General features: G+C 62.8%; 56 protein-coding genes, 3 tRNA genes, 1 other RNA gene and 1 pseudogene. 17 read left to right on the top strand and 44 right to left on the bottom strand.

Annotated features, from left to right (window positions below; all coding sequences use genetic code 11):
* The 5 genes from P8Y64_06530 to dapE all read left to right on the top strand — a co-directional run.
* On the top strand, positions 1-354 hold a 354-nt coding region (locus P8Y64_06530), incomplete at its 5' end, for an aminotransferase class I/II-fold pyridoxal phosphate-dependent enzyme (protein MEJ2060127.1).
* 29 nt (positions 355-383) lie between these two features.
* Entirely contained in the window at positions 384-1,205 is an 822-nt protein-coding gene (gene dapD, locus P8Y64_06525) for a 2,3,4,5-tetrahydropyridine-2,6-dicarboxylate N-succinyltransferase (GenBank protein ID MEJ2060126.1), read from the top strand.
* A gap of 84 nt (positions 1,206-1,289) precedes the next feature.
* Positions 1,290-1,637 (top strand): ArsC family reductase, encoded by a 348-nt coding sequence (locus P8Y64_06520; protein ID MEJ2060125.1) that lies wholly within the window; start codon positions 1,290-1,292, stop codon positions 1,635-1,637.
* Positions 1,634-2,020, top strand: coding sequence for a VOC family protein (locus P8Y64_06515; protein ID MEJ2060124.1), 387 nt, complete (start codon positions 1,634-1,636; stop codon positions 2,018-2,020). The genes P8Y64_06520 and P8Y64_06515 overlap by 4 nt, the downstream gene beginning before the upstream one ends.
* A gap of 83 nt (positions 2,021-2,103) precedes the next feature.
* A complete protein-coding gene (gene dapE, locus P8Y64_06510; protein ID MEJ2060123.1) occupies positions 2,104-3,231 on the top strand; it encodes a succinyl-diaminopimelate desuccinylase in 1,128 nt (375 codons plus the stop codon).
* 18 nt (positions 3,232-3,249) lie between these two features.
* On the opposite strand, the gene P8Y64_06505 is transcribed toward dapE, so the two are convergent.
* The 18 genes from P8Y64_06505 to rpoE all read right to left on the bottom strand — a co-directional run bounded on the left by P8Y64_06505 (position 3,250) and on the right by rpoE (position 17,356).
* Positions 3,250-3,615 carry a DUF2784 domain-containing protein gene (locus P8Y64_06505; GenBank protein ID MEJ2060122.1) on the bottom strand — a complete coding sequence of 122 codons (366 nt, stop codon included), beginning with the start codon at positions 3,613-3,615 and terminating at the stop codon, positions 3,250-3,252.
* Between the two features lie 72 nt (positions 3,616-3,687).
* Positions 3,688-5,010 (bottom strand): 23S rRNA (uracil(1939)-C(5))-methyltransferase RlmD, encoded by a 1,323-nt coding sequence (gene rlmD, locus P8Y64_06500; GenBank protein MEJ2060121.1) that lies wholly within the window; start codon positions 5,008-5,010, stop codon positions 3,688-3,690.
* A 2-nt stretch (positions 5,011-5,012) separates the two neighbouring features.
* Positions 5,013-5,795, bottom strand: a complete 783-nt coding sequence (locus tag P8Y64_06495; protein ID MEJ2060120.1) for a 3'-5' exonuclease — start codon at positions 5,793-5,795, stop codon at positions 5,013-5,015.
* On the bottom strand, positions 5,795-6,697 hold the full coding sequence (gene cysM / locus P8Y64_06490; GenBank protein MEJ2060119.1) for a cysteine synthase CysM: 903 nt from the start codon (positions 6,695-6,697) through the stop codon (positions 5,795-5,797). Before cysM ends, P8Y64_06495 begins: the two co-directional genes overlap by 1 nt.
* A gap of 27 nt (positions 6,698-6,724) precedes the next feature.
* Complete coding sequence (acpS, locus tag P8Y64_06485) at positions 6,725-7,108, bottom strand: holo-ACP synthase (GenBank protein ID MEJ2060118.1); 384 nt, start codon at positions 7,106-7,108, stop codon at positions 6,725-6,727.
* A gap of 2 nt (positions 7,109-7,110) precedes the next feature.
* Entirely contained in the window at positions 7,111-7,830 is a 720-nt protein-coding gene (gene pdxJ, locus P8Y64_06480; GenBank protein ID MEJ2060117.1) for a pyridoxine 5'-phosphate synthase, read from the bottom strand.
* Between the two features lie 2 nt (positions 7,831-7,832).
* Entirely contained in the window at positions 7,833-8,504 is a 672-nt protein-coding gene (recO, locus tag P8Y64_06475; GenBank protein MEJ2060116.1) for a DNA repair protein RecO, read from the bottom strand.
* 7 nt (positions 8,505-8,511) lie between these two features.
* Positions 8,512-9,393 (bottom strand): GTPase Era, encoded by an 882-nt coding sequence (gene era, locus P8Y64_06470; protein MEJ2060115.1) that lies wholly within the window; start codon positions 9,391-9,393, stop codon positions 8,512-8,514.
* Positions 9,394-9,409: 16 nt separating this feature from the next.
* Positions 9,410-10,072: a ribonuclease III gene (rnc, locus tag P8Y64_06465; protein MEJ2060114.1), complete on the bottom strand. Its 663-nt coding sequence runs from the start codon at positions 10,070-10,072 to the stop codon at positions 9,410-9,412.
* On the bottom strand, positions 10,073-10,447 hold the full coding sequence (locus P8Y64_06460) for a DUF4845 domain-containing protein (protein MEJ2060113.1): 375 nt from the start codon (positions 10,445-10,447) through the stop codon (positions 10,073-10,075).
* A 25-nt stretch (positions 10,448-10,472) separates the two neighbouring features.
* Positions 10,473-11,261: a signal peptidase I gene (lepB, locus tag P8Y64_06455; GenBank protein MEJ2060112.1), complete on the bottom strand. Its 789-nt coding sequence runs from the start codon at positions 11,259-11,261 to the stop codon at positions 10,473-10,475.
* Between the two features lie 19 nt (positions 11,262-11,280).
* Positions 11,281-13,086, bottom strand: coding sequence for a translation elongation factor 4 (gene lepA, locus P8Y64_06450; protein ID MEJ2060111.1), 1,806 nt, complete (start codon positions 13,084-13,086; stop codon positions 11,281-11,283).
* Entirely contained in the window at positions 13,083-13,319 is a 237-nt protein-coding gene (locus tag P8Y64_06445; protein MEJ2060110.1) for a glutaredoxin family protein, read from the bottom strand. Before P8Y64_06445 ends, lepA begins: the two co-directional genes overlap by 4 nt.
* Positions 13,320-13,322: 3 nt before the next feature.
* Positions 13,323-14,702, bottom strand: coding sequence for a DegQ family serine endoprotease (locus P8Y64_06440; GenBank protein MEJ2060109.1), 1,380 nt, complete (start codon positions 14,700-14,702; stop codon positions 13,323-13,325).
* Positions 14,703-14,788: 86 nt separating this feature from the next.
* The gene (locus P8Y64_06435) at positions 14,789-15,256 is read right to left on the bottom strand and encodes a SoxR reducing system RseC family protein (GenBank protein ID MEJ2060108.1); all 468 of its coding nucleotides are present in this window, start codon (positions 15,254-15,256) and stop codon (positions 14,789-14,791) included.
* Positions 15,249-16,214: a MucB/RseB C-terminal domain-containing protein gene (locus tag P8Y64_06430; protein MEJ2060107.1), complete on the bottom strand. Its 966-nt coding sequence runs from the start codon at positions 16,212-16,214 to the stop codon at positions 15,249-15,251. The genes P8Y64_06435 and P8Y64_06430 overlap by 8 nt, the downstream gene beginning before the upstream one ends.
* Positions 16,214-16,756 carry an RseA family anti-sigma factor gene (locus P8Y64_06425; GenBank protein ID MEJ2060106.1) on the bottom strand — a complete coding sequence of 181 codons (543 nt, stop codon included), beginning with the start codon at positions 16,754-16,756 and terminating at the stop codon, positions 16,214-16,216. The genes P8Y64_06430 and P8Y64_06425 overlap by 1 nt, the downstream gene beginning before the upstream one ends.
* Before the next feature lie 24 nt (positions 16,757-16,780).
* Positions 16,781-17,356 carry an RNA polymerase sigma factor RpoE gene (gene rpoE, locus P8Y64_06420; protein ID MEJ2060105.1) on the bottom strand — a complete coding sequence of 192 codons (576 nt, stop codon included), beginning with the start codon at positions 17,354-17,356 and terminating at the stop codon, positions 16,781-16,783.
* 177 nt (positions 17,357-17,533) lie between these two features.
* Between rpoE and nadB the strand changes: the two genes are divergently transcribed.
* Positions 17,534-19,207 carry an L-aspartate oxidase gene (gene nadB, locus P8Y64_06415; GenBank protein MEJ2060104.1) on the top strand — a complete coding sequence of 558 codons (1,674 nt, stop codon included), beginning with the start codon at positions 17,534-17,536 and terminating at the stop codon, positions 19,205-19,207.
* Positions 19,204-20,013, top strand: a complete 810-nt coding sequence (locus P8Y64_06410) for a sulfurtransferase (GenBank protein ID MEJ2060103.1) — start codon at positions 19,204-19,206, stop codon at positions 20,011-20,013. Before nadB ends, P8Y64_06410 begins: the two co-directional genes overlap by 4 nt.
* A 31-nt stretch (positions 20,014-20,044) precedes the next feature.
* Here the strand turns inward: P8Y64_06410 and orn are convergent, their stop codons facing one another.
* Positions 20,045-20,590, bottom strand: coding sequence for an oligoribonuclease (gene orn / locus P8Y64_06405; GenBank protein ID MEJ2060102.1), 546 nt, complete (start codon positions 20,588-20,590; stop codon positions 20,045-20,047).
* 61 nt (positions 20,591-20,651) lie between these two features.
* Between orn and P8Y64_06400 the strand changes: the two genes are divergently transcribed.
* From P8Y64_06400 to rsgA, 4 genes are read left to right on the top strand one after another with little or no spacing between them, the layout of a single operon-like run.
* On the top strand, positions 20,652-21,896 hold the full coding sequence (locus P8Y64_06400; protein MEJ2060101.1) for a M48 family metallopeptidase: 1,245 nt from the start codon (positions 20,652-20,654) through the stop codon (positions 21,894-21,896).
* A gap of 12 nt (positions 21,897-21,908) precedes the next feature.
* Complete coding sequence (locus P8Y64_06395; GenBank protein ID MEJ2060100.1) at positions 21,909-22,229, top strand: c-type cytochrome; 321 nt, start codon at positions 21,909-21,911, stop codon at positions 22,227-22,229.
* A gap of 7 nt (positions 22,230-22,236) precedes the next feature.
* Positions 22,237-22,575: a 4a-hydroxytetrahydrobiopterin dehydratase gene (locus tag P8Y64_06390; protein ID MEJ2060099.1), complete on the top strand. Its 339-nt coding sequence runs from the start codon at positions 22,237-22,239 to the stop codon at positions 22,573-22,575.
* A 3-nt stretch (positions 22,576-22,578) separates the two neighbouring features.
* On the top strand, positions 22,579-23,466 hold the full coding sequence (rsgA, locus tag P8Y64_06385; GenBank protein ID MEJ2060098.1) for a ribosome small subunit-dependent GTPase A: 888 nt from the start codon (positions 22,579-22,581) through the stop codon (positions 23,464-23,466).
* Here the strand turns inward: rsgA and P8Y64_06380 are convergent.
* The 17 genes and pseudogenes from P8Y64_06380 to P8Y64_06300 all read right to left on the bottom strand — a co-directional run bounded on the left by P8Y64_06380 (position 23,463) and on the right by P8Y64_06300 (position 34,350).
* Positions 23,463-24,299: a hypothetical protein gene (locus tag P8Y64_06380; GenBank protein ID MEJ2060097.1), complete on the bottom strand. Its 837-nt coding sequence runs from the start codon at positions 24,297-24,299 to the stop codon at positions 23,463-23,465. The two genes, rsgA and P8Y64_06380, sit on opposite strands and share 4 nt — an antisense overlap.
* Positions 24,300-24,338: 39 nt before the next feature.
* The gene (locus P8Y64_06375) at positions 24,339-24,683 is read right to left on the bottom strand and encodes a histidine triad nucleotide-binding protein (GenBank protein ID MEJ2060096.1); all 345 of its coding nucleotides are present in this window, start codon (positions 24,681-24,683) and stop codon (positions 24,339-24,341) included.
* Positions 24,684-24,743: 60 nt separating this feature from the next.
* Positions 24,744-25,340, bottom strand: a complete 597-nt coding sequence (gene recR / locus P8Y64_06370) for a recombination mediator RecR (protein MEJ2060095.1) — start codon at positions 25,338-25,340, stop codon at positions 24,744-24,746.
* Between the two features lie 21 nt (positions 25,341-25,361).
* On the bottom strand, positions 25,362-25,685 hold the full coding sequence (locus P8Y64_06365; GenBank protein MEJ2060094.1) for a YbaB/EbfC family nucleoid-associated protein: 324 nt from the start codon (positions 25,683-25,685) through the stop codon (positions 25,362-25,364).
* A 22-nt stretch (positions 25,686-25,707) separates the two neighbouring features.
* Positions 25,708-27,378, bottom strand: a complete 1,671-nt coding sequence (gene dnaX / locus P8Y64_06360) for a DNA polymerase III subunit gamma/tau (protein ID MEJ2060093.1) — start codon at positions 27,376-27,378, stop codon at positions 25,708-25,710.
* 56 nt (positions 27,379-27,434) lie between these two features.
* Positions 27,435-27,531: signal recognition particle sRNA small type (gene ffs, locus P8Y64_06355), an RNA gene on the bottom strand.
* Between the two features lie 94 nt (positions 27,532-27,625).
* Positions 27,626-27,712 (bottom strand) — tRNA-Leu (locus P8Y64_06350).
* Between the two features lie 81 nt (positions 27,713-27,793).
* Positions 27,794-27,867: transfer RNA gene (locus tag P8Y64_06345), tRNA-Cys, on the bottom strand.
* A gap of 78 nt (positions 27,868-27,945) precedes the next feature.
* A tRNA-Gly gene (locus P8Y64_06340) sits at positions 27,946-28,021 on the bottom strand.
* Positions 28,022-28,060: 39 nt separating this feature from the next.
* Positions 28,061-28,621, bottom strand: a complete 561-nt coding sequence (pgsA, locus tag P8Y64_06335; GenBank protein MEJ2060092.1) for a CDP-diacylglycerol--glycerol-3-phosphate 3-phosphatidyltransferase — start codon at positions 28,619-28,621, stop codon at positions 28,061-28,063.
* Positions 28,622-30,375 (bottom strand): annotated as a pseudogene (uvrC, locus tag P8Y64_06330) (excinuclease ABC subunit UvrC).
* Positions 30,376-30,395: 20 nt separating this feature from the next.
* Positions 30,396-30,983, bottom strand: a complete 588-nt coding sequence (locus tag P8Y64_06325) for a uracil-DNA glycosylase (protein ID MEJ2060091.1) — start codon at positions 30,981-30,983, stop codon at positions 30,396-30,398.
* A gap of 67 nt (positions 30,984-31,050) precedes the next feature.
* Positions 31,051-31,539 carry a CYTH domain-containing protein gene (locus P8Y64_06320; protein MEJ2060090.1) on the bottom strand — a complete coding sequence of 163 codons (489 nt, stop codon included), beginning with the start codon at positions 31,537-31,539 and terminating at the stop codon, positions 31,051-31,053.
* Positions 31,540-31,552: 13 nt separating this feature from the next.
* Positions 31,553-32,518 (bottom strand): ketoacyl-ACP synthase III, encoded by a 966-nt coding sequence (locus tag P8Y64_06315; GenBank protein MEJ2060089.1) that lies wholly within the window; start codon positions 32,516-32,518, stop codon positions 31,553-31,555.
* 5 nt (positions 32,519-32,523) lie between these two features.
* Positions 32,524-33,552: a phosphate acyltransferase PlsX gene (gene plsX / locus P8Y64_06310; GenBank protein ID MEJ2060088.1), complete on the bottom strand. Its 1,029-nt coding sequence runs from the start codon at positions 33,550-33,552 to the stop codon at positions 32,524-32,526.
* A gap of 63 nt (positions 33,553-33,615) precedes the next feature.
* Complete coding sequence (rpmF, locus tag P8Y64_06305; GenBank protein MEJ2060087.1) at positions 33,616-33,810, bottom strand: 50S ribosomal protein L32; 195 nt, start codon at positions 33,808-33,810, stop codon at positions 33,616-33,618.
* Positions 33,811-33,825: 15 nt separating this feature from the next.
* Positions 33,826-34,350 (bottom strand): YceD family protein, encoded by a 525-nt coding sequence (locus P8Y64_06300; GenBank protein MEJ2060086.1) that lies wholly within the window; start codon positions 34,348-34,350, stop codon positions 33,826-33,828.
* Positions 34,351-34,483: 133 nt separating this feature from the next.
* Between P8Y64_06300 and P8Y64_06295 the strand changes: the two genes are divergently transcribed.
* From P8Y64_06295 to P8Y64_06285, 3 genes are read left to right on the top strand one after another with little or no spacing between them, the layout of a single operon-like run.
* The gene (locus P8Y64_06295) at positions 34,484-35,902 is read left to right on the top strand and encodes an acetyl-CoA carboxylase biotin carboxylase subunit (GenBank protein ID MEJ2060085.1); all 1,419 of its coding nucleotides are present in this window, start codon (positions 34,484-34,486) and stop codon (positions 35,900-35,902) included.
* 9 nt (positions 35,903-35,911) lie between these two features.
* Positions 35,912-37,747: a sodium-extruding oxaloacetate decarboxylase subunit alpha gene (gene oadA, locus P8Y64_06290; protein MEJ2060084.1), complete on the top strand. Its 1,836-nt coding sequence runs from the start codon at positions 35,912-35,914 to the stop codon at positions 37,745-37,747.
* Positions 37,748-37,751: 4 nt separating this feature from the next.
* A complete protein-coding gene (locus P8Y64_06285; protein MEJ2060083.1) occupies positions 37,752-38,336 on the top strand; it encodes a Maf family nucleotide pyrophosphatase in 585 nt (194 codons plus the stop codon).
* Positions 38,337-38,348: 12 nt separating this feature from the next.
* Here the strand turns inward: P8Y64_06285 and P8Y64_06280 are convergent, their stop codons facing one another.
* The 3 genes from P8Y64_06280 to P8Y64_06270 are packed head-to-tail and all read right to left on the bottom strand — an operon-like array spanning position 38,349 to position 41,000.
* Positions 38,349-39,326, bottom strand: a complete 978-nt coding sequence (locus tag P8Y64_06280; protein MEJ2060082.1) for a S49 family peptidase — start codon at positions 39,324-39,326, stop codon at positions 38,349-38,351.
* A 37-nt stretch (positions 39,327-39,363) separates the two neighbouring features.
* The gene (locus P8Y64_06275) at positions 39,364-40,050 is read right to left on the bottom strand and encodes an HAD-IA family hydrolase (GenBank protein ID MEJ2060081.1); all 687 of its coding nucleotides are present in this window, start codon (positions 40,048-40,050) and stop codon (positions 39,364-39,366) included.
* Complete coding sequence (locus P8Y64_06270) at positions 40,047-41,000, bottom strand: RluA family pseudouridine synthase (protein ID MEJ2060080.1); 954 nt, start codon at positions 40,998-41,000, stop codon at positions 40,047-40,049. Before P8Y64_06270 ends, P8Y64_06275 begins: the two co-directional genes overlap by 4 nt.
* Positions 41,001-41,368: 368 nt before the next feature.
* Here P8Y64_06270 and rne point away from each other — a divergent pair, with 368 nt between their 5' ends.
* Entirely contained in the window at positions 41,369-44,107 is a 2,739-nt protein-coding gene (rne, locus tag P8Y64_06265) for a ribonuclease E (protein ID MEJ2060079.1), read from the top strand.
* A gap of 76 nt (positions 44,108-44,183) precedes the next feature.
* Here rne and P8Y64_06260 read toward each other — a convergent pair whose 3' ends face one another.
* From P8Y64_06260 to P8Y64_06240, 5 genes are all read right to left on the bottom strand, one after another.
* Positions 44,184-44,672 (bottom strand): low molecular weight phosphotyrosine protein phosphatase, encoded by a 489-nt coding sequence (locus tag P8Y64_06260; protein ID MEJ2060078.1) that lies wholly within the window; start codon positions 44,670-44,672, stop codon positions 44,184-44,186.
* A 236-nt stretch (positions 44,673-44,908) separates the two neighbouring features.
* Positions 44,909-45,313: an SCP-2 sterol transfer family protein gene (locus tag P8Y64_06255; GenBank protein ID MEJ2060077.1), complete on the bottom strand. Its 405-nt coding sequence runs from the start codon at positions 45,311-45,313 to the stop codon at positions 44,909-44,911.
* A 338-nt stretch (positions 45,314-45,651) separates the two neighbouring features.
* Positions 45,652-46,026: a cupin domain-containing protein gene (locus tag P8Y64_06250; protein ID MEJ2060076.1), complete on the bottom strand. Its 375-nt coding sequence runs from the start codon at positions 46,024-46,026 to the stop codon at positions 45,652-45,654.
* Positions 46,027-46,148: 122 nt separating this feature from the next.
* Positions 46,149-46,736, bottom strand: a complete 588-nt coding sequence (locus P8Y64_06245; GenBank protein MEJ2060075.1) for an NAD(P)H-dependent oxidoreductase — start codon at positions 46,734-46,736, stop codon at positions 46,149-46,151.
* A gap of 31 nt (positions 46,737-46,767) precedes the next feature.
* Entirely contained in the window at positions 46,768-47,145 is a 378-nt protein-coding gene (locus P8Y64_06240; protein ID MEJ2060074.1) for a YajD family HNH nuclease, read from the bottom strand.
* Between the two features lie 248 nt (positions 47,146-47,393).
* On the opposite strand from P8Y64_06240, the gene P8Y64_06235 reads away from it, so the two are divergent.
* On the top strand, positions 47,394-50,558 hold the full coding sequence (locus P8Y64_06235; GenBank protein ID MEJ2060073.1) for an HAD-IC family P-type ATPase: 3,165 nt from the start codon (positions 47,394-47,396) through the stop codon (positions 50,556-50,558).
* The gene (gene metK, locus P8Y64_06230; protein ID MEJ2060072.1) at positions 50,555-51,751 is read left to right on the top strand and encodes a methionine adenosyltransferase; all 1,197 of its coding nucleotides are present in this window, start codon (positions 50,555-50,557) and stop codon (positions 51,749-51,751) included. Before P8Y64_06235 ends, metK begins: the two co-directional genes overlap by 4 nt.
* Positions 51,752-51,889 lie beyond the last annotated feature (138 nt).

Genomic DNA, 51,889 nt, shown 5'->3' with positions numbered 1-51,889 from the left:
CCGGTGCAGACCGCGAGCATCGCCGCCTGGCGCGACGAGGATCACGTGCGTGAAAACCGGGAGCATTACCGGAAAAAATTCCAGGCCGTGGTCGACGTCCTGGCTCCGGTGCTCGACGTCCAACACCCGGACGCCGGTTTCTATCTCTGGCCCAGGACGCCGGTGGATGACGAGCGCTTCGCCAAAGAGCTGTTCGCCTCGCAGAACGTCACCGTCCTGCCGGGCAGTTACCTGTCGCGCGCTGTCAACGGACACAACCCCGGCGAGCGCCGTGTGCGCATGGCGCTGGTGGCGCCGCTGGGAGAATGCATCGAGGCCGCCGAACGGATCCGCGCCTACGTCGAAACCCTATAACCGATCACCTATTCATCAGGAGCAAATCGATGAACGACATCCAATCCATCATCGAAGAAGCCTTCGAGCGCCGCGCCGAGATCACCCCGCGCAATGTGGAAAGCCACGTGCGTGACGCCGTGCTCGAAGCCATCGAACGCCTCGACAAGGGCGAGGCACGCGTCGCCGAAAAGCAGGGCGGCGACTGGGTCGTCAACGAATGGCTGAAAAAGGCCGTGCTGCTGTCCTTCCGCATCGAGGACAACGACTTCATCAAGGGCGGCTTCACCAATTATTACGACAAGGTGCCTTCGAAGTACGCCGACATGAACTCGCGCGAATTCCGCGAGGGCGGCGTGCGTGTGGTGCCGCCGGCCACCGCGCGCAAGGGCGCATACATCGCCCCCAGCGTGGTGCTCATGCCCTCCTACGTCAACATCGGGGCCTACGTGGACAGTGGCACCATGGTCGACACCTGGGCCACGGTCGGTTCCTGTGCTCAGGTCGGCAAGAACGTGCATCTGTCCGGCGGCGTGGGCATCGGCGGCGTGCTGGAGCCGCTGCAGGCGGCCCCCACCATCATCGAGGACAACTGCTTCATCGGCGCCCGCTCCGAGATCGTGGAAGGCGTCATCGTCGAGGAAGGCGCCGTCATCTCCATGGGCGTGTACATCGGCCAGAGCACCAAGATCTACGACCGCGAAAGCGGCGAGGTGCTGTACGGCCGCGTCCCCGCCGGTGCCGTGGTGGTGCCCGGCAATCTGCCCTCCAAGGACGGCAAGTACAGCCTCTACTGCGCGGTAATCGTCAAGCGCGTCGACGAGAAGACCCGCTCCAAGGTCGGCATCAACGAACTGCTGCGAGACATTTGAGGTCGTGAGGCGTGAGGGGAAGAGCGTGAGGAGCCAGGCGTCACGCGATATCCTCGCCTCACACCTTATCCCTCACGTACACCCATGATTACTCTCTACGGCATCAAGAACTGCGACACGGTCAAGAAAACGCGCCGCTGGCTCGAAGCGCATGGCGTGGATTACCGTTTCCACGATTTTCGGGCCGACGGTCTGGAGCAAAAGCAACTGCAGCGCTGGGCGGATCAGGTCGGCTGGGAAACCCTGCTCAATCGCCGGGGTACGACCTGGCGCCAGTTGCCTGAGACCGAACGCGCCGACCTCGACGCGGCACGCGCCACCAAGCTCATGCTGAAGCATCCGACGTTGATCAAGCGGCCGGTTCTGGAAGACGGTGACGACGTGTCGGTTGGATTCGCAGAGAAAAACTACCAGGACCGCTTCGGCGCATGATCCGGATCGATCATCTCGATCACTGCGTACTGACGGTAAACAATCTGGATATCACCTGCGATTTTTATCGCCGGGCATTGGGCATGGAGGTCATCACCTTCGGGCAGGACCGCAAGGCGCTGCGCTTCGGGGACCAGAAGATCAATCTGCATCAGGCAGGTGCCGAACTGAGTCCACATGCCGCACATCCGATGCCGGGCAGCGCCGATCTGTGCTTTATCTGCAGCACCCCGCTGGCCGAAATCGAGGCGCATCTGCGCGCATGTGGCATACCCATCGAAGAAGGTCCGGTGGACCGTACCGGCGCAACCGGACCGATCCGTTCACTTTACCTGCGCGATCCGGATAGAAATCTCATCGAACTTGCCAACCTGATCGCCTGATACCCTGCCGTAACGGCAGCTTCGCCGCCTTTGCGCCGCGCCAATCTCCTCACATCCCGACCCCTGTGGCACAATGCCTTCCCATGTCCAAGACACTTGAACTCGCCCAGGATCTGATCGCCCGCCCTTCCGTCACGCCGACGGATGAAGGTTGCCAGCAACTGCTCGCACAACGCCTGGCGCCGCTGGGTTTTGCAGCCGAGCATCTGCGCTTTGGCGAGGTCGACAACCTTTGGCTGCGCCGCGGACAGGAAGGTCCGCTGTTTTGTTTCGCCGGACATACCGATGTCGTGCCCACCGGCCCGGAGGAGCGCTGGCAGACGCCGCCCTTCGAACCGCAGGTTCGCGATGGGATGCTGCACGGGCGTGGCGCAGCCGACATGAAGGGCTCCATCGCCGCCATGGTGACCGCCATCGAGGACTTCGTGGCCGCGCATCCCGGGCATCGCGGTTCCATCGCCCTGCTGATCACCAGCGACGAGGAAGGCCCTGCCGTCGATGGCACGGTCAAGGTCGTAGAGACACTGCAGCAGCGCGGCGAACACATCCACTGGTGTCTGGTGGGCGAACCGTCCAGCACCGAGCAGGTCGGTGACGTCATCAAAAACGGCCGCCGCGGCTCGCTGTCGGGTCTGCTGACGGTGTACGGTCAGCAGGGTCATATCGCCTACCCGCATCTGGCGCAGAATCCCATTCACCTGTTCGCACCGGCGCTGGCCGAACTGACCGCCGCTGAATGGGATCGCGGCAACGACTTCTTCCCGCCCACCAGTTTCCAGTTCTCCAACCTGAACAGCGGCACCGGCGCCAGCAACGTCATCCCCGGCACGCTCGACGCATGGTTCAATTTCCGCTATTCGACGGAAACCACCGCCGATGTTCTCAAGCAACGCGTGCACGAGATTCTGAACCGGCATGGGTTGCGCTACGATCTGGAATGGCAGCTGTCCGGAGAGCCCTTTCTGACGGCGCAAGGGGAACTGATCGACGCGGCGCGGCGCGCCATCAGAGAAAGCACCGGGCGGGAAACCGAACTGTCGACGGCGGGCGGCACCTCAGACGGCCGCTTTATCGCCCCCACCGGTGCGCAGGTCGTCGAGCTCGGCCCGGTCAACGCCACCATCCACAAAATTGATGAGCACGTTTCGGTCGCCGATCTCGACCAGCTTGCCGTAATCTATCGGCGCGTGCTCGAACACCTGCTCGCCTGAACGGCCGGCTCCCCTGATTCAGCGCTGTCGACGACGGGCCATCACCAGGCCGTAGCCGATACCGTTGATGACGATCACCGCGATGCCCAGAATTAATTGCGTTTCGTGCGCAAGGCCGGGCGGATAGATCAACGGCACGATGTAGTGCTCGATGAATCCGCCCGAGTAACCGCTTTCGCCGCCCAGGGCACGGAAGTGATTTTCCAGCGGCGTCAGCGGGCAGATCCAGCCCGACCATTCGATCAGCACACCCCATACTGCAGCGGGAACGTGCAGCCACGCCAGCTTCGGCCAGCGCACGACCAGCAACGCACCGAGCACGACGAACACGATAAAGCCCAGGTGGATCAGCACCAGTAGATCGGACAGGATCTTGTATGCCATCGTTGGGCGATCCGGGGTTGGCTTTGTGGGACAGGCCGATATCGCTAAAGCCGCATCAGGAAACCTCGCCCGTCATTTTACGAACAGGGCGATGGACTCCACATGCGCGGTGTGCGGAAACATGTCCATGACACCGGCGCGTTCCAGCGTATAGCCGAACTCATTGACCAGCATGGCGGCATCGCGCGCCAGTGTGGCGGGATTGCAGGAAACGTACACAATCCGGGTCGCCCCCAGCTTCCCGAAGTGCGCGATCACTTCCTGTGCACCCGAACGCGGGGGATCGAGCAGGATCTTGTCATACTTGCACTTGAGCCAGGGTGCCCCCTTCAATTCGCCGCCCAGATCGGCGGCCACATGCGCCACATTGTGTATGTCGTTGTTCAGCGCGCTTTGATCACCGCGCTTGACCATGACGGTATCCACCTCCACCGCCGTCACATGTGCACAGTGGCGCGCCAAAGGCAGGGTGAAATTTCCCAGACCGCTGAACAGCTCAAGCACCTGGTCGGTCGCATTCAGTTCGAGCAGCATTAGGGCGCGATTCACCATATTGTGATTGATCGCGGCATTGACCTGAATGAAATCGGAAGGCCCGAAATCGATGGTCACGTCGTGTTCGGGATGGCGGTAATACAGACGTTGGGATTCGGGCCAGAGCGGCACGATGCTGTCCGGTCCAGCCGACTGCAGCGCCACCTGCAGGCCGGTCTCACGCGCGAAATCGGCCAGCCGTGCACGGTCCGCTTCGCCGAGCGGATCCAGATGACGAAACACCAGGGTCACCGCCTCGTCACCGGCCGCCACCTCGATCTGCGGTATGCGTTCCCGCGCGTCGAGTTCGCCGATCAGCGCGCCCAGCTGCTCCAACCGCTCGCCCACTGCAGGATGCAAAACCTCGCAGCGATGAAGGTCGGCCAGATAACGGCTCTGCCGTTCCCGAAAGCCGACCAGCACACGGCCCTTTTTGGGTACGTACTTCACCCCGAGGCGCGCCTTACGCCGATAGCCCCACACCGGACCGGTCAGCGGCGGATCGATCATCCCGGCCTCGACCTTGCCGATGTGCCACAGGGCATCGGTCAATACCTGCTGTTTGGCCGCGATCTGCGCCTCGGGTGCCATGTGCTGCAGGCTGCAGCCGCCGCACACACCAAAGTGTTCACAGTGCGGCACAATCCGGTCCGGCGAAGGCTCGATGACCTCCTCGACCACCCCTTCGTCGTATTGGCGGTGACGGCCGGTGTATTTGAAACGAACGGTTTCCGCAGGCAGAGCGCCATGGATGAATACGGCCTTGCCTTCCAGATGCGTGACACCACGCCCATCCTGGGCCAGGGATTCGATACGGGCTTCAACCGGCTCGGCCGGCAGCCGTGACTTGCGTGCGGCCATGATCAGGCAGCAGCACCGGCCTGCCAGGCCTCGGCAAAGGCGGTGAGGTGCGGCAGACCGGACGACTCCAGCGTGTTGCGCACCAGGTCGCATTCCGACTCGTAAGCCGCCGCGGTGAGACGGCCGCGCATCAGTTCGAAGCGCAGATAGACCAGATAGGTATTGAGTACGTCGGTTTCGCAGTAATTGCGAATGCCGGCGATATCGCCCGCCTGGTAGGCGTCCCAGACCTTGGCGCCGCTCATGCCCATCTTGCCGGGAAAACCGAGCATGGTGGCCACTTCGTCCAGCGGCGCAACGGCGCGTCCCTGGTAGCCAGACAGCACGTCCATCAGGTCGAGATGACGCCAGTGAAAACGGTTCAGATAGTTGTTGTAACGAAAACTCGTGTCATCGTCGCCGGTTTCCCAGTATCGCGGCGCCGCGATGCCATGGTGCAGCGTCCGGTAATGAAGCACCGGCAGATCGAACCCACCGCCGTTCCACGAAACCAGGGTCGGCAAATAGCGGTCCAGGCCGTCGAAAAAACGCTGGATCAACTCGGGTTCGGGTGCATCCTCATTACCCAACGACCACACGCGTAGATCCTTGCCGCTGCGCAGGACAACCGAGATGGTCACGATCCGGTGCAGATGATGGGCCAGGAATTCCGAACCGGTCTTTTCCTGACGCAAATGGAACATCGCCTTGGCGGTGTCCGCATCCGATAGATCGCCGAGGTCGTAAATGCGCCGTCCTGCCTCGACATCGGGAACCGTCTCGATGTCGAAAACCATGACGTTCATCATGCCGGAAACACCCCCGTGGAGATGTAACGGTCGCCGCGGTCGCAGATGATGCTGACGATCACCGCATCCTCCACCTCGGCAGCCAGTTGCAGGGCGGCCGCCACGGCGCCGCCGGAGGACACGCCGCAGAAAATCCCTTCTTCATGAGCGAGGCGGCGCATGGTTTCCTCGGCCAACGTCTGGCTGACGTCGATCTGTCGGTCGACCCGGGACGCATCGAAGATGCTGGGCAGATATTCCTTCGGCCAGCGGCGGATGCCGGGAATCCTGGATCCTTCGGTCGGCTGCACGCCCACGATCTGGATTTCAGGGCTCTGCTCCTTGAGATATTGCGAGGTACCCATGATGGTGCCGGTGGTCCCCATGGAGCTGACGAAATGCGTGATGGCGCCGTGGGTGTCCCGCCAGATTTCCGGGCCCGTACCCTCGTAATGCGCCCGCGGATTGTCGGGGTTGGAGAACTGGTCGAGCACATGGCCCTTGCCCTGGGATTCCATTTCCTTGGCGAGATCGCGCGCGCCTTCCATGCCCTCTTCCTGGGTCACCAGGATGATCTCCGCGCCGTAGGCCTTCATCGAGGCGCGTCGTTCGGCGCTCATGTTCTCCGGCATGATGAGCACCATGCGATAGCCCTTGATCGCGGCCGCCATGGCCAGGGCGATGCCGGTATTCCCGCTGGTGGCTTCGATCAGTGTGTCACCGGGTTTGATCTCACCGCGAGCCTCGGCATGGCGGATCATGCTCATGGCCGGGCGGTCTTTCACGGAGCCCGCCGGGTTGTTGCCTTCCAGCTTGACCAGCAGCACGTTGCCCTTGCCGGCGTTCATGCGTTGCAGACGCACGAGTGGCGTATTGCCGACGAATTCTTCCAGCGTTGGATAGTGAGTGGAGTCAGTCATTTCGCTTGAGTATAAATGAATGCATGATCAATTCGTGACCAGGATGACATAGGCGATCGAATACTCGCGTTCATCCGCCAGACTCAGATGAAAACCGGCAATCCCGCGCGCCTCGGCATAGACCTTGGTCCGGCCGAACAGCTGAAACCCGGGACGGCCGAGGTCATCGTGAACCACGTCGATATCGGTCAACCGGATGCCGTTCTGGAAACCCGTACCCAGCGCCTTGCTGAAGGCCTCCTTGGCCGCGAATCGCTTGGCGAGAAAACCGGTCTTCGATCTCAGCCCAAGGTACTCGACCTGTTCGTTCGGTCCAAGGATACGAGCGGGGAAGCGCTCGCCATATCGGTATAACAACCGTTCGATCCGTTTATTGTCGACCAGATCGACACCGACACCGTAAATGGACATCGTCAGGCCTCGCGGCCCATCAGCTTGAGCATTTCACGGACCGCCGCGTCCAGGCCGGTAAAAACCGCCTGGCAAACGATCGAATGGCCGATGTTCAACTCGTTGATGATGGGAATCGCCGCAATGTCACGGACATTGTCGTAGTCCAGTCCGTGGCCTGCGTTGACGATCAGCCCCTGCGACTGGGCGAATTCGGCCGCCTCGATAATCCCTTCCAACCGCTCCGCCCGTTCCCCCGGATTGGCGGCGTTGGCGTAATGGCCTGTATGCAACTCGATCACGGGCGCCCCGGTTTGTACCGCAGCCTCGATATGATCGCGATCCGGTTCGATGAACAAAGAAACGCGGATATTGTTCGCGGCCAGCTGCCCGCAAACCGGTTTGAGCCGGTCCATCATGCCGGCGACGGCCAATCCACCTTCAGTGGTGAGCTCCTCGCGTCGTTCGGGCACCAGGCAGACATCGTTCGGCTGGACCTCGCAGGCGATACGGACCATTTCCTCGGTTGCGGCCATTTCGAGGTTCATGCGCGTCTTGAGCAGCGCGCGCAGCGTGCGGACATCCGCATCCTGAATATGGCGGCGATCCTCGCGCAGATGCAGCGTGATCCCGTCGGCACCGGCATTTTCGATGATCGCGACGGCATCGGTCAGGGAGGGATACGCCGTATGTCTCGCCTGACGCAGGGTCGCGATATGATCGATGTTAACCCCCAGCTTCATGGTTACTCCTTGAGCAGGCGCCGGCTGACCAGCACCCGGTTATGCAACAGTCGGTCCAAGAGTCTATCAATGAAAACCCTCGCTGTATGCCATTCCTGGGTATCCGCCAATTCGAGTACGGCCAGGCGGCGCAGTACCGAAAGCGGCAGGCCTTCGGGTGCGGAGACAGGCAGTAACTCGCCGTGCGCACTGAAATCAAACCGCTGCCCGGGAGAAACATTATCCTCGGGCAGCATCGAGTCATCCAGCACGAACCCCAGCAGGACCAGCAGCGAAAGTTCGAATCTCATGCGAAGCCGACGGCGATTTTCGTCACTGCGCAGCGCATGCATGAATTGATCGAACATTTCATACAGGCCTTCGAGGTGACCGCCCTCCGGCACCAACCGGACGATCAGTTCACTGAAATACAGGCACAACCGGGCATCGCCGGGTGCAAAACCGGCAGGGAATTCCTCTATGCCGGACAGGGACTTGAGCCCTTCGCGTGGACGGAAACTGAAGCTGATACGGCTGCCGGGCTGGAAAATAAGTGCTCCGTGGGCACGACTGCGCACGCGCCTGGCTACGCCTGCGATCAGGCCGTTCTGTTCGCTGAGCAACTTTAGAATGAGTCGCGAATCAGAGAACTTGCTGGCGTGCAGGATGTAGGCTTGATCGTGCTGTTGTGACACGGTCGAATCAGCGTTGCAGGGGATCGAGCGCCTCGAAACGATCCACCCAATGAGGTTCCACCCTGACCCAAAGCCGCAGATCGACGGGACGGTCGAGGAGCCTTTCGATCTCTTCCCGGGCACGTATGCCGATTTCGCGAATCATACTGCCCTGTTTACCGATCACGATCGCCTTTTGGCTGTTTTGTGCGACCAGAATCAAGGCCTCGACATGTGTCTTGCGCCGCCCTTCTGAAAATGACTCAATCTCAATGGCGATATCGTAAGGCAGTTCCTGATGCAGTAGATCGTAGACCTGCTCACGAATGATTTCGCTGATGACGAACCGCAACGGCCGGTCGGTAATCTGATCTTCGGGATAAAGCGCTTCGGATTCCGGCAGCAGCCTGGCCAGCGCATCTAGCACGCTATCCAGATGGCTGCGTTTCAAGGCCGAAATCAGGAGTATTTCCTCGAATTCATGACGCGTCTTCAGCGTATCGATGAAAACGAGCAGGTCTTCCTTGTTCTTGACCTTGTCGACCTTGTTGATCGCGACCACGATTGGCCGCTTCTGGCGCTTGAGCAGGTCAAGGATCGACTGATCCTCATCCGTGAAGCGACCCGCCTCGACCATGAAAAGAATCGCATCACACTCCTCCAACGCCGCGACTGCAGCTCGATTCAGCGCGCGATTCAGCTGCTTTTGATGTGCCTGGTGAATGCCGGGCGTGTCGACGAACACGAACTGGGTATTTTCGTGCGTCAGGATCCCGCGAATCAGATGCCGCGTGGTCTGAACCTTGTGCGAAACCGCAGCCAGATGATAGTCGACCAGCTGATTAAGCAGCGTGGATTTGCCCACATTGGGGCGCCCGACCAGGGCGATGACACCGGCATGAGTGCTCATTTCGATCCGCGCACGCTTACTCTGTCAGGCTTTTCAGCAGGTCCTCAGCGGCCTGCTGTTCCGCCCTTTTCCTGCTCCGCCCCATCGCGGTCGTCTGCCGGCTCATGGCTTCGATGCGGCACACCACCTGGAATTCCTGCTCGTGCGGTTTGCCGCTTACCTTAATCACTTCGTAGCTCGGCGGTGAATACCCTTTGCCCTGTAGATATTCCTGCAACCGGGTCTTCGGATCCTTGAGTTCGTCTTCGGTCGGCAGATTGTCAAAGCGTTGGGCATAGATCCCCTTGATGAAACCTTCCGTGTAAGGGAGTCCCTTGACCAGGTAGATCGCGCCGATCACCGCCTCGAAGGCGTCGGCGAGGATGGAGGGACGACGAAAGCCGCCGCTCTTCAATTCGCCCTCCCCCAACCGCAACCGTTCACCGAGCTTCAGGTCCTTGCCGATCTCCGCCAGGGTTTCCTTGCGCACCAGCAGCGCACGCAGGCGGCTGAGATGCCCTTCGCTGGCATCCGGCAGCTGTTTATACAGCCATTCGGTGATGATCAACCCGAGGATACTGTCTCCCAGAAACTCCAGGCGCTCGTTGTTCTGCCCCCCGACGCTGCGATGCGTGATGGCGATCGCAAATTCGGGCGACTCGAGTATCTCCCGGTCCAGTTGCTGCAATCTCACGCTGATCTAGCGCTGGTTGGCCACGACGGTTTTGTTGAACACGACCACGCCGTCGAGATTGCCGACGAGATTGAGCCGGGTCTCATAGTGAAGCGTGAAGGTCGTTTGGCCATCCTTGTGCTGGACCTTGAAATCGTCCTGTTTGATGTTGTCGATATTGTTGATATCGAAAAACTTCGAAAGCTTGCCCCAGATGACCTGTTCCGGCGCACGGCCGATATTATCTTCGGCGGCAACCTCATGCAGGACGTTGTTGACTTCGTAATTTTGCATATAAATAGGCCCCAGCCGCATGCCCAGCACAACGGCAAAACCGGCAAGACCGATGATCACCAGCCAGCCCAGGAATGAGAGTCCGCGTTGTTTACTCGGTAGATTCATTGTCCCTCCTCGACACTCCGGTAGATTAATGAATGATGTCGCCGATTCTGGAGAATTTCATAGTCCAGTCCCGGATATTCCAGTTAAACCAGATGAACTCTGCCTTGCCTACGAGATTCTGCTCAGGGACGGTACCCCAATAACGGCTGTCATTGCTGTTGTCCCGGTTATCGCCCATCACGAAATAATGGTGGGGCGGTACGATCCACTCGCCGGACAACGATGGCCGGCTGGGCATCAGCAGGATATCGTGCTTGACCCCACCGAGGTTCTCAACATATTCCGTACTGTCCACACCCTCGCCGTTGTCGGCGGCGTCCGCATAGGGCCCGACGGGCGTCTGGGTCATCTTCTTGCCGTTGATATACAACGTCTTGTGAACATATGTCACCACATCCCCCGGCAGGCCGACAATACGCTTGATGTAATCGGTATTGGGATCACGCGGAAAACGGAACACCACGACGTCGCCCCGGTGCGGCTCGCCGATCTTCAGGATCTTGGTGCTCGTGATCGGCAGACGCAGGCCGTAATCGTACTTGTTTACCCAGATAAAGTCGCCGACCAGCAATGTCGGCATCATCGAGCCGGAGGGAATGCGAAACGGCTCGAAGACAAACGACCTCAGGAGAAGAACGAGAAGCAGTACGGGGAAAAAGGCCCTGGAGTAATCGACGTACCAGGGTTCCTGGACCTCCGCAGCGCCTTCCGGGGCCGGCATGCGTACCTTGCGCCACCAGACCACGTCCAGCAACCAGACGATGCCGGTGACCAGCGTTCCGATAACGAGCAACCACTCAAGATCTATAGCCATGCATCCTTCCTGTTGGTTGTTACTTGTTGTCCACCTGCAGTACGGCGAGGAACGCCTCTTGCGGCACTTCCACGCGGCCGATCTGCTTCATGCGCTTTTTGCCGGCTTTCTGTTTTTCGAGCAATTTGCGCTTACGGGTCACGTCGCCGCCATAGCACTTGGCCGTGACGTTCTTGCGCAGCGCCTTGACGTTGGTACGAGCGACAATATGATTGCCGATCGCAGCCTGGATGGCGACATCGAACATCTGCCGCGGGATTAGATCCTTCATTCTCTCCGCAAGTTCACGCCCGCGCCGTTCGCTCATTTCGCGGTGAACGATAATCGACAGCGCATCCACTCGGTCGCCGTTGATAAGCACATCGACCTTGACCAGATCGGCCGGTTCGAAACGGGCGATGTGGTAGTCGAAGGAGGCATAGCCACGGCTGACCGATTTGAGGCGGTCGAAGAAATCCAGCACCACTTCGCTCAGGGGCAGGTCGTAGATCAGCGAGACCTGCTTGCCGACATATTGCATCTGCCGCTGCATGCCGCGCTTTTCCACACACAGGGTGATGACGGGGCCGACGAACTCCTGCGGCACCAGTATGTTGGCGTTGATGATGGGCTCGCTGATCTCTTCAATATGATTGACCGGCGGCAATTGCGAAGGATTATGGATTTCCAGTTCCTCGCCGGACGTAGTCCTCACCTTGTAGACCACCGTGGGTGCGGTGGTAATGAGATCCAGGTCGTACTCGCGTTCGAGGCGTTCCTGCACGATCTCCATGTGCAGCATGCCCAGGAAGCCGCAGCGGAAACCGAATCCCAGCGCCTCAGAGGTTTCCGGTTCGAAGCTGAGAGAGGAATCGTTCAGTTTGAGTTTGTCCAGGGCATCACGCAGGCCCTCGTACTCGTCGGCACTGGTCGGGAACAGGCCGGCGAACACACGCGGCTGAATTTCGCGAAAGCCCGGCAGCGGTTCGGCAGCGGGGCGGGAGGCCAGAGTGAAGGTATCACCCACCTTGGCGCCGTCGATCTCCTTGATGCCGGCGATCATGTACCCCACTTCACCGGCCGCCAGTACCCCACGCTCCACGGGGCGTGGCCCGAAGATGCCGACCTTGTCGAGTTGATAGGTGCGTCCCGTCGACATTGCCTGGACCTTGTCGCGCGACTTCATACTGCCCTGCATGACGCGCACCAGCGACACCACACCGAGGTAATTGTCGAACCACGAGTCGATAATGAGTGCCTGCAGGGGTGCATCCCGGTCGCCCTGCGGCGGCGGAATCCGGACGATCAACGCCTCGAGGAGATCGGGCACGCCCTCGCCGGTCTTGGCGCTGACGCGGACGGCGTCTTGCGCCTCGATGCCGATGATCTCCTCGATCTCGCCGATCACCCGATCGGGGTCGGCCGCCGGCAGATCGATCTTGTTCAACACCGGAACCACCTCGAGCCCCTGCTCCACGGCGGTGTAACAGTTGGCGACGCTTTGCGCCTCGACGCCTTGTGATGCGTCCACCACCAGCAGCGCCCCTTCGCAGGCGGCCAGCGAGCGGGAAACCTCGTAGGAAAAGTCGACGTGGCCGGGGGTGTCGATGAAATTCAGCAGATAGGTTTCGCCATCGCGCGCCGTATAGGCCAGCGAAACGCTTTGGGCCTTGATGGTGATGCCGCGCTCACGTTCGAGATCCATGGAGTCCAGGACCTGCTCGGCCATCTCGCGTTCGCTCAGTCCGCCACAAAGCTGAATGAACCGGTCGGCGAGCGTGGATTTGCCGTGGTCGATGTGCGCGATGATGGAGAAATTGCGAATACGCTCAAGTGGGAAATTCATGATTTCAGCGTATCCCGCAAACCTTTTTCATCAAGAAAGTGACAACAAATGATTTCATCTTCCAGTGCGAGCACGGGGACTTTTTCGTTGAAACGTTCGCGAAGCGCCGCATTCCCGTCGATGTCCCGTTGACGGACGGTAAACCCCAGTTCAGCCTGCAGTGGTGCCAGCGCCGCGAGCATGTGGTCGCATAGATGGCAGCCCTCACGGTAGTAGAGGGTCAATTCCGGCATGGATCAGGGTTGCGATTTGAGCGCGATGAAAACGGCGTCGCCTTCGCGCTGGACAAGCAACGCCAGAGGGCGCCCTTTGGGCGCCTTGTTCAACAAACGCTTGAACTGCGCAAGATCGCGCACCGGCTGATTATCCATCATGGTGATCACGTCGCCTTCGCGGATGCCGGCCGCGGCCGCATCGCCGCTTGCCTGTTCAACCATTACGCCGCCGCTCTCGATACCCAGGTCCTTGCGTTCCTTGGTGGTCAGGTTGCGCAGTTCCATGCCGTAAAGACGGTGTGGTTTGGGCGCGGTGGACCGGGCCTTCTTCTGGGCCGTGGCTTCGGGCAGCGCCTCCACCTTCACGGTGAGCGTGATGACCTTGCCGTCACGCAGCACGCGCACCGGCACCTTGGCGCCGATCGGCGTGCTCGCCACCAGCGGCGGGAGATCGGAAGACTCGTTGAGGCGCTTGCCGTTGAAGGTCAGCAGGATGTCGCCCGCGCGAATACCGGCCTTGCGGGCCGGGCTGTCGGACATGACCCGCGACACCAGCGCCCCCTCGGGCCGGTTCAGGCCGAAGGACTGGGCGAGATCGCGGGTGACCGCCTGAATGTAGACGCCCAGCCAGCCGCGAGTCACGTGCCCGGTGGCCTTGAGCTGGTTCACCACATTCATGGCCAGGTTGATCGGAATGGCGAACGACAGCCCCATGAAGCCGCCCGTCTGGCTGTAGATCAGCGAATTCACCCCGATCACTTCGCCTTGCAGATTCAGCAGCGGACCACCCGAATTGCCCGGATTGATGGCCACGTCGGTCTGGATGAAGGGCACGTAGTTCTCGTCAGGCAGGCTCCGCCCCAGGGCGCTGACGATGCCGGCCGTGACCGAGTGGTCGAAACCGAACGGCGAACCGATGGCCACGACCCATTCGCCGGGCTGGAGCGTACTGGAATCACCGATCCTGGCCACCGGCAGATTCTTGGCGTCGATCTTGAGCAGGGCGAGATCGGTTCTGGTATCGCTGCCGATGATGCGCGCGGCGAGCTGCCGGCGGTCGCCCAGCTTGACGATGATCTCCTCCGCCCCCTTCACCACATGCCAGTTGGTCAGGATGTAACCGTCGCTGGAAATGATGAATCCGGAGCCGAGGGATTCCGAATCGAAACTCGGTCCGCCGCCGTCGCCGAAAAAGCGGCGCAGGAAGTCCCGTAACTGGGCGTCGTCCGGCAAATCCGTACCCGGCGGCAGGGCCTCCTCGAGGGTTATCTTGCGGGTCGAGCTGATATTGACGATGGCCGGGCTGGCCGCTTTGACCAGGGAGGTGAAGTCCGGCAGCTGCGCAGCCCGGACCGGCCCCCACCAGGCGAGCATGAGGGAACACACGAACACAAGGCGCATGTAACGCCCCGCCCTTGAATCGAATAAACGTCGCGGCACGGACTAACCTGATGGGTTATAGATAACTGCAGGCAGGATTATGGCAATCAGGGCGCCAAAACACCATGACCGCTCAGGCCATAGCGCGGCAGGCGGCGCAGGATGACCGGCTGATAGCGGGCATCGCTGCGGATGTGACTGGCAAAATAACGCACCCAGCCAAAACCGGCCGCCAGGGACAAAAGGCCGGCCAGGGTGGTAGCCCCGTCGCCGGCACCCACGGCCTGGGCGCCGAGGCTGCCGAGAATGAGGCACAGCAGCGGAACCGCATAGATGGCGATCGAGCCCCGCACCAGGGCCGATTCCTGCAGCCCCAGGACAACCGCATCGCCGGGCTCGACCTCAAGGGTATTCAGCACCCGCACCACCGACTGGCGATTGCCGAACACCTTGCCGAGCGTCGCCGTACCGCAGCCCTTGTTGGCCGAGCAGCTCCCGCAGGCGCTCTTACGCTGGGTTTCCACCCAGACGTGATCGCCCTCGACGCGTACGACTTGACCGGTTTCTTCAATCATGCTGGGCATTATACCGCACTGAGCCGGCAATTCGACGTACCGTCGCGGCGGGGGTTTCCCCCACCACCGTGACCTCGTGGCCGTCGACGTAGGTGGCGTAGGCGTGCAGCGCACCCCGCTCCAGGCCGCCCTCGTAGTCATCCTTGTCGCCATCCGCCTTGGAGATGTACACCGACACCGAGGCGATGCCGTCGGAAAGAATGATGTGCTGCACCGGGGCGGACAGGCCGTTCATGTGCCGCATCACCGTGGATACGGGGTGAAAACCCTCCGGCATCCATCCGACCTGCCAGCCTGGATCAGGCTTCAACCCGGGATCGCTTTTTTCGCTCAGGGGCGTGGTCATACGCGGCGCCTGGCCGTTTACGCTGGACTTGAAGTCGGCGGCGGGGATCTGCTCGCGGACGTGGAAGTCTGTGAACATCATCTGCTCCACCCGGCGGCCATGCTCGTCGAACATGATGGATTTCAACAGCATGCCGTGCTGGGTGCCCACGCAGAGCTGGTAACCGTAACGGTAGTCATCCACTGGCTGGATGCGGATATAGCGGCATGTCTGACCGGCGACCCGGCCTTCCGGGCCCAGGTGATAGTCGTAATCCGTGGTATTCATGCCGGCCTGTACCGGCACAGCCGGCAGGCCCTGCTTGGCGGAAGAGCGGGAGCCGATCACGATGGGGTTGCGCCCGGGCCAGATGCAGGTCAGCGAACCGCCGTCCCGGATCACCTCGCGGGGCTGGCCCGACAGGGAAGTGAGTTTTTCGCGCGTGACGCCCGCCTCACGGGCATGCAGCACACGCATCGCCTCCAGGCGCGTGCCTCGCGCATAAACCAGGGTGCCCTCGTAATTGAGGGTGCTCATGGAGCGGTGCATCCGCCCCAGCCAATCCGAAACCCCCTCCTCTGCGTTGGCGGCCAGGGGGACCGCCAGTGCCAACGCAATAATCGCTACTCGCATCAGGGCTGCTGCATCGTCCCGTAATCGACCAGCCGCACGTAGGGAATCACACCCTGCTGAGCGGCATGCTCGGAATGGTTCACTATGTAGGTGCTGAAGCGGCGCTCGACGGCCGGATCAGGGCTGGCGGCGAACTCCTGTTCGGCCACCTGCTGCAGTTCGGCGGGGATACGCGAAGCGGTCTCAAGCGCAGTGCCTTCGGGCTCGCCGACCAGGTTCTGGAAGCCTATCACGGCCATCCAGGCCACGCTGGCGGCCAGAGCGAATCCGGCGGCTGGGCGTCCCAGGCGGCTCCACTTGCGTACCCACTGACCGTGGGGTGCGTCCTCGGCATCGAGGCGCTGACGCAGACGGTCGGCGAATTGCATATCAAGATGGGACGGCATTTCCTGATGCAGCACGGCGCTGATCAGGTGATAACGACCCCAGCGCGAGCGATCCTCCGGGTTGCGGGCCAGCTCGTCCAACAGGCGATGGCGCTCGAAGGTTCCGATCTCGTCGTCAACCAGTGCCGAAAGGCGTTCCGCTTTTGTAGTAGTCATCGTCATACTCTCCGGCTGACCCTGTCAGCCAATGAGGGGCTTGAGACTGCGGTCGATCGCCTCGCGCGCCCGGAAAATCCGTGAGCGCACCGTACCAATGGGGCAATCCATAGCCTGGGCGATCTCTTCATAACTCATCCCTTCCAGTTCTCTCAAGGTGATCGCGGTCTTCAGGTCCTCCGGCAGGCCTTCGATGGCCTCGAGGACGGTCCGCTTGATCTCCTCAGTCAACAGCTCGCGTTCGGGTGTTCCGCTCTCCCTGAGCGCCGACTCGCCCGCGAACTGTTCCGCCTCCTGGGCGTCCAGGTCGTTGTCCGGTATCCGCCGGCCCTGGGCAACCAGGTGATTCTTCGCGGTATTGATCGCAATCCGGTACAGCCACGTATAGAACGCGCTGTCGCCGCGGAAATGCGCCAAGCCGCGGTAGGCCTTGATAAAGGCCTCCTGCGCCACATCCATGGCGGTATGCGGATCGTGCACGTACCGCATGATGAGATTGACGATCTTGTGCTGGTATTTGAGGACCAGCATGTCGAAGGCGGCACGATCACCCTGCTGGACACGCCTTACCAGCTCGTCGTCAGTCTCACTCGTGCCCATTCGGGCAAGCCCCCCTGTTTACGCTCCCCCTGCGCACTAAAATAGACCATTTCATTGACATAAAGTTCACGAGAATTTGCAATCAAGACAGGATCTTGGCGCGCCTTACGGGGCGTTCTGGAAGATCGTTCAAAGTGTGACAAAATACCCTATCGACCAAACTCCTCACAAGCCACCGTGCCTTCATTCGAACATGACGTCCTGATTATCGGCAGTGGCGCAGCCGGTCTGACCGCGGCCCTGAACCTCGCTGACCACCTGAAAGTCGCCATCCTCAGCAAGGGTCCGCTCGTCGACGGCTCCACCCTTTATGCGCAAGGCGGCATCTCGGCCGTCTACGACGATGCCGACAGCATCGAGTCGCATGTTCAGGACACCCTGGAGGCCGGCGCCCATCTATGCAACGAACAGGTCGTGCGCTACGCGGCCGAGCACGGCCGTGAGGCGATCGAGTGGCTGCTGGGGCTGGGCGTCCCCTTCACCCACAAGACCCTGGAAGACGGCCATATCAGCCTGCACCTGACCCGGGAGGGCGGGCACAGCCACCGGCGCGTGGTGCATGCCGCCGACGCCACCGGGCGCGCCATGGAGACCAGTCTGGTCGACCAGGCACGCGCCCACCCCGGCATCGACCTCTTCGAGCAGCACATTGCCATCGACCTGATCACCAGCCAGAAACTCGGCATCGACGGCGCGAACCGCTGCCACGGCGCCTATGTGCTGGACCGCAAGACCCATCACGTCCAGGTCTTCGCCGCCCGCTTTGTCATCCTGGCGACCGGCGGCGCCAGCAAGGTCTATCTCTACACCAGCAACCCCGACACCTCGACCGGGGACGGCATCGCCATGGCCTCACGCGCCGGCTGCCGCATCGCCAACATGGAGTTCATGCAGTTCCATCCGACCTGCCTGTACCACCCCAGAGCCAAGTCGTTCCTGATCTCCGAGGCCCTGCGCGGCGAGGGCGCCAAGCTGCTGCTGCCGGACGGCAGCCGCTTCATGCAGCGCTTCGACGCGCGGGGCGAACTCGCCCCGCGCGACATCGTAGCACGGGCCATCGACCACGAAATGAAGCGCCTCGGCATCGAGAGCGTATACCTCGACATCAGCCATAAACCCGCCGATTTCATTCGCGAGCACTTCCCCACCATCCACGCCCGCTGCCTGGAACTCGGCTTCGACATGACGCGGGACCCCATTCCGGTCGTCCCCGCTGCGCACTACACCTGCGGTGGCGTCGCCACCGACATCCACGGGCGAACCGACCTGGAAGGGCTTTACGCGGTGGGCGAGGTGTCCTGCACGGGGCTGCACGGCGCCAACCGCATGGCCAGCAACTCGCTGCTGGAATGCCTGGTCTTCGCGCGCGCCGCCAGCCAGGACATCATCGCCAGCAAGGAACCGGCGATGCCGGCGGTGTCGATCCCCCCCTGGGACGAAAGCCGGGTGACCGACTCCGACGAGGAGGTCGTGGTCTCCCACAACTGGGACGAGCTGCGCCGTTTCATGTGGGACTACGTGGGCATCGTGCGCACCACCAAGCGCCTGCAGCGCGCCCTGCACCGAGCAAGCCTGCTGGAGCGCGAAATCCACGAGTACTACAGCAATTTCCGGGTCACCAACGACCTGCTGGAGCTGCGCAATCTGACCCAGGTCGCGCAGCTCATCATCCATTCCGCGCTCGCCCGCCGGGAAAGCCGGGGATTGCACTACACGCGCGACTATCCGGAACGCGACCCGGCCCTTGACTTCGTGGATACGGTGCTGGAGCCTGAAAATTACCGTCCGGGGCGCCTGCAACTGCGCCCCGCAGTGGTCGAACGATTCACCAAGATAGAGCAAACGGCATGAACTACCCGCTGCTGATCGAACCCGAAACCCTGGCCGGGCATTTGAACGATGCCGGCTTGCGGATCATCGACCTCAGCCAGGCGGAAAACTACGCCCGCCAGCACATTCCCGGCGCGGTGCACATCGAATACGGCCAGATCGTCGCCGCGCAGCCACCCGTCATGGGGCTGCTGCCCGATGCGTCCTCGTTCAGCAGCGTACTGCAAACCGCCGGCGTGGACGCGGGCACCCACATCGTGGCCTGCGACGACGAGGGCGGCGGCCGGGCGGCACGTCTGCTGTGGACGCTGGAAGCCTACGGGCACCATGACTATTCCCTGCTGAACGGCGGCCTGATCGCCTGGCTCAACGAAGGCTATCCCGTCGAACACGCCGTTCCCCAGCTCGAGCCGACCCGCTACGAACTCCGCTATGAGGGTGCCAACGTCGCCGATCGGGAATACATCCTGAACCATCTGGGCGACCCGGACATTGCGTTGCTCGATGCGCGCAGCGCCGGGGAATATGCGGGAACCGATGTCCGCGCGGCCCGTCCCGGCCACATCCCGGGGGCACGGCATCTGGAGTGGACCCAACACATGGACCGCGGACGCAACCTGCGGCTGTTGCCGGCCGAGCAGTTACAGGCGCAGCTCGACCGGCTCGATCTCACGGCCGACAAGGAAATCATCGCTTACTGCCAGACCCATCACCGTTCCGCCCTCTCCTGGCTGGCACTGCAGCACCTTGGCTATCCGCGCGCCAAGGGCTACCCCGGCGCCTGGTCGGACTGGGGCAATCAGCCGGACACGCCGATCGAGCAATAGACGGGTTGAGCGGCCGGAATCCGGCCGGGACCTAAAAGCGCAGGAAGTGCTCGCGGTAATAGCGCAGTTCGTCGATCGAGTCCTTGATGTCGGACATCGCCAGATGCATGGACTGCTTGCTGAAGCCGCCGGCCAGGTTCGGCGCCCAGCGGCGCGCCAGTTCCTTGAGCGTGCTCACGTCCAGATTCCGGTAGTGGAAAAAACTCTCCAGCTCCGGCATGCAGCGCGCAAGAAAACGCCGGTCCTGACAAATACTGTTGCCGCACATGGGTGATTTGCGCTGCGGAACGAACTCGCTCAAAAACGCCAGCGTCTCGTCCTGCGCGCGCACCTCGTCGTAAAGGCTGTGCCGCACCCGTTCGACCAGACCGGACTGTGTGTGCTGGTTGGTGTTCCACTCGTCCATGCCTTCCAGAACCGATTCATGCTGATGAATCGCAATGACCGGACCCTCCGCAAGGACATTCAGCTCCTTGTCGGTGACGAGCGTGGCGATCTCGATGATCTGGTCGCGCTGGGTGTCCAGCCCGGTCATCTCGAGGTCGATCCAGATCAGATTATCGGGGTTCGCGGCCATCATTCCTCATCGGGTTGGCGATATAATTGAAAACCGATTCTAACAGAGGCCCATCAGTCGTATGCAGCCATTCACCTGGATCTTCCTCATCGTGCTGACGCTCATGATCGCGACGCGGCTGTGGCTGAACCTGCGCCAGTCCCGCCACGTCCGGCAGCACCGCGGCGCCGTGCCGGATGATTTTGCCGAGCGCATCAGCCTCGAGGAACACCAGAAGGCGGCCGACTACACGCTCGCACGCGCACGTCTTTCCCGCATCAACCTGTTTATCGACGCCGCCCTGCTGCTGGTGTGGACGCTGGGCGGCGGATTGCAGTTGCTGGATTCCGGCTGGCGTCTCACCGGCTGGAACGCGCTTTATCTGGGTACCGCGGTCATCCTGTCCGCCATGCTGATCATGTCGGTGCTCGAACTGCCCGCCACCATCTACCAGACCTTCGTCCTCGAAGCGCGCTTCGGGTTCAATCGCACCACCCCGGGCACGTTCATCGCGGACCGCATCAAGGGCCTGCTGCTGACACTGGTGATCGGCACGCCGCTGATCCTGCTGGTGCTTTGGCTGATGTCCGCCATGGGAAACTGGTGGTGGATTTACGTATGGGCGGTGTGGCTGGGCTTCAGCCTGTTCATGGCCTGGGCATGGCCGACCTTTATCGCGCCGCTGTTCAACCGCTTCAAACCGCTGGAAGACGAAACGCTGCGCAAGCGCGTGGCCGACCTGCTGCAGCGCTGCGGATTCACCAGCCGCGGCGTGTACGTCATGGACGGCTCACGCCGCTCGGGCCACGGCAACGCCTACTTCACCGGCCTGGGCCGCAACAAGCGCATCGTGTTCTTCGACACCCTGCTCGATTCCCTGAAAGCGGATGAGATCGAGGCGGTACTGGCGCACGAACTCGGCCATTTCAAACGGCGCCACATCATCAAGAGCATGGTCATGATGGCCCTCGTCTCGCTGGCGGCGCTGGCCCTGCTCGCCTGGCTGATGCGCCAGCCCTGGTTCTACACCGGTCTCGGCGTCGAAACACCTTCCCTGTACATGGCCTTGCTGCTGTTCATCATGGTCGGGCCCGTATTCGGCTTTTTCCTCAACCCGTTATTCGCCTGGCGTTCGCGGCGGCACGAATTCGAGGCCGATGAATTCGCCGCCGAACAGACGGACGGGCGGGCCCTGATCCGCGCGCTGGTCCAGTTGTACCGGGAAAACGCCAGTACGCTCACACCCGACCCGCTACACTCCATATTCTATGATTCACATCCTCCGGCAGCGGTGCGCATCCAGCACCTGAATGCCCAGAGCCACTAAGGAGATGAACGTATGAAGTCAGGAATATCCTTAACTGCAATCGTCATGACGGCGTGCATCCTGGCAACGCCCGCCTTTGCCGATCTGAAAGGCGATGTCGCCAAGGGCAAGGCACTGTACGAGGGCAAATGCATGGCCTGCCACGTCAGCATGACGGGGGGCGACGGCTCACTGCTGTTCACGCGCTCGGATCGCAAGATCCATTCGCTGGACGGACTGAAGACCCAGGTCCAGCGTTGCGCGACCAACACCAACACCCAGTGGTTCCCCGAGGAGATCGACGACGTGGTCAAGTACCTCAACACCGAGTATTACCACTTCGCGACCAAGTGATAGAACGATGTCCGACCTCAAACAGCGTCACTGCACACCCTGCGAGGGCGGCACGCCGGCACTGGAGCCCGCCGAGTCCGCGAATTTGCTGAAGGAACTGGATCAGGGCTGGTCGTTGATCGAAGACGGGCACGCCATCGAGCGCGTATTCAGCTTCAAGAACTATTACCAGACCATGGGCTTCGTCAACGCGGTGGCCTGGATCGCCCACACCCAGGATCATCATCCGGACCTGGAGGTGGGCTACAACCGCTGCCGCGTACGCTACAGCACCCATGCCATCGGCGGCCTGTCGGAAAACGATTTCATCTGCGCCGCCCGCGTCGATGAATTGCTGAACGCCTGAATCGTGGGGTTGCAACCCGGCCGGGTCGTCACGCGTTTCGGCGCGGAAGTCGTCATCGAGGATGAGCGAGGGCAGCAGCACCGCTGTACCGCCCGCCGCCGTCATCAGGACATCGTATGCGGCGACCGGGTTCGATGGCTGCCGGGCGACGAGCAGGGTATGGGCATCGTGGAGGAGTTGCTGCCGCGTGCCAACGCCCTCACCCGCCAGGTATCGCACGGCCCGCCCCGCGCCATCGCGGCGAACATCGACCAGTTTCTGGTCGTCTGCTCCCCGGCCCCCCTTCCCGACTGGACCATGGTGGACCGTTACCTGGTCAGCGCCCGGATGCTGGAGGCGCATGCGGTCATCGTGGTCAACAAGGGCGACCATCCCGAGGCCCTGGAGGTCCTGCACGATGCCGAGGCGCGCTACGGCAAACCGGGTTATCCGGCGGTGCTCACCTCGGCCCTGAAGCCCCTGTCGATCGAAGGGCTGACGCCTTACCTTAAGGGACACACCAGCATCCTGGTCGGTCAATCCGGCGTGGGCAAATCGTCCCTGATCAATGCCCTGCTGCCTGACGTCGACGCGCGGGTCGCAGAGGCCGACACTCATCCGGGCAAACACACCACAACGCGCGCCACGCTGTACCACCTGCCCGGCGGCGGGGAATTGATCGACTCACCGGGCGTGCGCGATTTCCAGCCGGTGATTCCGGACTGGCAGACGCTGGAGCACGGGTTCGTGGAATTCGAGGCCTTTCGCCAACAATGCCGGTTTCACAACTGCCGGCACCAGGCCGAGCCCGGCTGCGCGGTGAAGCAGGCGGTGGAGGACGGAGCCATCAGCCGCGCCCGCTACGAAAGCTACCTCGCTACGCTGCAGCAGATCGGCTCGAATCCGTATTAGAAACCAAGTCCGGCCCGCAGGCCGATGACGTCCATGTGGCTTTCCGGCTGATGGACCAGGTACAAGGTGCTGCCCGAGGTGGCGTAGGTGCTGTCCGACTTGGCGAAGCGGTAACTGTCGTAATAAAGGTCCACCCGCAGCGTCCGGTTTCCCCGCAGCGCGAAGGCGTTGGAGAATTCCACGTATCCCCACAGCTTCCCTTTGGGATGCAGCGTAATGCTCTGATCGAATCCGCTGCGGGAATTGGGAATGTACTCGTCGGTATACATCGGCAGCTTGAGTCCCGCATGCAGCGTGGAACGCCAGTTGCCCACCTGGAAATGCGGCCCCGCCGCCAGCTTGCCGTAGAGGATGCTGTAAAACTCGTCGTAGCCGAACACCGGCGTGCCGCTGCTGGTCGTCGAATCCTTCAGATTGCGCTTCCAGTAATCGAGGCCCAGACCGCCCACCAGATCGATGCCGAAGGTCTGGGTACCGCCGATGCCGAAGCGGTAGCCGCCGATGCCCTGTACGCGCACACCGGAGTAATAGACATCGGTCTTGACGGGCAGACCACTCTGCGTCTGGCCGTCGTAATCGACGGAGCCGAAATAGATGTCGCCGTCGGCGCGATAAATCCAGCCGCGCGGCGCAGCGGTGAGATTGCCGTAGAAGCCGCCCAGCGTGAAGCGGGAACCGTTTTCCTTCAGCAGCCGGTTGCCGCCACCGTCGTATTCACGCCAGGCAAAGGCCTGGGTGCCGACCAGGAAACCGCCCGAGTAATCCCTGGCCAGCGCGGCCTGCGCGCCCAACAGCAGCAACAGACCAACGAAAAACCGGTACCCCTGCCGCATCGTCCACCCCCTGCGGATTCGCGATCCTGCGAAACGGAATCAACCCGGCGGCCAGTGCATCGGCCTGCCGGCCAGTACGTGCAAATGCAGATGGTAAACGCTCTGCCCCGCTTCCGCATTGCAGTTCATGACCGTGCGATAGCCGCGCTCGCCGAATCCGGCCTCGGCGGCGATCTCCTTGGCGGCAAGATACAGCTTGCCGACCATTTCGGCATCGTCCGGCGTCAGGTCGTTGATGGTCGCGATGTGACGGCGCGGAATCACCAGCACGTGCAGCGGCGCCTGTGGGTTCAGGTCGTGAAACGCGAGCAGATCGTCGTTCTCGTAGGCGATCTTGGCGGGGATTTCCCCATTCGCGATCTTGCAGAAGATACAGTCGGACATAAGTTTCTCCACCGGTTCCGTTAGGGAAACACTGCTATCTCAGCTTGTTCTTTCTTTTTCTTAATAAGCGCGACGCCCTTCAAAGGCATGTGACAGGGTGCCGCTGTCGACGTACTCCAGCTCTCCGCCCAGCGGCACGCCATGAGCGATGCGCGTCACGCTGATCCCGCGTTCGTGCGCCAGTTCACTGATGTAATGGGCGGTAACCTCGCCCTCCACGGTCGGATTCGTCGCCAGGATCAACTCCGACACCTCGCCGGAGTCCAGGCGCCGTTCGAGCATGTCCAGACCGAGATCCTCGGGCCCGATCCCGTCCAGCGGGGAAAGATGCCCCATCAGCACGAAGTATAGCCCGCGGAAAATCGCGGCCTGCTCGATCGCGAGCACGTCCGTGGGCGACTCGACCACGCACAGCTGACTGCGGTCACGCGCGGGATTCGCGCATATGCGGCAGGTCTCGTTCTCGGTCAGCGTACGGCAGGATTTGCAGTAGCCGATGTGCTCGACCGCTTCGCGTAACGCATCCGACAGGCGCAGCGCCGCATCGCGGTCGCGTTCCAGAAGATGCAGGGCCATGCGCTGCGCCGTCTTCTGCCCCACTCCGGGCAGGGCGCGAAAGGCATCCACCAGCTTGTTGAGCAGTGAGGTCTCGGCCATGACGGCTTACGCGCAGGCGGGTCAAAAGGGCAGGTTCATCCCCGGCGGCAGCTTGAGACCGGCCGTCATGCCGGACAGTTTTTCCCGGGAGACCTCTTCGAGCTTGTGCGAGGCGTCGTTGAAGGCCGCCGCGATCAGGTCTTCCAGCATTTCCTTGTCGTCGCCGATCAGGCTGTCGTCGATACTGACCCGCTTCACTTCGTGCTTGCCGTTGATGACCACGCTGACCATGCCGCCGCCGGCCTGGCCGGTGACTTCCATCTGGGCGATCTCTTCCTGGGCCTTGGCCATATCGGCCTGCATCTTCTGGGCCTGCTTCATCAGGTTACCTATTCCACCTTTCATAGCCTTACCTTCCGATCGTGATTCAGGTGATGGGTTTGATGGAGCCGGTTATCAGCTCGGCGCCGAAGGTTTCCTGCAGCGCATGTGCAACCGGGTCCTGTTCGATGGCCTCACGGGCCTCGTTTTCCCGCGCTGCGTCGTTGCGCTGGGCGACCGCCGCGGGCGTCTCGGTCAGTTCATCGACGACCTCGACACTGAGCTTGAGCGCATCCTGATAATAGTCGCACAACGCCTGCTCCAGGCGCTCGACGGAACGCGGCCCGAGCAGGCTTTCGTGTTCGCGGGACAACTTGAGTTTGAAGGCCTTGCCGTCGCGGCCGGCCGGCATGCAGTGGTTGGCCAGCTGCAGGCTCATGCCGGTAAGGCCCAAGGCGGGTACCACCTCGGTCCAGGGCGCGTTGGGATCCGCGGCACGGGCCGGCGCCGGCCTGGGAGGCGTCCGCTCGGCAGGTGGCGGTTCGCTCACCCGGGGAGCCGCCGGTGCGGGCTCGGCATACGAGGCCTTGGGCGCACTCGCCGGCTTCGCCGGCGGCGCGGACGGGTTCCCGGCTGACGGCGCGGGGCGCGCGGCACCGCCAGGCCGGCTGCCGCCGGTGGATTCGGCCGCAGCATCGGGACGAAACGCCAGCATGCGCAGCAGCACCATTTCGAAACCACCGCGCGGATCGGGCGACAGCGGCAGATCACGCCGCCCCATCAGGGCGATCTGATAGTACAGCTGGACGTCTTCCGGACTCAGCGTGGTCGCGAGCTGCCGGATCAGTTCGGGCTCGTCGACGCGTTCGTCGCTCAATTCCGGCACCTGCTGGATCAGGGCGATTTGCTGCAGCAGGGTGATCAGATCCGCAAGCACCGCGCTGTAGTCCGGCGCCTGTTCGGCGAGCTTCGCCACCTCCGACAGCAGGTGCGAACCGTCTCCTGCCGCCAGCGTATTCAGCAGCGCGTGGACGTGCTCGCGGGAGATACCGCCCAGCATATCCAGCACCTCGGGCTCGCGCACCGCACCTTCCCCGAAGGCGATGGCCTGATCCAGCAGGCTCAGCGCGTCGCGCATACTGCCGTCGGCGGCCAGCGCCAGCTGGCGCAAGGCGGCGGGTTCCGCTTGGATCTTCTCGGCGTCCAGCAGCTTGGCCAGATGCTCCGCGATCATTTCCGCCGGCAGGCGCTTGAGATTGAATTGCAGGCAGCGGGACAGCACCGTCACCGGCAGACGCTGCGGATCGGTGGTGGCCAGCAGGAATTTGACGTGCGGCGGCGGCTCCTCAAGCGTCTTGAGCAGCGCGTTGAAGCTGTGTCCGGAGAGCATGTGCACCTCGTCGATGAGGTACACCTTGTAGCGACCCCGCGTGGGGGCGTACTGGACGTTCTCCAGCAGCTCGCGGGTATCCTCGACCTTGGTGCGCGAGGCGGCGTCCACCTCGATCAGATCGAGGAAACGGCCTTCGTCGATCTCCCGGCAGCTGTCGCATACGCCGCAGGGGGTGGAGGTCACACCCGTCTCGCAATTGAGGCACTTGGCGATGATGCGCGCCAGCGTGGTCTTGCCCACCCCGCGGGTACCGGTGAACAGATACGCATGATGCAGGCGACCCTGGTCGAGGGCATTCACCAGCGCACGCAGAACATGCTGCTGCCCCACCATTTCCTGGAAATTGCGGGGCCGCCACTTGCGGGCGAGGACCTGGTAACTCATTCCGGTTGAGGGATTTTGGTCGGCAAGGGAGATTGACTATACCGTTTGGAGGCAACCCGTACCAGCCACACCCCGGCGCCCGATGCCACTGCTACCGTTGCTCCCTTCCGGGCCTGGCGGGGTTTACAGTTTCTCGTCGCGGAGGGGCCGATACGGGCCACCATAACCCGGTGTTTTCGGGGATGTCCGGAAGGCCGCACAGCCCCGAATTGAGGCCGCGTATCCTATCACAGATGCAGGAGACGGATGGTGCCCGGAGCCGGGGTCGAACCGGCATGGCCTTACGGCCGAGGGATTTTAAGTCCCTTGCGTCTACCAATTCCGCCATCCGGGCCAAGCGTCAGCCGCGTATGCCCTTTACACAGCTTCCCGCTGCAGGGCGCAGGCCGGGCCAAAGGACAAAACCAAGGGAAAATGGAGGCTGGGGTCGGAATCGAACCGGCGTCCACGGCTTTGCAGGCCGCTGCATAACCACTCTGCCACCCAGCCGTCGCGCAGGGCCGGCATCATACCATGCCGCCCCCGGACAAGAAAAAACCTCGGACTGGCCGAGGTTTGATGAAATTCTGGAGCGGGAAACGAGACTCGAACTCGCGACCCCAACCTTGGCAAGGTTGTGCTCTACCAACTGAGCTATTCCCGCCCGAAGCGGCTGCCTATTCTAGGCGGAAACGCGTTCCTGTCAAGCCTGATCTCGGCTCATGGCGGCAATCATGTACTGCACCATCGACCACAGCGTCAGCAGGGCGGCCACGTAAAGTGCCACCAGACCGATTTTATAGGTGGGATAGCCGAACAGGGGCAGCTGGTAAAGCAGCAGCACGATGGCCAGCATCTGCATGGCGGTCTTCACCTTGCCCACGAAGGAGACCGCCACCCGATGGCGCGCGCCCACGTGCGCCATCCATTCGCGCAGCGCGGAAATGGTGATCTCGCGGCCGATGATGATCATGGCGGCGATGGCCAGGAAAAAGGAGCGGTGCTGGTCGACCAGCAGGATGAGCGCGACCGCAACGATGAGCTTGTCCGCCACCGGATCGAGAAAGGCGCCGAAGTGCGAGGACTGTTTAAGATAACGGGCCAGAAAACCGTCCAGCCAGTCGGTAAAGCCGGCCAGGGCGAAAATGGCGGCGCTGGCCGGCCCGACCCAGGTGAACGGCAGATAAAAGACCAGCACCATCAGCGGGATCAGGACGATCCGCGCCAGGGTCAGCAGGTTCGGAAGGTTCAGAGTAAATTGCATTCAGGCGTCACTGTGAAAATGGTCGTAAACCTGCTGGGCCAGGTGCTTGCTGATGCCGGGCACCTTGGCCAGCTCCTCGACGCCGGCCTGGGTCACGCCGCGCAACCCGCCGAACTGCCGCAGCAACGCCTGTCGGCGCTTGGGACCGAGACCCGCAATCTGTTCCAGCGGCGACGTGCTGCGGCGGCGTGCACGCTGGGCGCGGTGTCCCGTTATGGCGAACCGGTGCGCCTCGTCGCGAACCTGCTGGATCAGGTGCATAGCCTTGGAATCTCCAGGCAGTTTAATCATGGTCTTGGCATCGCTCAACACGAGCCGGTCGAGCTCGGGACGTCGCCCCTCGCCCTTGGCCACTCCGATCAGGCGGACACCCTGGACGCCCTGCTCCGTCAACACGTCCAGCGCCTGCCGCACCTGGCCGCGTCCGCCGTCGATCAGCAGCACGTCCGGCAGGGTACCCTCGCCTTTCACCAGGCGCGCATAGCGCCGGGTCAGCGCCTGCTTCATGGCCCCGTAGTCGTCGCCGGGCTCGATCCCCTCGATGTTGAAACGCCGGTAGGCGCTCTTGACCGGTCCTTCGGGGCCGAACACCACGCAGGAGGCCACCGTCGCCTCGCCCTGCGTGTGGCTGATGTCGAAGCACTCGATGCGCGCGGGCGGCGCCTCCAACCCCAGAGCCTCCTGCAGCGCGACGATGCGGGCCTGCTGGTTGCCGTGCAACGCCAGGCGCGCGGCCAGGGCGTGCTGCGCGTTCTGCCGTGCCAGCTTCATCCAGCGCGCGCGGGTGCCGCGCAGGCGCGTGGCGATGCTGACCTTGCGGCCCTGCTTGTCGCTGAGCATCTCGGCAAGCGCCGCCTCGTCCATCAGGGCATGGCTGGCGAGGATCTCCCCCGGCACTTCGCGGGGAAATAACTGCGGTTGCCCAGGTTGTGGCCGTGGCGGATGTTGAATACCTGCACGCAGGCGCTGCTGGCGCTGACCTCGCAGGCGAACAGGTCGACATCACCGGCCTCGGCGGTGACGTATTGCTGTGACGCCACCTTGCGCAGATTCTCGATCTGGTCTCGCAATACCGCGGCGCGTTCGTACTTGAGCTGCTCGGCGGCGGCATCCATCTGCCGCACCAGATCGTCGATCACGTCGCTGCTGCGCCCTTCCAGAAACTGGATGGTGTGGGCCACGTCCTGCGCATAATCCTCCGCCGAGACCAGCCCCACGCAGGGGCCCGCGCAGCGCTTGATCTGGTACTGCAGGCAGGGACGCGAGCGGTTGTTGTAAAAGCTGTCCTCGCACTGGCGCACGCGAAACACCTTTTGCAGCAGGTCGAGGGTTTCGCGCACCGCGGCCGCGCTCGGATAGGGACCAAAATAGCGGCCCTTGCCGCGGCGTGCGCCGCGATGAAACCCGAGGCGCGGGAACGGATGCTCCGTCGCCATGTAGATATAGGGATAGCTCTTGTCGTCCCGGAATATGACGTTGTAGCGCGGCCGGTGCTGCTTGATGAGATTGCTCTCCAGCAGCAGCGCTTCGGCCTCGGTATTGGTGACCGTAACCTCGATGCCCTGGATCTGGCGCACCATGGAGGCGATGCGCGGGCTGGGCTGATTGCGCCGGAAATAACTCGAAACGCGTTTGCGCAGGTCCTTGGCCTTGCCGACGTACAGGATCTCGCGGTCCGGGCCGAGCATGCGGTACACGCCCGGTCGATGGGTGAGCGCCTTCAAAAAGGATTTGGAATCGAAACCTTCCGACATGGGCGGAACTGTAGCAGCGCTTAGTCGCGCGCTTCGATCAGGGCGCGTGCCTGCTCGAACACCTCGTGAAACATGGCCTCCGTGAGGCGGCCGGTGTTGGTATTGTAGCGACTGCAGTGATACGAATCGATCAACCGCCGGCCGTCGCCCAGGCGGTGCACCGCGCCGTGCGCAAAACGGTACGCACTCTGCTTTTCACCCAGGCATTTCAAGACCGCGTTATGCGCGATGCTGCCCAGGGCGAGCAGCACGGCATCCTCCCTCAATCCCTCGATCTCCGCGCGCAGGTAACCGAGGCAGTTGCGCACCTCTTCGGTGGTCGGCTTGTTTTCGGGCGGCAGGCATTTCACGGCGTTGGTGATGCGTGCGCCGCGCAGCTTCAAGCCATCCCCGGCGTGCTCCGATACCGGACGGCTGCCGAAACCGTACTTGTGCAGCGTCTCGTACAGCAGGATGCCGGCGTAGTCGCCCGTGAACGGACGTCCGCTGGCATTGGCGCCGTGCATGCCCGGTGCCAGCCCGACGATCAGCAGTTTGGGATTCGCATCCCCGAACGGCGCAACCGGCCGGCAATGGTATTCGGGATGATCGGCCTTCACGCCATCCATGAAGTCCGCCAGGCGATCGCAGCGGCGGCAGTCCGGATCGAACGCGACTTCGTTCACGCTTTACACCTCACCGGCCTGTCTCCGACTCGTTCCAATCCTTGTAAGGATGTTTGACCAGGCAGACGTTGTAATAACGCGGATCGTGCGAGACCTCTTCACCCAGCCAGTCCGGCCGCTCGAAGGCCTCCTCCGGTTCGGCCAGCTCGATCTCGGCGACGACGAGGCCCGCGTTGTCGCCCTCGAACACGTCCACTTCCCAGACATGGCCGGCATGCTCGACATAATGGCGGGTCTTTTCGATCAGCGGCCCCTCGCAGAGGGTCGACAGGATCTCGTGCGCCTCGGCGAGCGGAATCTCGTACTCGTATTCCTGGCGCTCGACGCCCAGGGTGGCGCCCTTGATGTTGAGATGCGCCTTTTGATCGGAGACGCGCACGCGCACCGAGGCGTTGCCGCTCTGATTGAGGTAGCCCTGCCGGTAACGTACGGAACGGTCGACCCGGTCGCGCCAGGCCTCGGAGATCACCAGGAATTTGCGTTCGACCTCGCGTCCCATGGGGAACCCCGGGTCAGAAACGCAATAGGGCCGAACCCCAGGTAAAGCCGCCGCCGAAGGCCTCCATCAGCACCGTCTCGCCGGTTTTGATCCGGCCGTCGCGCACGGCGGCGTCCAGGGCCAGGGGGATCGACGCGGCCGAGGTGTTGCCGTGTTCGTCCACGGTCACCACGACGTTTTCCATCGACATGCCGAGCTTGCGCGCGGTCGCGGAAATGATGCGGATGTTGGCCTGGTGAGGCACCAGCCAGTCGATGTCGCTCTTGGCCATGCCGTTGGCATCCAGGGTTTCGTCGACGATACGGCCCAGGGTGTTCACCGCCACGCGGAACACCTCGTTACCCTTCATCTGGATGTAGGCCTCGCCGGCCAGCATCCTGTCGATGCCCTGCGAAACGCCGTAGGGCACGGTCAGCAGGCTTTCGAAGCTGCCGTCGGCATGCAGGTGGGTGGAAAGAATGCCCGGCTCCTCGCTGGCCTCGACCACCACGGCACCGGCGCCGTCGCCGAACAGCACGCAGGTGCCGCGATCCTTCCAGTCGATGATGCGGGACAGGGTTTCCGCACCGATGACCAGCGCGCACTTGGCACTGCCGGCACGGATGAATTTGTCGACCACGCCGAGCGCATAGACGAAACCGGTGCACACCGCTTGGATATCGAATGCGGCGCAGCCGTGGATGTCGAGACGCTGCTGAAGCAGACAGGCGGTGCTGGGAAAGATACGGTCGGGCGTGGTGGTCGCCACCACGATGAGATCGACCTCGCGCGGCTTGCGCCCCGCCATCTCCAGCGCGCGGCGCGCTGCGGCCTCGGCCAGATCGCAGGTGGTTTCGCCGTCGGCGGCGAGGTGGCGTTTCTTGATGCCGGTCCGTTCCCGGATCCATTCATCCGTGGTTTCCACCATCTTTTCCAGATCGTGGTTGGTCAGTATCCGTTCAGGAAGATGACTGCCGGTCCCGGTTATCCGTGCATACATTGACGTCAGCTGGCCTTCTTCTGCGACAGCAGCACTTCGAGTTGCTTGTCGATGAGCTGCGGGATGTTCTTCTGCGCCTCGATGCGGGCAATGCGGATGGCATAGCCGAACGACACCCGGTCGGAACCGCCGTGGCTCTTGACCACGATGCCCTGCAGACCCAGCAGGCTGGCGCCGTTGTACTGACGGGGATCGATCTGCTTGCGCAGATTGCGCAGCAGCGGCAGCGTCACCACCGCCAACGCCTTGTACAGCAGGTTTTCCTTGATCACCTGCTTGAGGACATGCCCCACCATCTTGGCCACGCCTTCGCTGGTCTTAACGGAGACGTTGCCGACGAACCCGTCGCAGACGACCACGTCCACGTCGGACAGATAGATGTCGTCGCCCTCGACAAAACCAATATAGTTCAGGGGGCTGTCGGCCAGCATGTCGCCGGCCTCCTTCACCGTGTCGTTGCCCTTGATGGCCTCCTGCCCGACATTGAGCAGGCCCACGCGCGGCGCTTTTTTATTGTCCACGGCGCTGGCCAGCACCGAGCCCATCATGGCGAACTGATAAAGCTGGTCGGCCGTGCAATCCACGTTGGCGCCCAGGTCGAGCATGTGGGTATGACCGTACACCGAGGGCAGCGCGGTGCAGATCGCCGGGCGGTCGATGCCGGGCAGGGTCTTGAGCACGTACTTGGCGGTGGCCATCAGGGCGCCGGTATTGCCGGCGCTGACGCAGGCGTCGGCCTCGCCCGCCTTGAGCATATTGATCGCCACGCGCATGGACGAGTCTTTCTTGTTACGCAGCGCGAGCGCCGGCGGTTCGCCCATGTCCACCGACTGACTGGCATGGCGGATCTCCAGCCGCTCCGATTCGCCGGCGTGGTTCTCGCTCAGGGCCTTTTCGATGACGGCGCGGTCACCGACCAGAATCAGCTTCAGGTCGGGATAGCGGTCGACGGCGTCCAGTGCGGCAGGCACGACCACCCCGACACCGTGATCGCCACCCATGGCGTCAAGTGCAATGCGATAGATAGTAGACATAGGTCCAAAGAAAATCGCGGGATCTAATCCCGCGATCTGGTCAGTTCATTGCCGACTTCGACTTCAGTCTTCGTCTTCAACTTCGACCACGTTCTTGATGATCTGCTTGCCACGGTAGAAGCCGTCCGGCGTCATGTGGTGGCGCAGATGGGTCTCGCCGGTCGTCGGGTCGACGGACAACGCGGGAGTCTTGAGCGCATCGTGGGCGCGGCGCATGCCACGCTTGGAGCGGGTTTTACGATTCTGCTGAACGGCCATGGTCTGTTACTCCAATCATTTCATCTGCTTCAGCACCGCAAAGGGATTGTCGCGATCCTCATCCCGGGGTGCTGCGTCATCATCTTTCGTCCGAGGCGTCTGTTCCAGCTTGACCGCGCACTGTTCCGGCGAATGGCTGGGTGCCATCGGCAGGGCCAGCATCAATTCGTCCTCGACCAGGTCCGAAACCTCCAGGGTCTCGTCCTCCACAAGCAGGGTCTCGAACCCTTCCTGCAGACGCTGGGCCTCGGCATCGCTGTGCACAAGCAACAGTTCGAGCCGGACCTCCGCCTTGAACGGCATGGGTTCCAGACAGCGCTGGCACAGCAGGGTCAGGACGGCAGAAATACTGCCGGCCAACATGGGGTGCCCGGTTTCGGAATTGAAGAACCTCAGTTCCACCTCGGCGGTATCGGCAGGCGCCGCCAACAGGCCGGCCAGCCGCTCCATCTTCGCCAGAGAGACCCTGCCCTTCAGAATCCGCCCCTGTTCGACCAACCGGAAGGGGTTCAACCGCACCGGCAAGCGCTCAGACGTCATAGGGCGCGAATTCTACTTGTTTCACGATCTGGCTGTCAAAGGGAAAAAACCTGCAAAATCCGAAAGTTGCGCTTGAATTATCGGCGCTTACTGTCGGATACTCCGCTCTCTGCTGCAAGCCGCGGATAACACATTGTTTAAAAAGGTACTCATCGCCAATCGGGGGGAGATTGCGGTGCGGGTCATCCGGGCCTGCGCCGAACTGGGGATCACCTCCGTGGCCGTCTATACCGATGCCGACCGGCACGGATTGCACGTCAAAAAGGCCGACGAGTCCTATTATATCGGGCCGGACTCGGTCGCCGGCTATCTGAACGTCCACCGCCTGGTGAACCTCGCCCGGGCCGCGGGCTGCGACGCCATCCACCCCGGCTACGGCTTCCTGTCCGAAAACCCGCAGCTGGCCGAAACCTGCGCCCGGCATGGCATCGCCTTCGTGGGACCGGCGGCCGACGTCATCAGCCGCATGGGCGACAAGATCGCCGCCCGCCAGGCCATGATCGCCGCCGGCGTCCCGGTCATTCCCGGCAGCGAGGGCAATCTCCAGGACCTGGACGAGGCCCTGGCCCTTGCCGAGGACATCGGCTACCCCGTCATGCTCAAGGCCACCAACGGCGGCGGCGGACGCGGCATCCGCCGCTGTGAAAATCCCGGTGAGCTGCGCCGCAATTTCAAGCGCGTGCTGTCGGAAGCAGCCAAGGCCTTCGGCAGCGCCGACGTCTACATGGAAAAGGCCATCGTCAACCCGCGGCACATCGAGGTGCAGATCCTGGGTGACACCCACGGCAACATCATCCACCTGTTCGAGCGCGACTGCTCGATCCAGCGCCGGCATCAGAAACTGATCGAGATCGCCCCCTCCCCCCAGCTGGACGCCGACCAGCGGGCGCTGATGGGGGAACTGGCCGTCAAGGCCGCCCGGGCGGTCGGCTACCAGAATGCGGGCACGGTGGAATTCCTGCTCACCGGGGACGGCGAGTGCTACTTCATGGAAATGAACACCCGCCTGCAGGTTGAGCATCCCATCACCGAGATGATCACCGGCATCGACATCGTTCAGGAACAGCTGCGCATCGCGGCCGGTGAGGCCCTCGCCTATACTCAGGAGCAGGTGCAGCACCGCGGCTATGCGATCGAGTTCCGCATCAACGCCGAGGACCCGCGCAACGACTTCCTGCCGAGCTTCGGGCGCATCACGCGCTATTTCGCCCCCGGCGGCCCCGGGGTACGCACCGACGGCGCCATCTACACCGGCTACCATATTCCGCCGCACTACGACTCGTTGTGCGTGAAACTCATCGTCTGGGCGCTGGACTGGGATACCGCCGTGCGCCGCTCGCGCAGGGCGCTGCGCGACATCGGCCTGTTCGGCATCAAGAGCACGATTCCCTATTATCTGGAGATCCTGGAGTCAAAGGACTTCATCGAACACCACTTCGATACCAGCTTCGTTGAGGCCCACCCCGAACTGACCGAGTACTCCACCCGCCGCCCGACGCGCGAAATCGCCGCCGTCGTCTCGGCGGTCATCGCCGCACATCACGGTCTTTAGGACGCACAGATGCCAAAAGTTGAAATTACAGAAACCATCCTGCGCGATGCCCATCAGTGCCTGATCGCCACCCGCATGCGCACCAGCGACATGCTGCCGATCTGCGCCAAACTGGACCAGGTCGGCTACTGGTCGCTGGAGGTCTGGGGCGGCGCCACCTTCGATGCCTGCGTGCGCTTCCTCAAGGAAGACCCCTGGGAACGCCTGCGCGAACTGCGCAAGGCCCTGCCCAACACCCGGCTGCAGATGCTGCTGCGCGGGCAGAACCTGCTGGGCTACCGGCACTACTCCGACGACGTGGTGCGCAAGTTCGTGGAACGCTCGGCCGACAACGGCATCGACGTGTTCCGGATCTTCGACGCCCTCAACGACCTGCGCAACCTGCGCACCGCCATCGACGCGGTCAAGAAGGCGGGCAAGCACGCCCAGGGCGCGATCTCCTATACCGTGAGCCCGGTGCATACCGTGGAGCAGTTCGTGGCCGACGCCCGCAAGCTGGAGGAGATGGGCTGCGACAGTATCGTCATCAAGGACATGGCCAGCCTGCTCACCCCGTTCGCCGCCGAACAGCTGGTCAGCGCCCTGAGCAAGGCCATCTCCGTACCGCTGCAGCTGCACTCGCATGCCACCTCGGGCATGTCGGAGATGTCGCACCTGAAGGCGGTCGAACACGGCTGCACCCACATCGATACCGCGATCTCCGCGTTCTCCGGCGGCGCCAGCCACCCCGCCACCGAAAGCATGGTCGCCGCGCTGCAGGACACCCCCTACGACACCGGCCTGAACCTGCCGCTGCTGCAGGAGATCGGCATGTACTTCCACGAGGTGCGCAAGAAATACCGCCAGTTCGAGAGCGAGTTCACCGGCATCGACACGCGCGTGCACGTGAACCAAGTGCCCGGCGGCATGATCTCCAACCTCATCAACCAGATGCGCGAACAGGGCGCGCTGGACAAGTTCAACGCCGTGCTGGAAGAGATCCCGCGGGTGCGCGAGGACCTCGGCTACCCGCCGCTGGTCACCCCCACCTCCCAGATCGTCGGCACCCAGGCCGTCATGAACGTACTCACCGGCGAGCGCTACAAAACCATCACCAACGAGGTGAAGCTCTACCTGCAGGGCCGTTACGGCCGTGCGCCGGGGCGCGTGAATCCCGTGGTGCGGCGCAAGGCCATCGGCAACACCGACATCATCGACAGCCGCCCGGCCGACCTGCTGGAGGACGAATTCGACAACCTGCGCGAGGCGGTGGGCGAACTCGCCCACAACGACGAGGACGTGCTGATCTACGCCATGTTCCCCGAGATCGGGCGCGAATTCCTGGAGCAGCGCGCGGAGGACAACCTGACGCCGGAGCCCCTGGAACGGCCGGCACAGGAAACGGCGCCGGCGGCCCCGACCACCGCCCCGGTCGAGTTCAACGTCACCATGCACGGCGAGACTTACCACGTGCACATCAGCGGTTCCGGCCACGAGCGCGACGGCATCCGGCCCTATTTCGTCACCGTCGACGGCATGCCGGAAGAAATCATGCTCGAGAGTCTGGAGGAGATCGAGCTGACGCCCGCCGCCGGAGGCGGGAGTACCAAACCCGCCGAACGCGGCACCAGCAAGCGTCCCCGCGCCACCAAGCCGGGCCAGGTCAGCGTGACCATGCCCGGCACCGTCATCGACGTCCTGGTGGAGGTCGGCTCGGAGGTCAAGGCGGGCGACCCCGTGCTGGTCATCGAGGCCATGAAAATGGAAACCGAAATCCAGGCGCCGGTCGCGGGCAAGGTAACCGAGATCTACGTCAGCAAGGGCGAGAGCGTCAATCCGGACGAAGTCCTGATCGAACTCGAGTAGGCCCATGGCGGTACCGATCATCCTGGCGTCGAGTTCGCCGTTTCGCCGCGCCCTGCTCGACCGGCTGCGCCTCGACTTCACCTGTATCAGCCCCGAGGTCGACGAATCCCGGCGCCCCGGCGAAACGCCCGCGCAGCTGGTCAAGCGCCTGTCCGAGGCCAAGGCCCGGGCCGTCGCCGAACAGGCCGAACGCGGCCTGATCATCGGTTCGGACCAGTGCGCCGAATGCGAAGGCGAAATCCTGGGCAAGCCCGGCGACCACGCCCGGGCGGTGGAGCAGCTGCGCTTCCTGTCGGGCAAGGAAGTGCGTTTTCATACCGGGCTGGCGCTGCTGAACGCGCAAAGCGGAGAACTGCAGGTGGACGACGTGTTGTTCACCGTCGTGATGCGGCCGCTGCGGGACGCACAGATCGAGGCCTATCTGCAGGCCGAGCAGCCCTACAACTGCGCGGGCAGCTTCAAGTCGGAGGCACTGGGCATCTGCCTGTTCGAGGCCATGCGCGGCGACGACCCGACCGCGCTGATCGGCCTGCCGCTGATCCGCCTCACCACCATGCTCGAGACCGAGGGCGTCCGCGTCTGCGGCTAGCCTTTTATCCGGCTAATCCAGCTTCAGCTGCCGGGCCTCCAGCTGCGTCATGAACGCCCGGGCGGCCGAGGTGCCGACCTCGCCGGTCAGACGCTCCAGCCAGGGTTTGCGCGGCGTGTAATTGACGATGCGCTTGGCGCCGATCACATCGCGGGCCACGTAGGTGGGACTGCCGAAACCGTCGATCAGGCCCAGCTTGAGCGCATCCTTGCCCGTCCATACCCAGCCGCTGAACAACTGCGGCGTATCCTTCTTGAGACGCTTGCCACGCCCCTGCTCCACCGCCTGGATGAACTGCTGGTGAATCTGGTCCAGCATCTGCTGGACATGGGTCACGTCCTCCGGATTCTGCGGCAAGAAGGGATCGAGCATGCCCTTGTGGTCGCCCGAGGTCAGCAGGCGGCGCGTCACGCCGAGCTTCTTGATCGCATCCACGAATCCGAAGCTGTCCATGCGCACCCCGATCGAGCCGACCAGACTGGCCGGGTTGGCATAGATCCTGTTCGCCGCGGCGGCAACGTAATAAGCGCCCGAGGCGCCGACGTCCTCGATGACCGCATAAACCGGAATCTTGGGATGAGCCTGTTCCAGCCGGCGGATGGCATCGTAGATATAAGCGGACTGCACCGGGCTGCCGCCGGGACTGTTGATGCGCAGGATCACACCTGCCGTGCCCTTGGCCTCAAAGGCGTTTTCCAGCGCCGACACGATATTCTGCGCGTCGGCGTCGTTACCCGCCCCGATCACCCCGTTCAGATCGACCAACGCGGTGTGCCGGCCCTCGACCAGGCTGGGCGCCTTGCCGTAATTCCCCACGAAGATCGCCAGCAGCAGGAACAGGTAGATAAAACCGAGCAATTTGAAAAATATCCCCCAGCGCCGCGAGATCTGCTGCTCCCGCAGGCCCGCCTCGGCCAGGCGCATCAGGGCCTGTCGTTCCCAGCCCTGCGGTTCGTTCTGGCCGGGCCGTTGTTGATTCGCGTCGCTCATATCCCTCTCCTCTGCGCAGCAGATGGTTCCTCGTCGTTCAGGCCCCGGCCGCCTCGGGCAGCCGCTGATCCAGCCAGGCCGGCAGTTCGGTGATCGCCTCGATGTAACCCACCGTCCGGTGTGCCTGCAGGCGCTCCAGCGAATGCACGCCGTAACTCACCGCCAGGGCGTCCACGCCCGCATTCTGTCCCATCAGCACATCGTATTCCGAATCGCCGATCATCAGGGCGGCGCCAGGCTGCGTGTCCAGATCGGTCAGGATCTCGTGCAGCATCTGCGGGTGCGGCTTGGAAAAGGTCTCGTCCGCGCAGCGCGTGACCGCGAACAGATCGCCCAGGCCGGTTTCCTCCAGCACCCGGTCGAGGCCGCGGCGCGACTTGCCGGTGGCGACCGCCAGGTAATAGCCCTGCTGACGCAGCCCGGTCAGCGTTTCCCGGGCACCGGCATACAGCGGGCTGGGCGTATCGTCGCCGCCCAGAAAATAATCGCGGTAGGCCGCCGAATAGCGTTCGATGAACGCCTCGTCGGCCGCGGGGAACAGGGCGAGGATCGCCTCGCGCAGGCCCAGCCCGATGACGTCGCGCAGTGCCTCGCGCGGCGGCACGTTACCGCCCGCGTCCACGGCCGCACGATGCAGGCAGGAGACGATGCGCGCCACCGAATCCATCACCGTGCCGTCCCAATCGAAGATCAGCAATTCGTAGTCTTGTTTCACTGCAGTCATTTGAACGTTTTCAGAAAATCCTTCAGGTCGCCAGGCAACGCTGCCTGCACATGATACTTGCGCCCGCTTACAGGCAGTTGAAAGCGCAACTCGCTGGCGTGCAGAAACAAACGCTTGAGTCCTTCCCGCCGCAGGGTCCGGTTGAAGTCGAAGTCGCCGTACTTTTCGTCCCCGGCGACGGGGTGCCCGATATGCGCGGCATGCACGCGGATCTGGTGCGTACGGCCGGTAAAGATGCGCACATCCGCCAGCGTGGCCTGCGGCCAGCGCTTTTTGGGCGTGAACAGGCTGCTCGCCGCCTTGCCGGCCTCGTCGACGCTCACCTTCGAGTGCGCCGCACCCTCGCCGCGGCTCAGCGCCAGCTCGACGCGCCGCGGCCCGCCTTCCCAGTGTCCCGCCAGCAGCGCCAGGTAATGCTTTTCCACCTTGCCGTCGCGCAGCAGTCCGTGCAGCTCGTTCAGCACGGCGCGGGTCTTGGCCACCACCAGGCAGCCGCTGGTGGCCCGGTCCAGACGATGCGCCAGTTCGAGAAACGGCGCGTTGGGGCGGATCGCCCGCAGCGCCTCGATCACTCCGAACCCCAGGGTGCTGCCGCCATGCACGGCCAGCCCGCTGGGCTTGTCGAGAATCATCAGGTACTCGTCCTCGGCCAGGATCGCCGCCTCGAGGCGTTCGTCCAATCCGGCCGGCAGCTGCGGGGCCTCCTTCGGTGCCTGGGCCTGCCGAACCGGCGGGAGGCGGACCTCATCCCCGGCCTGCAGCCGGTACTCGGGCTTGATGCGCTTGCCGTTCACCCGCACCTCGCCCTTGCGCAGAATCCGGTAGATCCGGCTGCGGGGCACACCTTTCAGGACCCGCAGCAGATAATTGTCCACCCGCTGGCCGGCCTCGGCGCGGCTTACCTGCTGGTGTCTGACCCCGCTTGCGGGCTTGGCGGATGGCGTGCTCATGCGCGGATAATAACAGTTCAATCAAGGGTTTGATGGAATTCCTGCGGGCTGATATAGTGCATAAGTCGCCGGACATTTTGCGTACAACAGACTGGCGACAGTGCGTTATTTAAAGATTTTTCCGCCAGACCCGGCCTAGACCGGGTTTGGCGTGTGAAAGTAGCCCGCTCAGCACCTAAACCGCGTGAGCGTCGTGATTAACTATATCGCCCCCAGATTCGGAATGTCTCTGACCGTGCATCTAATTACACAGATGCTGTCTCTTTGCGTGAGACCGCAGATCAGAACTTGGCAGGCCGCGCCGTCCAAGACCGTGCGCAGGCAGCCGCTCCCGGGTGTGGGTGAGCGTATGCCAAGAGACCCTCTTAATGAAACGTATCCTCATCAATGCCACGCAGCCCGAAGAGATCCGGGTTGCGATGGTCGATGGCCAGAAGCTCTACGATCTCGATATCGAGGTTCCCTCCCGCGAACAGCGTAAGGCGAACATCTACAAGGGTGTCATCACCCGCGTCGAGCCCAGCCTGGAAGCGGCCTTCGTCAACTATGGCGCCGAGCGCCATGGTTTCCTGCCCTACAAGGAAATCGCCCCCGAGTACTACGCCGAAGGGGTGAGTGGCAACGGCGGCCGTCCTCCCATCAAGGAAGCCGTCAAGGAAGGCCAGGAAGTCATCGTCCAGGTCGACAAGGAAGAACGCGGCACCAAGGGCGCCGCGCTCACCACCTATATCAGCCTGGCCGGGCGCTACCTGGTGCTCATGCCCAACAACCCCAAGGCCGGCGGCGTATCCCGGCGCATCGAGGGCGAGGAACGCGCCCTCATCCGCGAGGCCCTCTCCAAGCTCGACATCCCCGGCGACATGGGCGTCATCGTGCGCACCGCGGGCGTGGATCGCAGCGCCGAGGAACTGGAATGGGACTTCGGCTACCTGAAGACCCTGTGGGAAGCGATCAAGAAGGCGGGCGCGGAGAACAAGGCGCCGGTTCTGATCTACCAGGAAAGCGACATCATCATCCGCGCCCTGCGCGACTACTTCCGCGCGGACATCGGTGAAATCCTCATCGACGACGAGCAGGTGCACCAGCGCGCCACCGACTTCATGCAGATGGTCATGCCCCAGCATCTGCGCAAGCTCAAGATCTACAGCGACCGCGTGCCGCTGTTCAACCGTTTCCAGGTGGAAAGCCAGATCGAGTCCGCCTTCGAGCGCGAGGTCACCCTGCCCGGCGGCGGCGCCATCGTCATCGACCACACCGAGGCGCTGATCTCCATCGACATCAACTCGGCGCGCGCCACCAAGGGCAGCGACATCGAGGAGACCGCGCTAAACACCAACCTGGAGGCGGCCGACGAGATCGCCCGCCAGCTGCGCCTGCGCGACCTGGGCGGCCTGATCGTGATCGACTTCATCGACATGGCGCCCAGCAAGAACCAGCGCGAGGTCGAAAACCGCCTGCGCGACGCCGTCAAGCTCGACCGGGCCCGCGTGCAGATGGGGCGCATCTCGCGCTTCGGCCTGCTGGAAATGTCGCGCCAGCGCCTGCGCCCGTCGCTGGGCGAGTCCAGCCAGATCGTCTGCCCCCGCTGCTCGGGCCAGGGCACCGTGCGCAGCGTGGAATCGCTGAGCCTGTCCATCCTGCGCCTCATGGAAGAAGAGGCCATGAAGGAAAAGACGGGCGAGGTCATTGCCCAGGTGCCCGTCGAGGTGGCCACCTTCCTGCTCAACGAAAAGCGCGAAGCCGTCGCGGACATCGGAACCCGCCATCAGGTCCGGCTCACCATCCTGCCGAACCCGCAGCTGCAGACACCGCACTATGATGTGACACGCCTGCGCACGGACGAAATGTCGCGCGACAGCCAGAGCAGCTACGAACTCATCAAGCCCGAGGAAGAGGAACCGCGTACGGCCGCCGCCGCGCAGCAGCGCGCCGAAACGCCGCTGGTCCAGAGCGTCACCCCGGCCACACCGGCACCGATGGTGGCCGAACCCGAGGATTCCACAGCCGGGCAGCAAACGCTGAAACCCGGCCTGCTCGTCCAGTTCTGGAACTACTTTTTCGCCCCCGACCCGCGCCGCGGGCAAATCAAGGTCGAGGAAGAAGCACCCAAGCCCAGAAAACAAAGCCCGCGCCGCTCCAGCCAGAAGGAAGAGCGCGGTGAACAACGCCGTCGCCGGCCGGCTTCCTCCAGAAACGGTTCGGACGAGCAAAAAGGTTCGAGGCCGCAAAAGAAGGAAGCCCGGCAGCAGGCACAGCCCGAGGCTGAAAAGCCGCGCCAGGAAACCCAGCAGTCCAAGGGTGAACAGCAACCCGCCAAGGGCGAACAGGAAAAACCGGAAAACGGCGGCTCCTCCAAACCATCGGGCAGTCGCTCGAGCCGCGGACGTCGCGGCGGACGTCGCCGTAACCGCAATCGTTCGGAGCAGTCGCAAAACGCCCAGCAAGGTGAACAGCAGCCGCAAGGCAGCCAGGACCAGAGCGGGCAGCAACCTCAAGGTGGTCAACCCCAAGGCGGTCAGCCCCAGGGAGGTCAGCCCCAGGGAGGTCAGCCCCAGGGAGGTCAGCCCCAGGGTGGTCAGCCCCAGGGTGGTCAGCCCCAGGGTGGTCAGCCCCAGGGTGGTCAGCCCCAGGGAGGTCAGCCCCAGGGTGGTCAGCCCCAGGGTGGTCAGCCCCAGGGTGGTCAGTCTCAGGGTGGTCAGCCCCAGGGCGGTCAACCGCAGCGCGATCAGTCTCAGGGTGGTCAGCCCCAGGGCGGTCAACCGCAGCGCGATCAGTCTCAGGGAGGGCAGCAGCCCCAGGGTAGTCAGAAACCCGCAGGAAGCAGCAGCGAGTCCGCGGAGAAAAAACCCGCAGCAGCCGAACCCGCGCCTCAGGAAGCGCGCAAGCCGGAAAGTGGTGAAAGCCGCAAGCCCGAGCAGTCGGCACCGCGTGCCGAGAGCAAACCCGAATCCGCCGGTCCCGGTGAAGTGAAACCCCTGCCGGTGATTAACCCCACCGCCGGCGCTGCGGAAAAACCGGCCCGACCCGAATCACCCACCCCGCGCAACGACGCACCGGCTGAAGCTGCACCCGCAGCCCACGCCGGCAGCGAAAACAAAGCGGAGTAAGAAGTCAGGCCCTGCCCCTGGCCGGCATTGCGCCGGCCAGGATCATGACAGGGGGCCGCCGTACGTCAGTACGCCGTCAGGCGGCGTCGAAATGACGGGTCTTGATGGTCTGCAACAGACCTTCGGCGGCTGCCTCGACGAGATCCAACACCTCCTCGAATCCCCGCTCTCCCCCGTAGTACGGGTCGGGCACATCGAGCCCCGTATGGCGCTCGCTGAAATCCAGGAACAAATACAGCCGGGACTCCATACCCGCGGGACAAACGGCCTGCAGGTTCGCGAAATTATCGCGGTCCATGGCGAGCACGTAATCGTATTCACCGAAATCGCGCGGCTCGACCCGCCGCGCCCGCTGGTCGGACAAATCCACACCCCGGCGCAGGGCCGCCGCCTGGGCGCGCTCGTCCGGCGGCTCGCCGATGTGATAGGCATGCGTGCCGGCGGAATCGACCCAGATCCTGTCCTCCAGCCCCTGTTCGGTCACCAAGCGCCAGAAGACGCCCTGCGCCGTCGGAGACCGGCAGATGTTGCCCATACAGCAGAACAGAACGCTAACTTTCTCCATAAATCAAAACCTTAAAGGCAACTTGTCAGGCATTACTCTAATAACAGCGGTTGTCGTTCAGATCATCATATCAGGCGACCGGGCTCGCGATGTACCGGGCAATCAAACCCCGAATGCAAACGATCCGGCTCAGACGCCGATGTTCAACGTCATGGCCGGATAGCTCTCGGATATCGGGATCGGGGTAGCGACCGAAAACGGCCGTACGTTAAGGAAATTCTGGAATTCCGGACAACTCAGGACGCAACGATCTTGCCCATCAGCATGAAGCTTCTGACAAAGGCATCCGCAAGGCGCGGATCCTTGATCATCGCCGCATAGTCGCCCTTTTTGAAGCGCAGCTTTCTGGAGGTGTAAGCCAGACCGAGCCCCATCAGATTCGGCGGCTTTTTCAGCATTTCGTACCAGTGATCCGGCGTGGCGCGCAGGTCCCAATTAAGCGGCTGGCCGTCATAGGCCCTGGCGTCGACGACAACCCCCTGGTTGACGACCACCACACCGCGGGGCTCGGCCTCCTGTTCGAAGCCATAACCCACATTCGCGGTGAAATTCATTCCCCCGAGGTCCTGGACCAGTTTGAGATCTCCATTCCAAGCCTCCTTGAATGCCTTCATCCAGGCATCACTAAACAAATCCTGCATTCTGTACGCTCCCTAAAGGCCGGAAACAATCAAACGAACCGCGTCATCATACCCACGAATAGCTCAGTGGACCACTCGGGAAATACACGTGCCACCGATGATACGGCTCCTTACCCTAGTGACTGACTATGAATCCGCCATGACAGTCATAAACGACCGCCATATGGAGAAAAAGAAAGAATTTATAAAAAAATTGGAGGCTGAATGAGAATATTCATTAATGCAGCCACGAATAAACGTGATTACTGTGGGCTTATGCCACCGGGGTGATGCGGATAACTGATAACAGAACAGTGACGGCCCCGCCGGACAGGGGGCCATCGATCTCTATCAACACATTACGCATTCGAGTCCGGCTCGAAAATCACGTAGATCTTCTTGCAGGGTTCGGTCACTTCCCACTCGCCCTCGAAACCGGCGGGAATGACGAAGTTATCGCCCGGCTTCAGGGTGCGCTCGGCGCCCTGGCTGTCGCGCAGGATGGAAACGCCTTCCAGGATTTGGCAGAACTCGTACTCGGTATAACGGATACGCCAGCACCCGACCTCGGAGGACCAGACGCCGACATGAAACTGGCTGCCGGGGTCCGAATAGTGATTCCAGACCGCCTGTTCCGGATTGCCCGTGACCAGCTTTTCTGCGGCGAGATGGTACCGTTCTGCCTCCGGCTTCGACTGCTCGAAAAATACGACGTCACCTATCGCTTTGCTCATGCCTCACCAGGTTTGTATAAAAGTGGATTGATCGGACACCGGCGCAGCAACTCGTTGCGCCCTGCCCTTACCGGCGGGCAATCATGAGCGTCAAAAGATTTTACGGCAACCCCGGGGACGGCTCAGCAGCCTTGCCGCCCCAACCGGGTCAGCTTTTGCAGCCATTTCTCGCGCCGTGCATCGTCTCCGCCCTCGGCCATGCCGATCAGACTGGCGCGGATCGGACCGATGCCGAGGAAAGCCAGGATATTGCGTTCCAGGCTTTTCAAACTGTGCGCGCGATAATACAGCCGATAAAAAAACGCCGGCATGCCCATGGTCACGACGATGCGGGCACTCTTTCCTTTCAGAAGCTTCTTGCCCATGCCGGCCCTGGGGCCCGGCCCGAACGCAAAGCCGGGCCGCAGCACCTGCTCCAGAAACGCCTTGAGCATGGCGGGCATACTGCCCAGCCACAGCGGATAGACGATCACCAGATGATCCGCCCAGGCAATAACCTCCTGGTTGGCCCGAATCGCCGGTGACACCTCCGCGGATTCCCATTCCGCGCGGTCGTGCAGCAGCGGAATATCCTGCTCGGCCACGTTAATGGTTTTCAGCTCGTGACCCCCGGCCTGCGCCCCGGCCGCATACGCCTCGGCCAGCGCATGACAGAAATGTCTGCCCGCCGGATCCGGGTGTCCCTGAATGATGGCGATCCGCCTGGTCATAGCATTCCTCCCCGAAATAAATGCCCCATACTCAATCTTTCTTGCTCAACAGCGCATCCAGGTCCGCAAACGGCTTGTACGTGGCAGACGGCGGTTCGTGTTCATGCACGGTGGCGTTCCCCGCCTCACCCAGGTAACGGCCATGCTCGGCATCGTGACAGTAGACGCACAACAGCTCCCAGTTGCTGCCGTCGGCCGGGTTGTTGTCGTGGTTGTGATCCTTGTGATGTACGGTGAGCTGGGCGAGGTTCTCGCGGGTGAACTCGCGCCCGCAGCGGGCACAGACCCAGGGGAAAAGTTTCAACGCCTGTTCGCGGTAATCCTGCTCACGCTGCAGGCGGTTGCGTTGGGCCTCGGCGACCACGTGGTCGAGCCGGCCGGAACGCGGCGGTGTCTTCTCGGATGACATGGACCGTCCTCCGTATGCCACAACAAAACCAGGACATGGCGGGTTACGCTTAACTTATAACACAGGGCATGTGACACGAAGTGCCTGCCCCCGCACCGCATTCAGCCTCATTGACCTGGATCAGACGCTTTTTTTAACCAAGGCGCTAATATGTACTTGGTTGGCCGATGGGCACGGCCATCGGCTTGACATACCACGGTCACAAGCCGATGTTGTATTTGTCAAATTGAATGGCATCCTGGAACGGCATGATACGGCGCCCACAGAATCAGGACCCTCATCGGATTACGCAAGCGCCGGCCCAACCGACCGTTCCCGCGCATACCTCCTCCGTCATTCCCGTCCACACCGCTGTAGCCGGTCGCGCACGGTTTCACCTTCCCGCGCTGCACCACGACGAGGTGCTCGGACAACGCCTGGAGGCGCTGTTGCATCAAACGGACGGCATCGCGCGCGCGCGGGCCAACGCCCTGACCGGCAACCTGCTGATCGAATTCGCCCCGGCCCTGTCTCTCACGCAGATCGCCAGGACGATAGCCGCTCACCTGGACACGCTTTCCGGCACAGCCCCTTCTCAGGAAATCTCCCCTGACGAACCGCCCGCAGGCGGCAAGATCACCTCGCTGGAGCGTTACCGCGCCCGGCGCAATCCGCAACGCCCCGAAATACACCCGGTGGAGAACACCCAATTACTCCGCCCCTGGCATGCGCGCGGCGTCACGCAGGTGCTCGAATCTCTCACCGTTTCGGCCACCGACGGCCTGAGCAGCAAGGAAGCCCTGGACCGATTGCGGCGATGGGGTCCGAACCGGCTGCCACGCACGACGCACCGCAGCGAACTTTCCATCTTGACGGAACAATTCATGAGCCTGCCGGTGGGCCTGCTGGCGGCCTCCGCCGTGGTCTCCGTACTGACGGGCGGCGTGGCGGACGCGATCGTCATCATGGGCGTGGTCGCGATCAACGCCGGCATCGGTTTCGTTACGGAGCGTCAGTCGGAACGCATCATCGCGAGTCTCGACGACACCGGCCCGCACCATGCCACGGTATTGCGCAATGCCGCGGCCACGATCGTCCCCGTGGATCAACTGGTGGCCGGCGATATCCTGCTTCTGACACCCGGCACCCGCATCCCCGCGGACGCGCGGTTGTTGCGCACCGACCGGCTGTCCGTGGATGAAGCGGCGTTGACCGGCGAAAGCATGCCGGTACCGAAAAGCGCCGCGGTGCGCATACCCGACGATGCGCCGCTCGGCGATCGCGCCAACATGATTCACATGGGCACGCACGTCACGGGGGGCAGTGCGGTGGCGGCCGTCGTCGCCACCGGCAGCGCGACTGAGCTGGGGCAGATCCAGGCACTGGTCGGCGAATCACATGCACCGGACACCCCCATGGAACTGCAGCTCGACAAGATGAGCACGCAACTCGCCCTGTTGAGCGGTGCGGTATGCACGGGCGTGTTCGCGGTCGGGCTGCTGCGCGGCTACGGCATGCTGGAAATGCTGAAAAGCGCCATATCGCTGGCCGTCGCCGCGGTCCCGGAAGGCCTGCCCACCGTCGCCACCACCACGCTGGCACTGGGCATCCGCGACATGCGCCGGAAAAACGTCCTGGTCCGCCACCTGGACGCCGTAGAAACACTGGGCTCGGTGCAGGTCATCTGCCTGGACAAGACCGGCACGCTCACCATGAACCGCATGGCGGCGCTGGCGGTGCACAATGGCCTGCGCGAAATACGCATCGAGGATGATCGCTTCACCATCGACGGCCAGGCATTCGCTCCGCTGGACGACGCCGACATGCCGCCACTGCTGCAAACGCTCGTCCTGTGCAACGAAGCGGAGTACGACGCGCAGCACAACGGCCGCATAACCGGTTCCTTCACCGAAAGCGCCCTGCTGGAGCTCGCGAGCGATGCGGGTCTCGACGTCCCGGCCCTGAGGCATGCCTATCCGCGCCTCAAGATCGACTACCGCTCGGAAGACCGGCACTACATGCAGACGCTGCACCGCGCCGCGGACGGCACCCAACTGCTCGCCGTCAAGGGCAGCCCGACGGAAGTCCTGACGATGTGCGATTCGTACCTGCACGAAGGCAGCGCAAAACCGCTGGGCGAGCACGAGCGCAACATGATCCTGAGCGGCAACGACGCCATGGCCGGCGAGTCGCTGCGCGTGCTCGGCGTCGCCTATGCGCGAACCGATGCCGACACGCCCTTCGAGGCGCAACCCGCCCTGACCTGGCTCGGCCTGGTGGGGCTTGCCGACCCCGTGCGCCCGGGCATGCCCGAGCTGATGTCGCGTTTTCACGATGCCGGCATCTCGACGGTGATGATCACCGGCGATCAGGCGGGAACGGCTTATACCATCGGCAAAGCCCTGAACCTCAGCAACGGCGGTCCGCTGGAGATTCTGGAATCCAGCCGGCTGGAGACGATGGACGCAGAACTGCTTGCAGGCTTGGTCAAACGGGTCCAGGTCTTCGCCCGCGTCAGCCCGGCGAACAAGCTGCAGGTGGTGCGCGCCCTGCAATCCGGCGGCGCCGTGGTCGCCATGACCGGCGACGGCATCAACGACGGCCCCGCGCTCAAGGCGGCGGACATCGGGGTCGCCATGGGCGATAGCGGCACCGACGTCGCACGCTCGGTCGCCGGCGTCATCCTCGAGGACGACAACCTGCAGACCATGGTGGTCGCCGTGCGGCAGGGGCGCACCATCTACAACAACATCCGCAAGGCGCTGCAATTCCTGCTCTCGACCAACTTCAGCGAAATCGAGGTCATGCTGGCGGCCGTCACGGCCGGCGTTGCAACGCCGCTGAACCCCATGCAGCTGCTGTGGATCAATCTGATCACCGACATCTTCCCCGGCCTGGCGCTGGCCCTGGAGCCACCCGAGGAAGACGTGCTCGCCCAACCGCCGCGCCGCCCCGAAGAGCCCATCATACGCAACCGGGACCTGATGCGGCTCGGCATGCAATCAGCGGTCATTACCACGGGCACGCTGACCAGCTACGCTTATGCACTGCTGCGCTACGGCCCCGGTCCGCGCGCCAGCACGCACGCCTTCATGAGTCTGACGCTTGCCCAGCTGCTGCACGCGCTCAGCTGCCGTTCCGAACGTCACAGCCTGTTTGAAATGCGCAGGCGCCCCTCAAATCCCTACCTGAATATCGCCATCGGCGGCTCGGTCATACTGCAGCTGAGCGCTATCGCCCTGCCGCCGCTGCGGCGCCTGCTCGGCATCACGCCAGTCGGTCTGCTCGATGCCCTGGTCATTGCGGCCGGTTCGGCGGCACCATTGCTGATCAATGAGGCCATCAAATCGGCCACGCACACATCATCCCCGGCACTGCACTCGAGCAGGGAAACAGACGACACATCCTCCGACACAGGAGAGCAGGCAACATGAAATCGGATTTTATGTTCACCTCGGACTCTGTCACCGAAGGCCATCCCGACAAGCTGTGCGACCAGATCAGCGATGCCATTGTCGATCGCTTCATGGCCCAGGATCACCACGCCAACGTCAGCGCCGAATGCGCCGTGTCGCGCGGCGTCGTCTTCATCGCAGCCCGGTTCGCATCCAGCGCACAGGTGGACGTCACCGAAGTGGCACGCGGCGTCATCGAACAGGTCGGTTACCGGCAGGGTGAATTCAGCGCCCGCGACTGCACGATACTCACCAGCCTTACGGAGCTGCCACCCGACGTGGAACGCATCACCTGCCTGGAGCGCTCTGCCGCCGGGGATATCGATTGCCTGCCCGTACGCAACCAGGTCACCGTGTTCGGTTTCGCGTGCAACCAGACTCCGGCCATGATGCCGCTGCCTATCTGGCTCGCCCATCGTCTCGCACGACGTCTCACCGCGGTGCGCCTGAATGAAGAGCTCCCCTATCTCGCGCCCGACGGCAAGACCCAGGTCGGCGTGGAATACCGCAACCGCAAACCACACCGCATCCACAGCATCACCCTCATCGCCAGCCAGACCACTGCGGATCAACCCGACATCGAGGTGTTGTGCGAGGATCTGAAACGCCTTGTCATAGACCCCACGTTCGCAGACGAGAAGGTGCGGCCGGACAAGAACACGCGCATCTTCATCAACCCGGAGGGCGCCGTGATCGGCGGTGGGCCGTCACTGCACTCCGGCCTGACCGGCAGAAAAACCGCCGTCGACACCTATGGCGAATATGCGCGCCACAGCGGGGCCGCGCTGAGCGGCAAGGACCCCATGCGGATCGACCGCATCGGCGCCTACGCCGCGCGCTATGCAGCCAAAAACGTGCTTGCGGCCGGGCTGGCCGATGAATGCGAAGTGCAGCTGAGCTACACCATCGGCCTGGCACAGCCGGTGAGCGTTCAGGTGGAAACGTTCGGCACCGCCACTCTCGATGAGAATGAGATCGCCCAACGGCTGCAGGCGCATATGGATTTCAGTCCCGCCAGCATTCTGAACAGGTTCAGGCTGCTGCAACTGTCGCGCGAACTCGATGGCGGGCTGTACCGCAAGCTGGCCGCCTACGGCCAAGTGGGAAGAACGGACATCGACCTGCCCTGGGAGCAGACCGACCTGGCTGAGCAATTGAAGACGGGCCGCTAGGAAACCGCCAGCAGCGGCCCCTGCGGTTCGCTCAGAGAATGGCGGCAATCAAGGCCGCGGCCGAACGCTCCACCGCCTTTTCCACCACCATGCCGAGCACCGCCTTGCCGGCCACACCGCCGATACGCGTCACGGTCG

Source organism: Gammaproteobacteria bacterium (assembly GCA_037388465.1).
Classification (GTDB): Bacteria; Pseudomonadota; Gammaproteobacteria; order SpSt-1174; family SpSt-1174; genus JARRKE01.
This window is presented reverse-complemented; position numbering and strand designations above follow the sequence as displayed.

What these genes read in the sequence shown, in the direction of transcription:
- dapD (MEJ2060126.1), top strand. Translation starts at nt 384, where the DNA reads ATGAACGACATCCAATCCATCATCGAAGAAGCCTTCGAGCGCCGCGCC.
- P8Y64_06520 (MEJ2060125.1), top strand. Translation starts at nt 1,290, where the DNA reads ATGATTACTCTCTACGGCATCAAGAACTGCGACACGGTCAAGAAAACG.
- P8Y64_06515 (MEJ2060124.1), top strand. Translation starts at nt 1,634, where the DNA reads ATGATCCGGATCGATCATCTCGATCACTGCGTACTGACGGTAAACAAT.
- dapE (MEJ2060123.1), top strand. Translation starts at nt 2,104, where the DNA reads ATGTCCAAGACACTTGAACTCGCCCAGGATCTGATCGCCCGCCCTTCC.
- P8Y64_06505 (MEJ2060122.1), bottom strand. Translation starts at nt 3,615, where the DNA reads ATGGCATACAAGATCCTGTCCGATCTACTGGTGCTGATCCACCTGGGC.
- rlmD (MEJ2060121.1), bottom strand. Translation starts at nt 5,010, where the DNA reads ATGGCCGCACGCAAGTCACGGCTGCCGGCCGAGCCGGTTGAAGCCCGT.
- P8Y64_06495 (MEJ2060120.1), bottom strand. Translation starts at nt 5,795, where the DNA reads ATGAACGTCATGGTTTTCGACATCGAGACGGTTCCCGATGTCGAGGCA.
- cysM (MEJ2060119.1), bottom strand. Translation starts at nt 6,697, where the DNA reads ATGACTGACTCCACTCACTATCCAACGCTGGAAGAATTCGTCGGCAAT.
- acpS (MEJ2060118.1), bottom strand. Translation starts at nt 7,108, where the DNA reads ATGTCCATTTACGGTGTCGGTGTCGATCTGGTCGACAATAAACGGATC.
- pdxJ (MEJ2060117.1), bottom strand. Translation starts at nt 7,830, where the DNA reads ATGAAGCTGGGGGTTAACATCGATCATATCGCGACCCTGCGTCAGGCG.
- era (MEJ2060115.1), bottom strand. Translation starts at nt 9,393, where the DNA reads ATGAGCACTCATGCCGGTGTCATCGCCCTGGTCGGGCGCCCCAATGTG.
- P8Y64_06460 (MEJ2060113.1), bottom strand. Translation starts at nt 10,447, where the DNA reads ATGAATCTACCGAGTAAACAACGCGGACTCTCATTCCTGGGCTGGCTG.
- lepB (MEJ2060112.1), bottom strand. Translation starts at nt 11,261, where the DNA reads ATGGCTATAGATCTTGAGTGGTTGCTCGTTATCGGAACGCTGGTCACC.
- lepA (MEJ2060111.1), bottom strand. Translation starts at nt 13,086, where the DNA reads ATGAATTTCCCACTTGAGCGTATTCGCAATTTCTCCATCATCGCGCAC.
- P8Y64_06445 (MEJ2060110.1), bottom strand. Translation starts at nt 13,319, where the DNA reads ATGCCGGAATTGACCCTCTACTACCGTGAGGGCTGCCATCTATGCGAC.
- P8Y64_06440 (MEJ2060109.1), bottom strand. Translation starts at nt 14,702, where the DNA reads ATGCGCCTTGTGTTCGTGTGTTCCCTCATGCTCGCCTGGTGGGGGCCG.
- P8Y64_06435 (MEJ2060108.1), bottom strand. Translation starts at nt 15,256, where the DNA reads ATGATTGAAGAAACCGGTCAAGTCGTACGCGTCGAGGGCGATCACGTC.
- P8Y64_06430 (MEJ2060107.1), bottom strand. Translation starts at nt 16,214, where the DNA reads ATGCGAGTAGCGATTATTGCGTTGGCACTGGCGGTCCCCCTGGCCGCC.
- P8Y64_06425 (MEJ2060106.1), bottom strand. Translation starts at nt 16,756, where the DNA reads ATGACTACTACAAAAGCGGAACGCCTTTCGGCACTGGTTGACGACGAG.
- rpoE (MEJ2060105.1), bottom strand. Translation starts at nt 17,356, where the DNA reads ATGGGCACGAGTGAGACTGACGACGAGCTGGTAAGGCGTGTCCAGCAG.
- P8Y64_06410 (MEJ2060103.1), top strand. Translation starts at nt 19,204, where the DNA reads ATGAACTACCCGCTGCTGATCGAACCCGAAACCCTGGCCGGGCATTTG.
- orn (MEJ2060102.1), bottom strand. Translation starts at nt 20,590, where the DNA reads ATGGCCGCGAACCCCGATAATCTGATCTGGATCGACCTCGAGATGACC.
- P8Y64_06400 (MEJ2060101.1), top strand. Translation starts at nt 20,652, where the DNA reads ATGCAGCCATTCACCTGGATCTTCCTCATCGTGCTGACGCTCATGATC.
- P8Y64_06395 (MEJ2060100.1), top strand. Translation starts at nt 21,909, where the DNA reads ATGAAGTCAGGAATATCCTTAACTGCAATCGTCATGACGGCGTGCATC.
- P8Y64_06390 (MEJ2060099.1), top strand. Translation starts at nt 22,237, where the DNA reads ATGTCCGACCTCAAACAGCGTCACTGCACACCCTGCGAGGGCGGCACG.
- P8Y64_06380 (MEJ2060097.1), bottom strand. Translation starts at nt 24,299, where the DNA reads ATGCGGCAGGGGTACCGGTTTTTCGTTGGTCTGTTGCTGCTGTTGGGC.
- P8Y64_06375 (MEJ2060096.1), bottom strand. Translation starts at nt 24,683, where the DNA reads ATGTCCGACTGTATCTTCTGCAAGATCGCGAATGGGGAAATCCCCGCC.
- recR (MEJ2060095.1), bottom strand. Translation starts at nt 25,340, where the DNA reads ATGGCCGAGACCTCACTGCTCAACAAGCTGGTGGATGCCTTTCGCGCC.
- P8Y64_06365 (MEJ2060094.1), bottom strand. Translation starts at nt 25,685, where the DNA reads ATGAAAGGTGGAATAGGTAACCTGATGAAGCAGGCCCAGAAGATGCAG.
- dnaX (MEJ2060093.1), bottom strand. Translation starts at nt 27,378, where the DNA reads ATGAGTTACCAGGTCCTCGCCCGCAAGTGGCGGCCCCGCAATTTCCAG.
- pgsA (MEJ2060092.1), bottom strand. Translation starts at nt 28,621, where the DNA reads ATGCAATTTACTCTGAACCTTCCGAACCTGCTGACCCTGGCGCGGATC.
- P8Y64_06325 (MEJ2060091.1), bottom strand. Translation starts at nt 30,983, where the DNA reads ATGGATGGCGTGAAGGCCGATCATCCCGAATACCATTGCCGGCCGGTT.
- P8Y64_06320 (MEJ2060090.1), bottom strand. Translation starts at nt 31,539, where the DNA reads ATGGGACGCGAGGTCGAACGCAAATTCCTGGTGATCTCCGAGGCCTGG.
- P8Y64_06315 (MEJ2060089.1), bottom strand. Translation starts at nt 32,518, where the DNA reads ATGTATGCACGGATAACCGGGACCGGCAGTCATCTTCCTGAACGGATA.
- plsX (MEJ2060088.1), bottom strand. Translation starts at nt 33,552, where the DNA reads ATGTCTACTATCTATCGCATTGCACTTGACGCCATGGGTGGCGATCAC.
- rpmF (MEJ2060087.1), bottom strand. Translation starts at nt 33,810, where the DNA reads ATGGCCGTTCAGCAGAATCGTAAAACCCGCTCCAAGCGTGGCATGCGC.
- P8Y64_06300 (MEJ2060086.1), bottom strand. Translation starts at nt 34,350, where the DNA reads ATGACGTCTGAGCGCTTGCCGGTGCGGTTGAACCCCTTCCGGTTGGTC.
- oadA (MEJ2060084.1), top strand. Translation starts at nt 35,912, where the DNA reads ATGCCAAAAGTTGAAATTACAGAAACCATCCTGCGCGATGCCCATCAG.
- P8Y64_06285 (MEJ2060083.1), top strand. Translation starts at nt 37,752, where the DNA reads ATGGCGGTACCGATCATCCTGGCGTCGAGTTCGCCGTTTCGCCGCGCC.
- P8Y64_06280 (MEJ2060082.1), bottom strand. Translation starts at nt 39,326, where the DNA reads ATGAGCGACGCGAATCAACAACGGCCCGGCCAGAACGAACCGCAGGGC.
- P8Y64_06275 (MEJ2060081.1), bottom strand. Translation starts at nt 40,050, where the DNA reads ATGACTGCAGTGAAACAAGACTACGAATTGCTGATCTTCGATTGGGAC.
- P8Y64_06270 (MEJ2060080.1), bottom strand. Translation starts at nt 41,000, where the DNA reads ATGAGCACGCCATCCGCCAAGCCCGCAAGCGGGGTCAGACACCAGCAG.
- rne (MEJ2060079.1), top strand. Translation starts at nt 41,369, where the DNA reads ATGAAACGTATCCTCATCAATGCCACGCAGCCCGAAGAGATCCGGGTT.
- P8Y64_06260 (MEJ2060078.1), bottom strand. Translation starts at nt 44,672, where the DNA reads ATGGAGAAAGTTAGCGTTCTGTTCTGCTGTATGGGCAACATCTGCCGG.
- P8Y64_06255 (MEJ2060077.1), bottom strand. Translation starts at nt 45,313, where the DNA reads ATGCAGGATTTGTTTAGTGATGCCTGGATGAAGGCATTCAAGGAGGCT.
- P8Y64_06250 (MEJ2060076.1), bottom strand. Translation starts at nt 46,026, where the DNA reads ATGAGCAAAGCGATAGGTGACGTCGTATTTTTCGAGCAGTCGAAGCCG.
- P8Y64_06245 (MEJ2060075.1), bottom strand. Translation starts at nt 46,736, where the DNA reads ATGACCAGGCGGATCGCCATCATTCAGGGACACCCGGATCCGGCGGGC.
- P8Y64_06240 (MEJ2060074.1), bottom strand. Translation starts at nt 47,145, where the DNA reads ATGTCATCCGAGAAGACACCGCCGCGTTCCGGCCGGCTCGACCACGTG.
- P8Y64_06235 (MEJ2060073.1), top strand. Translation starts at nt 47,394, where the DNA reads ATGATACGGCGCCCACAGAATCAGGACCCTCATCGGATTACGCAAGCG.
- metK (MEJ2060072.1), top strand. Translation starts at nt 50,555, where the DNA reads ATGAAATCGGATTTTATGTTCACCTCGGACTCTGTCACCGAAGGCCAT.